We start from the raw sequence: 46,089 nt of genomic DNA, 5'->3' as shown, positions 1-46,089 counted from the left end.
GCGCCGTCCCTGGCGACGTGCTGCAGTGCGGCGTCACCGGCAGCCACGACTACGGCTTCAGCTCGCCCGACAGCGACCTCGACCTCAAGGGCCTGTTCGTCGCGCCGACGCGCGCGCTGCTCGGCCTCAAGCGGCCCAACGAGGCCGTCGAGCGGCTCACCGTGTTCGAGGGCCTCGAGTGCGACCTCAGCCTGCACGAGGTCGGCCGCGCGCTGTCGCTGCTGCTCGCCGGCAACGGCAACATGATCGAGCGGCTCCTCACGCCGTTCCAGCTGTACGAGTCGCCGGAGATCGAGGACCTGCAGGCGCTCGCGCGCGGGGCCGTGTCGCGCCGGTTCGTGCGCCACTACCAGGGCTTCTTCCGCGGGTGTTGCCGCGAGCACGAGCGCCAGCCGGCGCCGCGGGCCAAGACCCTCCTCTACGCCTACCGCGTCGCGCTGACCGGCGTGCACCTGCTCCGCACCGGCGAGCTCGAGGCCGATCTGCGCCGCCTCGCCCCGCAGTACGGCTACGACGACGCGCTCTCGTTGATCCGGATCAAGGTCGAGGGCGCCGAAAAAGGGGCCGTGTCCCAGGAAATCGACGCCCTGCACCGCGCGGCCTGGCCCAGGCTCGAGGCCGACCTCCAGGCGGCCCTGGAGCACAGCCCGCTGCCGGAGGATCCCCCGAACGAGGCCGCTTGCGAGGCGTGGCTGGTCGAATTGCGGCGCCGACGCCTTTGACCCGTGTCCCCCGCCGCGCCGCCACACGCCCGCCCCTCGGACTCTGCTACAACAGCCTCACGCCGTGGCTCACATCGTCCTCGACAGCTGTGCAGGCCGCGACGGCGGGCGCGAAGCGCTCGAGGCCGCCGCGATCGCCAGCCTGCAGCTCGACCACCAGATCACCGTCGTCGGCGACGAGTCTGCCATCACGGACGCTCTGGCGAAGATCGCCCACGACGCCGAGCGTCTGCGCGTCGCTCACGCCCGCGACCGCTGCGAGCCCGACCAGGACGCCGCCGACGTCCTGCGCCAGGCCCCGCGCAACAGCATCGTCGTCGGCCTCGAGATCGCCGCCCGCGATCCCTCCGCCGTGTTCGTCTCGGCCGGCGCGCCGGGCACGATCGTCGCCGGCGCCCAGCAGATCCTGAACCGGATCCCCGGCGTCCCGCACGCCGCCCTCGCCGCCGTCTACCCGACCTTGCGGCCGCACGGCCCGGTCTCCGACCTGTTCGCGCTGCTGCTCGACGTCGGCGCCACCGTCGAGTGCAGCGGCGACGACCTCGTCACCTTCGCGGCGATGGGCGCCGCCTACGCCAGCAAGATCTCGCGCATCGATCGCCCGCGCGTCGCGCTCCTCTGCAACGGCCACGGCATCGCCAACGCCCCGGTCCGCGCGCGCGAGGCCCACCGGCGCCTGCTCGCCGCCAAGCCGGCCTTCGAGTACGTCGGCTGCATCCGCGCCGACAGCGTCACCTCGGGCGACGCCGACGTGATCGTCACCGACGGCTTCTCCGGCGACGTCCTGCTGCGCACCCTCGAGGGCGTGGCGGCCACCGGCGAGAGCCTCCTGCGCCGCGCCGCCGAGAAGTTCCAGTGGCGGGTCGGCGTGCAGATGCTGTCCGACGGCATCTCGGCGATCCGCGAGTTCACCGACTGGGAGAACTACGGCGGCGCGCCCCTGCTCGGCTTCGGTCGCGCCGTCGTCGTCACCCAGGCCGACTCCGGCCGGCGCGCCTTCCTCAACGCGATCCGGCTCGGCGCCAAGATCGATCGCCTGCAAGTCATCGCGGCCGTCAGTGAGGGCGTCGCCGCGTTCCACGGTTTGAGCGGGCCCCCGCGGGCCCCCGCGCCCGATCCGGAGGCGACATGACGTCCGATCCCGCGGATCCGTCCGACCCCACCAGTCCCGAAGGACAGGCGCTGCAGCAGCGCCGGTTCATGCACCTGCGCTGGGACCTCGACAAGACCTACCTGCGCACCGAGTTCGACACCGTCAAGGATCTGATCAAGACCTTCCGCCAGAAGGCCGAGGACAAGATCGCGGTCGCCGGCGCCAGCGCGCTGCTGCGCGCCCTGCTCGACCCGCGCGAGCGCAGCCACCGGCGCGTCACCTTCATCAGCGGCTCGCCCCGGCAGATGCGCAAGGTCCTCACCGCCAAGCTCGCGCTCGACGGCGTCGAGCCCGACATGTTCATCCTCAAGCCCAACCTCGAGAACCTGCTGCGCGGCCGCTTCCGGGCCATCCGCGGCCAGGTCGGCTACAAGCTCAAGGCGCTGCTGCTCAGCCACATGGCCGCCGAGCACGTCGACGAGTACCTGTTCGGCGACGACGCCGAGCAGGACGCCTTCATCTACAGCGTCTACGCCGACATCCTCGCCGGCCGCGTCGACGCCGTCGCCCTCGCCGCGATCCTTTCCACCTGCAAGGTCTACCGCGGCGACGTCGACGAGATCATGGCCTACCACCGCCAGCTGTTCGGCTCGGGCGAGGTGGTGCGGCGGATCTTCATCCACCTCGAGCGCCGCTCCCCGCTCGATCGCTTCGCCGGCTACGGCGCGCGCGTCGTCGCCATCTACAACTACTTCCAGGGCGCGGCCGTGCTGTTCGAGGCCGGCGCGCTCGAGCCGCGCGGCCTCATCGCCGTCACCGAGGCGATGGAGTCCGAGGGCTACACCCCCGAGCGGCTCGCCAACTCGCTGCAAGACCTGATGCGCCGCGGCGTGCTGCACTTCGGCACGATCCAGAAGCTGTCGCGCGAGCTCGCGGCCGCCGAGTCGACCATGGGGCGGCCGGTCCCGCGCTTCCTCCACGCCTTCGAGGACGCCGTCGGCGCGCTCGAGAACCTGAACCGGCCCGGCCCGCGCTGGGAGGCCGAGATCAACTACCTCGGCATCTACCACGAGGCCCGATTCCGCCGCCAGCAGCACCGCTTCCTCGGCATCCGCCTGCTCGACTGAGCCCGCGCTGCGCGATCGGACATGTCCGTCGGGACATGCTTCCGACCAGACCCAATGGACCCAGGTGGCGGGCCTGGCCGTCGAAGTCCTCGGCCACCAGCCCCGCCGGCACCGCGTCGACGGCCGCCGACCCCGACGCCAGGTGCAGCTCCGCCGCCGCCGCGTCGACGAATTGGTCGAGCCCGGCCATCCCGGCGGCTCCTCCGTCGTCGCCTCGGTCGTCACGTGTCCCGAAGTACTGGTCGCCGGCGGCTCCGTCCCCGTCGTCCCGGTCGGCTTCGCGGTCGACGTCGGCGTCGACGTGCCCGTCGTCTCCGCCAGCGTCGTCGATGTCGTCACCGCGCCCGCGCTCGTCTCCCCCGTCTCGCTCGCGCTGCCCGTGCTCGCCCCGGCGCCCGCGTCGCCGCAGCCGAGGAGCAGCGCGCTCACCCACGATCCCGCGGCTGTGCGTCTCGTCATTCGCCCTCACTGTACGCGACTCGACCTTCGCGCCGGCCTGCGCCGCGCCGTGAGGAGCGGCGGGCCACCGCGGCCGCGAAGACCTCGGCATCCGCCGCTGAACATTGTTCATGCCGGCATTCCAGGTATCATCGCGGGCGATGACGCACCCCGCCGATCTCGCCGGCGACACCGCCGTCGTGCGTACGTCCAGCTCCGAGAGCGCCGCGCGCTACGTCCTCGACCTGCCGCCGCACTGGGACTACTTCATGCCCTCGGGCGGCGCGCTCATGACCGCCGCCCTGCGCGCGATCACGGCCGAGCTCGACGACCCGTCGCTCAAGCCGTTGTCGGCCACCACCATCTTCTGCGCCCCCGTGCCCGCGGGTCCGCTGGTGATCGACGTCGTCGTCCTGCGCCGCGGCCAGCTGGCGACCCAGGTGCGCGCCGCCCTCTCGGCCGCCGGCGGTCCGTTCCCCGGCCTCGAGGTCCTCGCCACCTACGGCCGTGAGCGCCCGGGCCCCGCGCTCGGCCTCGTCGCCGCGCCCGCGCTCCCGCGGCCCGAGGACCTGCCGCCGATCGACCCGCGCAGCGAGGGCGGCAGCGCCCCGCCGTTCTTCCACAACTACGACTGCCGGCGCGCGCTCGGCCAGCCGTGGTGGCGCGAGGATCGCTGGGCCCCCGGGCTCGATCGCGCCGCCTACTGGTACCGCTACCTGACCCCGCAGACATTGCCCGACGGACAGCTCGATCCGCTGGCCCTGCCGCCGCTCATCGATACCATGCCGCCGGCGATGTTCCAGATCGGCGGCCCGAGCCTCGCCGGCACCATCGCCCCGAGCCTCGACCTCACCGTCCACTGGCTCGAGGACACCCCGCGCGCGTGGCTGCTGACGCACGCTCACTGCCGGCGCGCCCGCGCCGGCTACGCCACCGCCGACATCGAGATCTGGGACGACGAGGGCCGCCTGATCGCCTGGGGCAACCAACGCATGTTCCTGCGCCGTCGCCCCCCGCTCCCGCCGGTCCTGTGACCTGTTCCATGGGACACATATCTTTCACGACATGTCCCGTGGAACATCTTGCGCCTCACATCGCCCGCGCCCGCAGGGTCGGCACCGGGTAGAACTGGCGCGCCCACTTGCGGAACAGCCCGATCGGCCCGTCGCCCTCGCACAGCAGCGGGCGGGTCAGGAACTTCTTGTGCTCCCACACCGCGATGTCCTGCTCGACCTGGCGGCAGGCGTCCTCGATGAACTGCTGGGCGACGAACGCCGTCGCCGCCTCGTCGGGCAGGCGCTTGATCGAGAACGTGAAGCGCAGGTCGACGAACTCGCCGTCGATGGGGGTCAGCGTGGCGATGATGAGCGACTCCATCACCCCGCGGTAGCGCGCGACGAACATGCCGAAGCCGAACGTGTCGATGTCGAGGTCGCCCTCGATCACCCCGGCGGGCGTCTCGAAGGCCGTCCGCGAGCACACCTGGAACGACGGGCCGTTCATCGTCACCCGCGACTCCGGCAGGCGCACCGCCCCGTGGACGAAGCAGAAGTGAGCCACGTCGAACGCGTTCTCGATGATCTCGTGCACGTTGGTGCGGACCCGCCAGCGGCGGCGCGTGGTCCCGGTCCACGCCGACGACGCGTGCTCGGCCAGCACCGGGACGTCCCACGTCGGCGCGAACGACTCGTCGGGCGCGTGGTGGACGAAGATCATCCCGTTGCGCTCGCACACCGGCCAGCGGCGCAGCATCGCCGCCGGCGGGATCTTCTTCGCGTACGGGATCCCGACGCACGAGCCCGACCCGTCGAAGCGCCAGCCGTGGAACGGGCAGGTGATGTTGTTGTCGACGACGCAGCCGCCGTGCCCGAGGTGAGCGCCGAGGTGGGGGCAATGGGCATCGAGCACGCGCGCGACCCCGTCCTGCCCGCGGAACAGCACCAGCTCGCGCTCGAAGTAGTGCAGCGGCATCACGCCGGCCGGCTTCAATTCGTCGGAGTACGCGACCATGAACCAACCGATCGGGTTGGCGGTGAACGGAAAGCGACTGCTCATCTCGGGGCCCCCTTTGCGGGGCAAACGTGGGCAGCAGGCGCACCCCGAAATTGTGACCTGCTCCGCGTCGGCCGCGTGCCCGCGCCCACGTCGCGCACGAACGCCGTTCGTCAGCGACCCGCGATCCGGCCCGCGGATCCGCGGCCGGCGATGCGCACGCCGCGACTCACTCGCAGCCGATGTCGCCCGGCTCGTGGCGGCGCAGGAATTCGATCAGGCGCCGGTTCACCTCGTCGGGCTGCTCCTGGTGGAGGAAGTGCCCCGCCTCGGCGATCCGCTGGACCGACAGGCCGTGGGCGAAGTCCTCGGCGCGCATCAGATCGAACAGCCGCGTGTCGAGGCAGCCGTCGCGCTCCCCCGTCAGCGCCAGCGTCGGCACCGAGATCGGCGCCCGCATCAGCGCCCGCGAGGCCGCGGCCGCGCGGCTCAGCGGGTCGAACATGTCGCGGTAGTACCCGAGCGCCGCCGCGGCCACCCCGGGCTGGCGGAACGTCCGCTTCAACAGCCGCATCTCCTCGGCCGGCGGCGTGAACCCGGGCGACCAGTCGCGCCACAACTTGTCGATGAGCGCGAAGTCGTGGCGGCGCAGCGCCACGTCGGACACCAGCCGCAGCTGGAAGAACAGCATGTACCACGAGTTGCGGAGCTGCCGCGGGAGCAGCCGCAGCGCCCCCAACGACGCCAGCCGCCGCGGGTGCGGCACCGCCATCGCCGTCAGCGACGACAGCCGCTCCGGCGCCCGCGCCGCGACCTGGTAGCCGATCACCGCCCCCCAGTCGTGCCCGACCAGGTGCACGCGCAGGCAGCCGAGGTATTCGATGAAGCCGAGCACGTCCTCGACCATCCGGATCGTGTGGTAGTCGTCGTCGATCGGCTGCGACGACGGCTCGTAGCCGCGGAGCAGCGGCGCCACGACGCGGAACCCCGCCTCCTCGAGCGCCGGGATCTGCAGCCGCCAGGTCCGGTGGTGGTCGGGGAAGCCGTGCAGGCACAGCACCAGCGGTCGCCGGCGGTCCCGCGCCGACGAGCGGGATCCCTCCAGCGCGGTGAACTGTAGTCCACCCACGGACAAAGTGGTCGTCGGGAAGCTCGCCTCCATGCCGCCCAAGAGGTACCACGCAACCGCCGAGGCGCGAGGGCCGCCGCGCGGACCCGCCCGAAACCGTCCGTGGCGCGCGCTCGTGCCGATTTGTCCGCAGTCGCCCCCAGGAAGGGTAAAACCCTAGCCATGCAGCAGGTGCTCATCGTCGACGACAACCCCTCGGTCTGCACAGCCCTCGAGATCCTGTTCGACGTCCACGGGATGAGCACTCAGGTCGCCCACACCCCGCAGGCCGCGCTCGAGATCATCGCCCGCGGCGACGTCGGGGCTGTCGTTCAGGACATGAATTTTCAGACAGACTCGACCTCGGGCCAGGAGGGGGCCGCGCTGTTCCGCGAGATCAAGCGGCTCGACGCCGACCTCCCGGTGCTCCTCATGACCGCGTGGACCTCGCTCGAGACCGCGGTGCAGCTGGTCAAGGAGGGCGCCGCCGACTACCTCGGCAAGCCGTGGGACGACGCCAAGGTCGTCACCACCGTCAAGAACATGCTGCGCATGCGCGAGCTCGGGCTCGAGAACCATCGCCTGCGCGCCCAGTCGGCGCGCGCGCGCAACGAGCTGCAGCGCCACTACGACCTGTGCGGCCTGGTCTACGCCAGCGAGGCGATGCACCGCGTCGTCTCGCTCGCCACCTCGGTGGCCCGCGCCGACGCCCCGGTGCTCATCACCGGCCCGAACGGCTCGGGCAAGGAGAAGCTGGCCGAGATCGTCCACGCCAACAGCCCGCGCAAGCAGCAGCCGTTCGTCAAGGTCAACGCCGGCGGCCTGCCCGACGAGCTGCTCGAGGCCGAGCTGTTCGGCGCCGAGATCGGCGCCTTCACCGGCGCGACCAAGCGCCGGATCGGCCGCTTCGAGGCCGCCGACGGCGGCACCCTGTTCCTCGACGAGATCGGCAACCTGTCGCAGAAGGGCCAGATGAAGCTGCTGCGCGTGCTGCAGACCGGCGAGTTCGAGCGCCTCGGCAGCACCAGCACCAAGAAGGTCGACGTCCGCATCGTCTCGGCCACCAACGCCAACCTGCGGCAGATGATCGCCCAGGGCATCTTCCGCGAGGACCTGCTGTTCCGCCTCAACGTCATCGAGATCCGGATCCCGCCGCTGCGCGAGCGCAGCGAGGACGTCCTGCCGCTCGCCGAGACCTTCCTGCAGGGCCAGGTCGCCCCCGGGCGCGAGCCGCTGCGGCTCGGCGACGAGGCCATGCGCGCCCTCCTCGGCCACGACTGGCCCGGCAACGTCCGCGAGCTGCAGAACCGGATCCAGCGCGCGACCTTGTTGTGTCAGAGCGGCGAGGTCACCCCCGCCGACCTCGGCCTCGACGACAAGGCGCCCGCCGGCGACGGCACCGTCACCCCCCGCAACCATCCCACCTCCGAGACCAAGCCGGCGGCGGTCGGCAACAACGAAGAGATCGAGGCCGAGCGGCGCTCGATCATCGCCGCCATCGAGACCCACGGCGGCGTCATCGCCCGCGCCGCCGCCGAGCTGGGGCTGTCGCGGCAGGCCCTCTACCGGCGCATGGACCGGCTGGGCATCAGCCTCGAGCGCCAGCTCAAGCAGAGCTGAATCATTGCGCCGATCCGGGCGCCCTGATACCACCGCTGGCGGGAACTCCGCATGAACATCCTGCTCCTGTCCCCCGGCTATCCCGGCGAGATGCCCAGCTTCACGCGCGGCCTCGCCGACGTGGGCGCTCACGTCTTCGGCGTCGGCGATCAGCACCCCGGCGCCTTGCCGGCCGCGGTGCGCCAGCGCCTCGCCGGCTACTTGCAGGTCCGCTCGCTGTGGGACGAGGCCGCGGTCGTCGAGGCCGTGCGCCAGTGGCCCGAGGCGCGCCGGATCGACAAGGTCGAGTGCCTGTGGGAGCCCGGCATGCTCCTGGCCGCGCGCCTGCGCGAGGGCCTCGGCGTCGACGGCCTCGGCGTCGCCCAGACCCTGCCCTTCCGCGACAAGGAGCGCATGAAGCAGGTCCTCGACGCCGCCGGCCTGCGCACCCCGAAGCACGTCCGCTGCACCACCAGCGCCCAGTGCTGGGACGCCGCCGAGCAGATCGGCTTCCCGATCATCATCAAGCCGATCGCCGGCGCCGGCTCGGCCGACACCTACCGCGTCGAGTCGGAGGACGAGCTGCGGGCCGTGCTGCCGCGCCTCGGACATGTCCCCGAGGTCAGCGTCGAGGAGTTCGTCGACGGCTCCGAGTTCACCTTCGACACCGTGTGCGTCGAGGGCGAGGTCGCCTACTTCAACGTCGCCTGGTACCGCCCGCGTCCGCTCGTCGCGCGCAGCAACGAGTGGGTCAGCCCACAGGTGATCGCCCTGCGTCACGTCGACCAGCCCGCGCTCGCGGGCGGGGTCAAGCTCGGCCACGACGTCATCCGCGCGCTCGGCTTCCGTTCCGGCTTCACCCACATGGAGTGGTACCTCAAGGCCGACGGCGAGGTGGTGTTCGGAGAGATCGGCGCGCGCCCGCCAGGCGCCCACCAGGTCGATCAGATGAACTACGCCTGCGACTTCGACGTGTTCCGCGAATGGGGTCGGGCCGTCGCCTGGGGGCGCTTCGACGTCGACATCCAGCGCAAATACAACGTCAGTACGATCTACAAGCGCGCCCACGGCCAGGGCCAGATCCAGCGCATCGTCGGCCTCGACCGGATCCGCCGCCTCCACGGCGAGCACATCGTCTGGGACAACCTGCTCCCGATCGGCGCCTCGCGGAGGAACTGGCGCAACACCCTCGTGAGCGACGGCTTCCTGATGTTGCGCCACCCCGAGCTGCGCACGCTCGTGGACATCAGCGACGACATCGGTGAAAACCTGCAGATGTTCGCCGGCTGATCGGCGTCACACGAGCTGGCCCTGAGGACAGCTGCGGGCGCAGAGGGTCCACGGAGCCCCCGCTGCGCCCTCTGCGCGAATCGCCGAGAATCGCGGCCGATCGCCGCAGGAATGCGATTTGCTGTCGCAGCGCCGCCTGCATTGCCCCCGTGGTCCGCGCTCCGCATATGCCTGGAGAGGCGGCCACGCATGCTCGCCGTCACAGCGCCTCGGCCGATGCCACACTTCACCACCCGATTTGCCACCAAAGTGCGGCCTGGACGTTGGTCCGCTATAACTTGAGATGTTGAGGTCAGTCGGGTTGCCAACCAAGCCGCGGCGGCAGGCGCAAGGGTGCGCCACTTTACGGAGGCGAGTGATCCGACGCCGCATGGCAGACGCTGACCGCAAGAGCCCCATGACCAAACGGTTCGGAAATAGCCCGGTCAGCGCCCGTCTCACGGTCGCGACGACGTCGGCGACGAACCGCACGGAGCCGCGGGGGCCCGCCTTGGTGGCTGTCCCCAGCCAGCAGGACGACCCGGCGGCGGAGGCGCCCGCTGTCGATGCCGACCCTCTCGCGTCATCGTCGGAACCGCGGCGGCGCCCCATGCAGCTCCCCACACTCGAGTGCCCGTATCTCCCGTCGGTCCACCCCGCGGCCGACGAGATTCACGAGATGACAGTCAAGTGGGCGCAGGCGATGGGCCTCGCCCGCAACCCGGCGCACATCGAGGCGCTGCGCGACAGCCAGGTCGGTCACCTGCTCGCGCGCATCTTCCCGGCCACCGCCGACATGATCGCCCTGCAGGTCGCGGTCGACTGGACCACCCTGTTCTGCTGCCTCGACGACCGCCTCGAGCAGATCCACGGCGCCGCGCTCGTCGCCGCCTACCTCCGCAGCCTGCTCGGCGTGTTCCGCGACGGCGCGCACCCGCAGCTCATCGACCCGTTCTCGCAGGGGTTCAGCGACCTGCGCGAGCGCATGCTCGATCTGCGGGTGCCCAACTGGATCCCGCGTTTCTCCGCCTGCGTCGAGCGCCTGTTCGACGCCTTCGTCGACGAGGCCAGGTACCGCGCCGCCGGGGTCGTGCCCGCGTTCGCCAGCCACAGCAAGATCCGCCAGATCACCGTCGGTCTGCACACCGGCTTCCTCCTCAGCGAGCTCACCGAGCACATCTTCCTCCCACCCGACGTGCTCGAGCACGAGTCCGTACGGGCGCTCGAGCGCAGCGCCAGCACCATCGTCGGCCTCGCCAACGACATCTACACCGTCGAGAAGGAGATGGCGAAGGGCGAGGTCAACAACACCGTGCTGGTGCTCATGCACGAGGACGGCCTCAGCTTCGCCGACGCCCTCGATCGCACCGTCCAGCTGCACAACATCGAGATGCGCGAGTTCTCGCGCCTCGTCACCGACCTGCCGAGCTTCGACGAGGACACCGACCACCAGCTCCGCCGCTACGTCGAGGTCCTGATCGCCTTCATCTCCGGCCACGACGACTGGGCGCGCACCACCGGCCGTTACAACCCCCGTCCGGGTGACGGCAGCGCCGTGCGTTGACGCGTTCACGGCCCCGCCCGGCGTCGTGAGCCGCGCCCGCCCCGGCCGCGGCTGCGCCGTCCTTGCGGCGCAATCCCGGCGCCGGTCGCAGCGGCCTTCTCAAGCGGGGCAAACCGTCCCACACTGCGCGGGCCCATGACCGCACCCAGCCTGTCCCGCCGCGGGCTCGACGCCCCCGCGTCCCCGATCCGCCGCCTCACGCCGTACGCCGATCAGGCGCGGGCGCGCGGGGTGACCGTGCACCACCTCAACATCGGTCAGCCCGACCTCGCCACCGTGCAGCCGATGCGCGCCGCCTACCACGCCTACGACGAGCGCGTCGTGGCCTACAGCCCGTCCGAGGGCTACCTGGCCTATCGGACAGCTCTGGCCGAGCACTACAACGGCCTCGACGCCGCGCGCGGCGGCGGCCCGATCACCCCGTCGCAGATCCTCGTGACCGTCGGCGGCAGCGAGGCCCTGCTGTTCGCCATCGCCGCCGTGTGCGACGCCGGCGATCAGATCCTCGTCGCCGAGCCCTACTACACCAACTACCGCGGCTTCTCGCACATCCTCGGCGTCGAGGTCGTCCCCGTCTCGACCCACGCGCGCGACAGCTTCGCCGTCCCGGCCGAGCGCGTGCGAGCGGCCATCACCCCGAAGACGCGCGCCTTCATCATCCCCTCGCCCGGCAACCCGACCGGCATGGTGCTCAGCGCCGCCGACCTCGCCGCGCTCGGCGAGGTCTGCGTCGCCGCCGGCATCTTCTTCGTCGTCGACGAGGTCTACCGCGAGTTCGTCTACCCCGACGAACCGGTCGCCCCCGGCGCTCCGCTGCCGCGCGCCCCGTCGGTGCTCGCCGTGCCCGGCCTCGCCGATCACGCCGTCATGATCGACTCCGTCTCGAAGCGCTACTCCGCCTGCGGCGCGCGGGTCGGCTGCCTCGTCACGCGCAACGCCGCCCTCTACTCCGCCTGCCTGCGGTTCGCCCAGGCGCGGCTGTCTCCGCCGACGGTCGATCAGTACGCCGCGCTGGCCGCCCTGAACACCCCGCAGGACGAGATGCGGGCCATGGTCGACGAGTACCGCGCGCGCCGCGACCTCATCGTCGCCGGCCTCAACGCGATCCCGGGCGTCTCTTGCCCCACGCCGACCGGCGCGTTCTACCTCATCACCGATCTGCCCGTCGCCGACGCCGAGGACTTTTGCATCTTCATGCTCCGCGACTTCGACCTCGGCGGTGAGACCGTCATGATGGCCCCCGCCGAGGGCTTCTACGCCACCCCCGGGCTCGGCAAGAACCAGGTGCGGATCGCCTACGTCCTCGGCCGCGACAAGCTCGCGCGTTGCCTCGAGATCCTGCGCGCCGGCCTCGCCGCCTACAACCGCGCCGCGCGCTGAGCCCCGGTCGGGCGCGAGGCCGGTTACACTCCCGGCATGAGCCTCGTGGCCCCCACGCCGCTCGGCTTCGAGCGCAGCCCTGTCGCCGGCGCCAGCGTCGACGACCTCGACCTCGCCGCGCTCGAAGCCTACGTCCGCCGCCGCGTCCCCGGCCTCGGCCCCGAGCCCGGGGTCTACGAGCGCGCCGCCGCGCGCCTCGGTCTGATCGGCACCACCGGCGGCCAGCCCACCCCCACCGTCGTCGGCCTCATGGCCTTTGGGACAGCTCCGCAGCTCGCCCGGCCCGAGTGGGGTGTCTCGATCGTGCGGGTCCGCGGCGCTGCGCTGGCCGATCCCGTGGCCGCGCGGCTCGACGCCGAGGGCAACCTCGCCGACCTCGTCCGCCTCGGCCTCGAGTTCGTGCGCGGCAACACCCGCGCCGCGCCCAACCTCCTCGTCCCGGCCGACCTCGCCCCCGAGTACCCCGAGGAGGCCGTGCGCGAGGCGCTGGTCAACGCCCTCGTCCACCGCGACTACCGCCTGAGCGGCCGCGTCTCCCTGCGGATCTTCAACGACCGCCTCGAGATCTGGAGCCCCGGCGGCCTCGCGCTCCCGATCTCGCTCGACGAGCTCGCCCAGCACGGCGGCGCCTCGTTCCCACGCAACCCCCTGCTCGCCGCCACCGCGCGCCACCTCGGCCTGCTCGAGCAGATCGGCCGCGGGATCCCGGCCATCCGCCGCAGCATCGCCGGCGCCACCGCCCTCCCGGTCCAGTTCCACACCTCGCAGACCGAAGTCCGCGTGGTCCTCCCGTCGTACATCAACGCCTCGATGGGCAACGTCTCCGGCAACTGAGCGCTGCGACATGTCCCGCGGAGCATGCTCCCGCAGACATGTCGTATCGCACATGTCCGCGACACGGCTTCGCAGCATGCCTCGAAGAACATGTCCCTTCGTTCATGCCCGCCTCGCTATCGGCCCGCTCCCTCCGCACCGCCCGCGCCGCGAGCTCGGACCGCGCTGGACCGGCACCTCGGCGGGAGAACCCCGTCCGCCTCGCCGCCCGCCCCCGTCTGCACTGCCTGTCGGCAACCTCTCGAGCCGCCTCGGCCGTTCGCGCGACGGATCCGGGCCGACGCGAGTCGGCCCGGTTCTCGCCGGCAACTCGGCCTGCTTCCACCTCCCCGGCAATTTCCGAACCTCCGCCGCGCCGCGCCGAAGTGAGGCCGGGACGCCCGTCCACGCGCTCGCGCGAGCCTCGCGCCCCCGACGGCGCCGCAGCGTGCGCTACACTGCCCGTTCGCATGCAGCCCGACGAAGCCCTCTACGCCGCCTGGCGGGGCGGCGACAGCAAGGCCGGCGTCCAGCTCTTCGAGCGGCACTACCCGGCGATCGCCCGCTTCTTCCGCAACAAGGTCGACGACGACGCCGGCGACCTCGTGCAGAAGACCTTCCTCGCCTGTCTCGAGAGCAAGGAGCGGATCCGCGGCGACTCGAGCTTCCGCACCTTCCTCTTCGCCGTGGCGCACAACGTCCTCTACAAGCACCTGCGGGGCAAGGTGCGCGAGGGGGCGCGGCTCGACTTCGGGCTGACCAGCGTGCATGACTTGCGGCCCACCCCGGCCACCTTGCTGGCGCGCCGGCGGGAGGAGCGGCTGCTGCTGCTGGGGCTGCGGCGGATCCCGCTCGATCACCAGGTTTTGCTCGAGCTGTACTTCTGGGAGAAGCTCGGCGCGCGCGAGATCGCCGACATCCTGGGGGTTCCCGAGGGCACCATCCGCACCCGGCTGCGGCGGGCCAAACAGCTGCTCGAGGCGGCGATGACCGCGCTGGAGGACGGCGCCGCCGAGCTGCGCGACAGCCTCGGCGACCTCGATGCCTGGGCTGCGGCCGTCCGCGGCCAGATCGGCTAAGAACAACTCGAGCGCGTATCGATGTCGTTCCTCGCCGCAGTACGTCGCCACTTCACCACTCCGGCCCTGCGGAGGCGGTGGTTCGTCCTCCTCTTCACGCTCGGCCTCACCACCCAGCCGCTGTTCGGCGCGCTCGGCTACGAGGGAGCGCTGGTCCTCACCCCGCTGCTCAGCGTCCTCGCGCTCGCCGTCGGCGTCGACGCCGTGCGCGACACCCGGCTGGCGCACGCCTCCGATCCCGTCGCCATGTCGATCCAGAGCTCCGGCGAGCGGCTGAGGTTGCTGGCGCTGCGCGGCCTCGGCGACCTCTGCAGCCTCCTCACCCTCGCGCTCGGCGCCTTCATCCTCGCCAACTTCTGGCAGGTCAACTGCGATCTCCCGAGGGGTCTGCTGTGGTTCCTCGTCCTGCCCACCGCCTCGGGCTTGCTCGGCCTCGTCGCCGGCCTGTGGGGCGGCGTCCTCGGCACGACGCGCGCCAGCCAGCTGCTCCTCGCCGCCGTCCCGCTGCTGTACTCGCTCGTCCTCGGCCTGTGGCGGATCTACGTCGACCCCGTCGTCTACGCCATCGATCCCTTCTTCGGCTACTTCGCCGGCCCGCTCTACGACGAGGCGATCCCGATCACCGCGCGGCTGTGGTGGTTCCGCGCCTACAACTTCCTGATCGCCGGCGCCGCCGTGGCGCTGCTCAGCCTGACCTTGGGGCCAGGTCTCAAGGTACAGCTGCGGGCCGACAGCCTGCGCCGCTCGCCGTTCACCGTCGCCGCCCTCGTCGCCTGCCTCATGCCCGGCGTCGTGCTCGGGGTGTTCGCCGCCGAGAACGGCTTCCACGCCACCGAGGTCAGCCTCTCGGGCGCCCTCCCGCGCACCCGCGTCACCGAGCACTTCGTCATCCACTACGCCGCCAACTCGGCCGCCGCGCGCGACATCGACCTCCTCGCCGCCGAGCACGAGTTCGCCTGGCAGCGGCTCGCCGCGCAGATCGGGCGCGAGCCGCGGGTCCCCGTGCACAGCTTCGTGTTCCCCACCCCCGAGCTCAAGCGGGCCTGGATCGGCGCCGGCCACACCGAGGTCGCGCCGCCGTGGCGCGGCCACATCTACCTCAACGAGCAGCAGTTCCCGCACCGCGTCCTCCACCACGAGCTCGCCCACGTCTTCTCCTACACCGTCGGCGAGCCGCTGTTCGGCACCTCCTCCGCCGTCTCGTGGCGCGGCCTGCGGGTCAACCTCGCCCTGGTCGAGGGCTTCGCCACCGCCTTCGCCCCGCGCAGCGAGTCCGGCCTCGACCTCCACGACCAGGCCGCCATCCTCGATCGCCTCGAGCTGCGACCTGTCCTCGGGGACATCATGGGCCTCGGCTTCTGGGGCAAGTCGTCGCGCCGGGCCTACACCGCGGCCGGCTCGTTCTGCCGCTGGCTCATCGACACCCGCGGCGTCGAGCCCTTCCTCGCCCTCTACGGCACCGCCGGCGACTTCGAGCTGGCCTATGGGACATCCCTCGAGGCCCTCGAGGTCGAGTGGCTGGCCTTCCTGCGGTCCCGCCCGCTGCGCCCGCGCGACATCGAGGCCCTGCGCCAGCGCTTCAAGCAGCGGCCGATCTTCCAGCGCCCGTGCGCCCACCGGGCCGCCGATTTGATCGTCGAGGCCAACCTCGCCCACCACCGCGGCCTCGAGGTCGAGCGCATCGACGCCCTGCGCGAGCTCTGCACCATCGAGCCCGAGCAGCCCGAGCACCGCCTCCTGCTGGCCCAGGCCGAGGCGCAGGCCAACATGCAGGAGCTCGCGGCCGCCACGCTCGCCGAGCTCTCGCGCCAGACCGACCTCACCGACACGATCGCCGCGCTGGTCGACGAGCGCCTCGGCGACCTCGCGCTGGCCCGCTTCGACCTCCCGGTCGCGCTCACCTATTACGACCGCGCGCTCGTCCGCGGGCTCGGCGACAACCAGATCCGCCAGCTCCAGATCAAGCGCATGGGCGCCGCGGATCCGGCCCTCGCCCCGCGCGTGCTCGCCTACTTCGATCCCTTCGAGCCCAACCCCGAGCACCCGAGCGAGGCCGTGCTGCGCCTCTACGCCGCCGAGCAGATCGCCGCCCTCCCGGGCTACGCCCCGCTCGGCGGTTACCTCGTCGCCCGCCAGCTCCTCAACGTCCAGCAGGGCGCCGCCGCCATCGAGCCGCTGCAGCGCGCGCTCCACCCGGAGGATGACGACCACGCGCTCTCCACCGCCGAGCTGCGCCGTGGCGCCCGCCTCATGCTGCTCGAGGCCCAGGCCCGCGCGCGCAACTACGACGCCGCCGCGCGGGTCCTCGCCGAGCTTCAGGACGACCCCGACGCCGACAGCGGCCTGCGCCTCGACGCCACCCTCTGGACCGAGCGCCTCGCCTTCTTGCAGTCGTACCTCCCCTGACCTGTCCGACTCGCGACCCCGGACCGCGCTCGGACGTCGCCCCGTTTTCCCTCAAAACTAACCTTCGCTTTGTTTCTTTCATCGGGAAATCGGGGCAAGATATCGGTGAGATGTCAGTTTCTCGCCGCACGCGCACCGCGACGATCGCGCGGACCCTGATCTGGTCCTCCCTGCTGCTCGCCGCCGTGTCCTGCGCCCCGGACTCGCCACCGTCCGGACGCAGCGACGCGACGGCGGCCCCCACCCGCGCCGACGACGAACCGCTCTCGGACGTCGCCGCGACGCACCAGCCGAACTCCGGCCCCGAGCCCGCGACGGACGTCCCGGTCCGCGCGCGCCCCGGCGTCCGCGGGTTTGGGCGAGCCCGCCCGGCGCGCCGCCCCTCGGGCCTCGTCTTTAAGGACGTGTCCATTCAAACATGTCCTTCGACACATGTCATGATTTCGGCGCGCGCCTGCCAGCCCCCGCGCGCCGTCGGGACAGGTCCTTCACAACATGTTCTAAACGACATGTTGTTTCCAAGCAGCGACCGCTCCCCTCGCCCCGTCTGAGCCGATCCATCGCGCCCGAACGACCTGCGTCCGAGTCGGCAGCCGCCCCCGCCCTCATCAAGCCCCGATCTCCCACCGGGCGCTCCGCCTCACCAGCGCCGCCCGCCACCTCGCCGTCATGTCTCGACGCGCCCCGCTCCTCCTGCTCGCCCTCGCCGCCTGCTCCCTCCGTCCGTACGACGCACCGTCGCCGCCGGCCGCGCGATGAACACATCACCATTCATACAGGTCCTTTACACCATGTCTTCTATAACATGTCCCATGGTACGCCCCCTCGGCGTGCTCGTCGCCCTCGCCCTCGCCTGCAGCACGCGGCCGCTCGAGACCGGCAGCGACACCGACGGTCCGACGACCCCCGGCAGCAGCAGCGGCGATCCGCCCGCCGCCACCACGACCGAGTCGACCACCACGACCGAGCCGACTGCGACCGGCGTGCCGACGTCGACCGTCACCGGCGACCCCTCGTTCCCGACCACGAGCGGGCCCTTCCCCACCACCACGGAGCCCGGCCTGCCCGACGTCGGCACCGGGCAGCCCTGCAGCCTGTGGGACGAGGACTGTCCCGAAGGCCAGAAGTGCATGCCCGCCGCCAGCGCGGGGAGCCCCACCTGGGACACCCTGATCTGCGTGCCGATCGCCCCCAACCCTGCCGGACTGGGTGAGCCGTGCGAGCACCTGGGCACCGGCCTCGACGGCCTCGACACCTGCGGCCTCCACATGATGTGCTGGAACGTCGACCCCGACACCGGCGCGGGCACCTGCAGCGGCTTCTGCAACGGCCCCCACGACGACCCGAGCTGCACCGATCCCGCGGCCATCTGCATCGTCCCCGCCGAAATCCCGCTCTCGCTGTGCCACCCGACCTGCGACCCCCTGCAGGCGGACTGCGCCCCCGGCGACGTGTGCGTCCCCGTGCACGGCGGCTTCGTCTGCACCGTCGACGCCAGCGGCGAGGACGGCGCCGTCTTCGACCCGTGCGACTTCGTCAACGACTGCGACCCCGGGTTCGCCTGCGTGCCCCCCAACCTCGCCCCGTCCTGCGACCCGATGCAGGCGAACTGCTGCCTGCCCTACTGCGACGTCACCGCGCCCGATCCCTGCCCCGGCCTCGACCTCGACTGCCTGCCCTGGTTCGACCAGGGTGAGGCCCCGCCCGGCCTCGAGAATCACGGCGTGTGCGGCTCTCCATGAGAGACCTTTCGACCATGTTTGAAAACACATGTCCGTATCGCCAGCACGTGCGACATTCACCTCACGTGCTGGCCCCAGACGACCAGCTGATGGGTCACTGCGTGCCGAATTGCAACGGCAGCCTCGACGCTCCGACCTGCGAGGATCCCGACGCCTTCTGCGCCCTCAGCGACGAAAGCGTCCTGCTCCTGTGCCTGCCGACCTGTGACCCACTGGAGAGAGACAGCCCCGAGGGCGACGTGTGCGTCCCCCACCACCAGCACCTGTTCGCGTGCGCGCCGGATCTCAGCGGCGACGACGGCCAGCTGTTCGACCCCTGCGAGTACGTCAACGTCTGCGACCCTGGCCTCGCGTGCATCCCCCGGGGGTGGCCGCCAGCGAGTGCGCCGCGGGCGTCTACGGCTGCTGCGTGCCGTTCTGCGACACCACGCAGCCGAACACCTGCCCCGGAGTCGGCCAGGAGTGCGTCCAGGCGCTGGCCGACCCGCCGCCGAAGTACGAGAACGCGGGCGTGTGCGTGCTCCCGAGCTGAACCTCGGCATCGCCACGACCGCGAGACCTCGCAATCGCACGTTTCGCCTCGCGCCAGGTCGGGCTGTGTTGGCGAACGTCGATCTCATGCCCGGCGTGCGACCGCGCGCTGCCGCGACGAGCCGCGCTACAATCGCGCGCGTGCGGATCTCGCTCGCCCTCGTCCCGTTGCTCTGTGCCTGCGTCGGCGCGCCGGCCGGCCCCGCGAGCATCACCGCCGAAGTCACCTCCTCCGCGGGCGACGGCGACTCGCGCTGGACCACCGACCTACAACAACGACCGACCACCGGCACCACTGGCACCACCGGCACCACCGAGCCCGAGCTGCCGAGCGAGGGCTTTCACTGCGACCCGCGGCTGCAAGATTGCCCCGCCGATCACAAGTGCACCCCCTTCGCGTCGATGGGCGCGGACGACTGGAACGGCGCGCGCTGTGTGCCGCTCGTCACCGACCCGGCCGGTCTCGGCGAACCGTGCGAGACGCGAGACCACAGCCACAGCGGCCTCGACGACTGCGGCCCGGGGTTGATGTGCTGGTACTTCGAGAGCCTCACCGACCTGCGCGGGCGTTGCCTCGGTCTGTGCCGCGACGACGACACCTGCGAAGATCCGGGCGCGCGCTGCTACGTGCAGCCCTCGGCCAGCTACCTCTGTTATCCGCTCTGCGATCCGCTGGCGCAGGACTGCCCGCCGCCGGCCACCCTGTGCGTGCGCTCGAGCAGCGTCGACGGTTTCATCTGCCGCTACGCGCCCGCGGGCGAGCCGGCGGGTGCGGGGATGCCCTGCGAGGGCGAGACCGACTGCGCGCCCGGCCACGTGTGTGATCCGGCCGACCTCGTGAGCGGCTGCGCCGGCGAGCGCTGCTGCGCCCCGCTCTGTTCTTTGAGCCAGCCCAACTGCCCGCCCGGCCTCGACGCGTGCGAGGCGTACGACCCCGGTCCGCCGCCCGAGTACACCGATCTCGGGATCTGTCGCGCGCCCTGAGATCGGCGCCGCGCCGCCCGCCGCGCGTCCGCGTGCCTTCGAGCCTGTCCTTTCGGACATCCGCTCCGCGCGGCCCCCGCGCCGCGATCGTGTTAAACTCGGGCCGCCATGATCGCCGGCCTGTCGCCCACGGCTCTGCTCCTGAACGCCATCCTCGCGGCGCTCGCGGGCTTTCTCCTGGGCAACCTGTGGTACAGGCACCGGCGCGCGCTCGACCGCGACCGGGCCCGCTGGTCGGGCCTCGCCGAGCGCCGCGGCTGGCACCTCGTCGAGCGCGGCGGTGGTTTCGCCGTCATCGGCAACGCCGACCAGGTCGCCTTCCACCTCAGCCAGGGCGCCCTGGCGCACGGCGACCTCGGCGTGTTCCTCGAGGCCCGCATCGATCGCAGCCCGTGGGTCGTGATCGAGGTGTTCGCCCTCAGCTCGCCGATCGCCTACACCGCCCGCCGCCCGGGCGACCGCGTGCGCACCGGCGACGACGCCTTCGACGCCCGCTTCGCCACCTACGCCTCGCCGCCGCGCCGGGCCGCCGCGCTGTGCGACGCGCCGCTGCGGGCCGCGCTCGAGGGCCTGCCGCGCCCCTATCTGATGGTCCAAAACGGCATCGTCGTGCTGATCTGGCCGTGGGACAAGCTCCCCACCGACGTCCAGCTCGACGCCGCGCTCGACGTCCTGCGGGCTCTGGCCGCCCACGCGGCCCCGGCCACGAGCTGAGCCCGGGGACATGTCCGCGAGGGCATGTCCTGATCCGCATGTCCTCTCGGACATGGTTGCTCGACCATGTCCCTGGGACTCCCCGCGGGGCGCTCAGAACGGCTGCTCGGCGCTCAGCATCAGCCGCTGCGACAGCACGTACAGCTCGCTGTCGCGGGTGACGAGGCGGGGCGAGCGGGCGATGACCTCGTCGAGCGGCGTGACGATCGCCTGCGGGCCGCGGCAGCCGACCATGACGTCGCCGGTCACGGGGTCCTGGTTCTCGAGGCCGCCGAGCTGGGCCACGTCGGCGGCGCCGGAGCCGAGCAGGCCGGCGAGCGTGTTGTCGAGCGCGGTCGGGCTGCCGCCGCGGGCGATGTGGCCGACCGAGTTGATGCGGACCTCCATCGGGTGGCCGAGGTGCGACTCGATGGCCGGGTCGGACTCGAGCTTGCGCTTGAGGCCCTCGCACCAGTCCTCGCCGGCGCGGCGGCGCACGCCCTCGGCGACGACGATGATGAAGTAGCGGTAGTCGCGGCGGACGCCGGCGTCGAGCGAGCGGACGATGCGGTCGTGGTCCCAGGTCTCCTCGACCTCGGGGATGGCGACCACCGCGGCGCCGCCGGCGATGGCCGACTGCAGCGCCAGCCAGCCCGACGTGTTGCCCATGACCTCGAGGATGATCGCCCGCCGGTGCGACTCGATCGTGTCGCGCAGCTTGCGGATGGCGTCGACGACGTTGTTGAGCGCGGTGTCGTAGCCGATCGAGTACTCGGTGCCGTGGAGGTCGTTGTCGATGGTGCCGGGGATGCCGATGACGCGGAACGGCCGGCGCGGGAAGTGCTGGCGGAACGCCTCGCCGATGATGCGCGCGCCGCAGAACGAGCCGTCGCCGCCGATCACGATGAGGTTGTCGACCCGCATCTGGTAGAGGTTGATCGCCGCCACCTTGAGGAAGTCGTCGCGGGCCGCCACGCGCTCGGCGTAGCTCGGGTGGCTCTCGCCCGGCAGCAGCAGCTCCGGCACGCGGCCGGTGCCGATGAACGTGCCGCCGCGGTGAATGATGTCGCGGACCGCCCGGCGATCGACGTTGCGATCGGACGACGAGTCGAGCCGGCGCGCCAGGCCGCGGAAGCCGTCGCGGAAGAACACGATCTCGCAGTCCGGGTCGCGCATCTTGAGGCAGCGAAAGGCCGCGCGAACGGCCGCGTTCATCCCGGGGGCGTCGCCCCCGCTCGTCAGAATTCCGATGCTCATGACTGCTCGTGGCTGTCCGCGACGCGGAGGCCGGAGTATACCGAAGCGGTGAGCGTCGCCCAGCGTGCCCTCGCCGTGGCTCTCGCCCTCGCGGCGTGCCGTCCCGCCTACACCGTCCAGACGCCCGCGTCTGCGCCCGTCTGCTCCGACCCGGCCGGACCCGCCGAGGCCGCTGCGCCCGCCCCGCCCGCGGGCACGAGCGAAGACGTCGCGGCCTACCTGGCCGCGCATTACACCAAGCGCGAGGTGCGAATTCCGATGCGCGACGGGGTCCACCTCCACACGGCGATCTACACCCCCAAGGACACCTCGAAGACCTACCCGATCCTGCTCAAGCGCACGCCCTACAGCTGCAACCCCTACGGCGAGGACAAGTTCCCGAGCCGGATCGGCCCGAGCCCGATCTTCCTGCGCGCCGGCTACATCTTCGTCGATCAGGACGTCCGCGGCGCGTTCATGTCCGAGGGCGAGTTCGTCAACATGACTCCGCACCTGGCCCAAAAGTCAGGTCCGAACGACGTCGACCAGAGCACCGACACCTACGACACGATCGACTGGCTGGTCGCCAACACCCCCGGCAACAACGGCAAGGTCGGCCTCTACGGCATCTCCTACCCCGGCTTCTACGCGGCCGCGGGCATGATCGACGCCCACCCGGCGCTGGCCGCCGTCAGCCCGCAGGCGCCGATCGCCGACTGGTGGTACGACGACTTCCACCACCACGGCGCGTTCTTCCTGCCGCACACGTTCAACTTCTTCGCCGCGTTCGGCAAGCCGCGCCCGCAGCCGACCCGCGAGTGGAACCGCCGCTTCGACCACGGCACCGGCGACGGCTACCAGTTCTTCCTCGACATCGGCCCGCTCAAGCACCTGCAGGAGCGCCACCTCCACGGCGAGATCGCGTTCTGGAACGAGATGCTCGAGCACCCGAACCGCGACGAGTTCTGGCAGAAGCGCGACCTGCTGCCGCACCTGCGCAAGGTCGCCCCGGCGGTCATGGTCGTCGGCGGCCTGTTCGACGCCGAGGACCTGTACGGCCCGCTCAGCATCTACCGCACCGTCGAGCGCGAGAACCCGGGCGTGTTCAACATCCTCGTCATGGGCCCGTGGGGCCACGGCGGCTGGTCGCGCACCGAGGGCGACCGCCTCGGCGACATCGCCTTCGGCGCCAAGACCTCGCTCGAGTACCAGCAGCGGCTCGAGCTGCCGTTCTTCGAGCACTTCCTCAAGGGCGTCGGCGCCCCGCCGAGCGGCGAGGCCCACCTGTTCGACACGGGAGCGCACGCGTGGCAGGCCTTCCCGGCCTGGCCGCCACCGGCTGGCACGAAGGACATGTACCTTGGGGAAGGTCAGGTACTGTCGTCGGATGTCCCCAAGGCCAGGTCCGGCTTCGACGCGTTCGAGAGCGATCCGGCGCGCCCGGTCCCCTTCACCCAGGAGATCGCGGCCGGGATGCCGAAGGAGTACATGACCGAGGACCAGCGGTTCGCCGCCCGCCGGCCCGACGTGCTGGTCTACGAGACGCCGCCGCTGGCGGAGGACCTCACGGTCGCCGGCCCGGTCGAGGCCGAGCTGTGGGTCTCGACCACCGGCACCGACGCCGACTGGATCGTCAAGCTCATCGACGTGCTCCCGCCGGCCACCGGCGCGGGCAAGGGCGAGCGCGACGAGGTCAAGTACGACAAGCTCGGCGGCTACCAGATGCTGGTCCGCAGCGAGGTGGTCCGCGGCCGCTTCCGCGACAGCGCCGACAAGCCGGCCCCGTTCGTGCCCGGCAAGGTCACCCGCGTGCGCGTGCCGCTGCTCGACGTGCTGCACACGTTCAAGAAGGGCCACCGCCTGATGATCCAGGTCCAGAGCACGTGGTTCCCGCTGGTCGACCGCAACCCCCAGACCTTCGTGCCCAACATCTTCAAGGCCGAAGCCAGGGATTTTACAAAGGCCACGCACAAGGTGCACCGCGCGGCGGCCCACGCGAGCCGCGTCCGCCTGCCGGTGCTCGGGGCGGCCGCAGCGAATTAGCGGGCGCACGGCCTTTCGCATGTCCTGTGCGACATGCCCTCCAGGACATGCCCTCCAGGACATTTCCTTCAAAACATGTCGTTTCGCGCAGGCTCGGTCACGCCCGCTTCTTGAGCACGAAGCTGGTCTGGCACCACTCGGGCTGCGGCGAGGCCAGCGGGGCCGCGACCCGCGGCTTGCTGTTGCGCGCGACCGTCTTGGTCTTCAGGTCCATGAAGCAGGTCGTGACCGTGATGCCGCCGGCGTCGGCGGGGGCGAGGCGGAGGAACGCGATCGTGTTGTTGATCTCGGTGCCGAAGTGGAACGCACGCAGGTCGGGCGGGCCGACCGGGCCGCCCGGGTACGCCAGCGGGAACGTCAGCACGCCCTTGTCCTGCACGTCGAACGCGCCGGCGGCGATCGACTCGATGGTCGGGATCATGCACGCGGGCGAGCTGACGAGCTCCCACACCTTGCGGTCCTTGGCGGCGTCGATCTCGAGCAGGCGGCTGTGGTGCACGTCGCCCGAGAGCACCAGCACGTCGTACGGCGCGTTCGTCAGGGCCCGCCAGATCCGCGAGTACTCGCCGGCGAAGTCGGGCGGCTGGTAGTCCATCCAGTTGCCGCGATCGAGCCACAGCGGCTGGCCGAACACCGCGATCCCCGGCGCCTGCAGGTTGGCCGCCCAGCGCTCGAACGCCACCAGCTCGGCCTCGCTGGTCATGCGCGGGTCGGCGGTCTTCATGATCGTGCGACCGGCCCGCAGGTCGAGGGCGAAGCACGACACCGGCGGGATGTCGAAGCGGTACGACAGCCCGGAGCGGGCCGCCGGCGGCGGGTTCAGCACCGCCTGGAACAGCTTGAGCGCGCCGACGCCGGCCTCGGCGTAGGCGTAGCGATCCCTGGCGTTGGTGCGCGCGAGGTGCACCTGCCACTCGGGGAAGTTGTTCCACAGCTCGTGGTCGTCCCACAGGCAGAACGTCGGCAGGTACGACAGCACCTCGGCGTAGCCGCTGCGCCAGTAGTACTGCAGGTAGCGCCCGATCGTCTCCTCGGCCCCGCTGCGCGCCTGGCCCGGCGCCGCGCCGACGTCGACGTAGATGTTGTCGCCGACCAGCAGCTTGGCCGCCAGCGGCCCGTAGCTCGGGGCCGACTGCAGCAGCTGCAAGTAGTCCTTGTGGCGGCCGAACGCCTCGTAGTAGCAGCTCGCCAGCGCGAGCGTGATGCCCCCCTTCGGCAACCGGGCCGGGAACGTCTTGACGTGCACCGGTCGCCCGGCGCCGGCCCGCAGCTGGTAATCGGCGCCGGCCCGCAGGCCCTCGGCCTCGCAGACCCACAGCGACAGCCCGGCCTTGCGCACGTGTTGATCGATGCGCGAGTCGCCGGCCGCGTGGGCGCGGATCTTCAGCGCCGGTGCGGGTCCGCCCTGCAGCGCCTCGATCGTCACGGGCGGCGCGGTCTCGCCGTCGGTGATCACGAGCGCGCGCAGACGATCGGTGCTGACGGCGCCTGGGATGATGCGGACCGGCACGGAGGGCTCGTCAATTCACGGTAACGCAGCCGTCGCCCCCGCTCAACCGCGGACTTGCCTGCGGCGGCGACGTCGTGGCAGGCACAGGGCCGTGCCGGCGATCGTCCGCGATGGTCAACGCGTGGCGTTCGACGACCTCGGCCGCAGCGGGGCCCGCGTCGTCGTCCTCGCGCACAACTTGCTCGCCCACCGCGGCAGCTTCGCGGCCGTCGCCACCAGGCTCGCAGGCCGCGCCCGCGTGGTGAACGTCGACCTGCGCGGCCACGGCGACAGCCGCGGCACGCCGCGCGCGTTCTCGACCGCCGATCTGGCCGCCGACCTCGCTGCCGTGCTCGACGGCATCGCCGCCCGCGACGCCGTCGTCGTCGGCACCTCGCTCGGCGCCGCCGCGGCCGTCGAGCTGGCGCGCACCCGCCCCGAGCAGGTCGGCGCGCTGGTGCTGATCGCCGCCAACCCGTACGAAGCGAGCGCGCGCGACCGCCTGACCTTCGGCGCGCTCGCCACGATCCTGCGCACGCTCGGCCCCGGGCCGGTGCTCGCCGGCGTCCTCGCCGGCCTGCACGCGCCCGACGCCGCCGCCGAGGTGCGCGGCGCGACGACGGCCCACCTGCGCGCGATGGACCGCCGCGACATGGCCCGCGCCGTCCGGGCCTGGGTCGCGCGCCCGGCCCTGCTCGACGGCCTCGCCGGCCTCCGCGTGCCCGCGCGCGTGGTCGTCGGCGGCGCCGACTCGCCGGCGCTCGCGGCCGCCGGGCGCGTCCTGGCCGACCGCCTCGGTGTCGAGCTGCGCACGGTCGCCGGCGCGGGTCACACGGTCCAGGCCGAGCGCCCGGCCGAGGTAGCGGCGATCGTCGAGGACCTGCTCGTCGAGCCAGGTCCTTGAGGACATGTCCTCTCTGACATTTTTATAAGGACATGCTCCGAAGAGCATGTCCTTGCGACCATCAGAGACGCGCAGGCCTGTGTCTCCCGCCGCCGGATCAGGCCGCGTCCTTCGATCCGTCGACGGCCCCGCGCCGCGTCAGGCCGCCCGGGCCAGGCGCTGGATCAGCGCGCGCCGCTCGGCGCTGACCGAGGGCCGGCGGAGGAACTTGACCATGTCGTCGAGGCCGGCCAGCGTCAGCTGGAACATCGGGAACACCCGCGCGATCTCGGCGATCGTGCCCGAGCGCCACAGGCCCGGCTGCTCGGGGTTGAGCCACACCGAGCGGGGGAAGCGGTCGGCGAGCCGGGCCAGCCACGTCAGGCCCGAGGGGCCGCGGTTCGACTCCCACCAGTCGCCGCTCGTCATCGTCAGCTCGCCCGGGTGCATGTACGCGTCGCCGACCAGGATGACCGTCCACTTGTGGTCGAGCTCGCGCAGCAGGTTGCTCGTCTGCACCGGCTTGCGGAACTGGGCGTCCTCGTAGACGCGGCCGTACACGCAGTTGTGGAAGTAGTACGAGCGCAGCTCCTTGAAGCGGGCGCCCTGATGGGCCGCGCTGAACAGGCGCGACACCAGGTGCGCGTGCGGGTCCATGCTGCCGCCGACGTCGAGCAGCAGCAGCGCGCGCACCTGACTGTGGCGCTCGGGCGTCATCACGACCTCTATGTCGCCGCAGTTGCGGGCGGTGGCGTCGATGGTCTCGTCGAGGTCGAGCTCGAGCTTGCCGTCCTCGCGCGACAGGCGACGCAGGCGGCGCAGCGCCGCGGCGATCTGGCGCGTGTCGAGCACGACGTCCTTGCGGAACTCCTGGAACCGCCGCGCGTCGGCGACCGCCAACGCCGAGCGCCCGCCGCCCTGCCCGCCCACGCGGATCCCGGCCGGGTTCTGCCCGCCCTGACCGAACGGCGAGGTGCCGCCGGTGCCGACCCACGTGTTGCCGCCGTCGTGGCGCTCCTTCTGCCGCTTGAGGCGGTCGAGCAGCTCCTGGCGCAGCGTCTCGAGGTCGAGGGCCTTGAGCGCGGCGCGGGTCGCCTCGTCGAGCTCGGCCAGCGCCTTCGGGTCCTGCAGCCACGCCTCGACCCCGGCCAGCAGCCCGCGGACGTCGGCCTCGACGCCGCGGAAGACCTGGCCGAACACGCGGTCGAACTCGTCGTAGTGGACCTCGGACGAGACCAGCAGGCAGCGCGCGACCTGGTAGAAGCCGTCGAGCGAGTTCTGATGCAGGCCGCGCGACAAGGCGTCGACGAGCGCCAGCCAGTTGTGGGTGCTGACCGGCACGCCGCGCGAGCGCAGCGCGTAGAAGAACTCGAGGAACAGCGCCCCGCCGGGTGATTCGTATGGCGTTGCGAACATGTCCTTACGAACCTGTCCTCGCCTTCAGGCGGCGGCCGACGTTGTCGATGTCCTGCTCCTTCTTGAGCAGGGTGCCGAGGAAGGGGATCTTGGCCCCCAGCAGCTTCGCGGGGTCGATCCCCGACAGGCGCAGCGCCGACAGCCAGTCGATGAGCTCGCTCGTGCTCGGCGGCTTGCGCAGACCCTCGACCGCGCGCAGGGTGTAGAACGCCTCGAGCGCGCCGGCGAGCAGCTTGTCCTCGACGTCGGGGTGGTGCACGCGGACGATCCGCGCCATGAGCGCCTTGTCGGGGAACTCGATCCAGTGGAACACGCAGCGCCGCAAGAAGGCGTCCGGCATCTCCTTCTCGTTGTTGCTGGTGATGATCACGATCGGCCGCTGGCGCGCCGCGACGGTCGCGCCGGTCTCGGGGATCGTGAACTCCATCGCGTCGAGCTCATGGAGCAGGTCGTTCGGAAACTCGAGGTCGGCCTTGTCGATCTCGTCGATGAGGACCACGACCCTCCGATCGCTGGCGAACGCGCGGCCGAGGGGCCCCATGCTGATGTAGCGCGAGATGTCGCGCACGTCGCCGTCGCCGAACCGCGAGTCGTGCAGGCGGCGGACGGCGTCGTACTGGTACAGTCCATCGACCGCTTTCGTCGTGGATTTGACATGCCAGCGCTCCAGTGGACACTCGAAAAAATTGGCGATGTCTCGCGCCAGGAGCGTCTTCCCTGTGCCGGGCTCGCCCTTGACGAGCAGCGGCCGGCCGAGCGCGACGGCCACGTCGACCGCACGCGACAGCTCGGGGGAGACGATGTACTCGGAAGTCCCTGAGAAGCTCTGCACTGCCGAAGAGCTTGGCACAACCAGCCCCCCGATCATGTCCGCCCCCCGCGTACGAACCTCACGCCCCTGGCTCGCCGCCCTCGCCGGGCTCGCGCTGCCGATCGGTCCCACGGCCGCCCTGGTCATGTTCGGACCGAGCTGCGACGAGGAGGCGGACGACGAGGCGATCGCCGCGGTCGCCCGTCCGGACGTCCGCGAGGCCGCGCACGTCGCCGCAGACGACGAGGCCGGCGAGGCCGAACCCGGCGACGCCGACCCGCCGCCGGCCGCCACACCCGACGAACCCCGGCCGGCCGCGGCGGCGCCCGAGGTCGTGGTGACCCCGCCGCTCCCGCTCGGCATCCGCGCCGCCGCGCGGACGATCATCACCTACGCCGCGCCGCGCTACGGCAGCGAGATGCGCGGGCGCATCGACAGCGGCCGCACGTTCGCCATCTACGAGCTGGTCCAAGGGCCAGATTGCCCCGGCGAGGGCTGGGCCCGGGTCGACCACGACGACTACGCCTGCCTCAAGAACGCGGTCGCGGACGACCGGCCGCCGGCGCTGCAGCCGCTGATCCCCGAGGGCCTGGTGGTCCCGTTCATCTACGCCAAGCCCAAGGCCGATCGCCGCGGCAACCTGCTCGCCGAAGTCCCGCGCTACAAGAGCAAGTTCGCGCTCACCTCGGGCGCCGAGCCGCTCGAGATCCTGGCCGCCAATCATCAGTACGCGTTCGTCGAGGAGCTCCAGATCCCCGGGCACGGCAAGGTGATGCTCGACGCCGACGAGCAGGTCGTCCCGCTCGACGGCCTGAAGTTCGAGAAGCCGAGCGAGTTCTTCGGCCGCGAGCTGGCGGTCGCGCCGGTCCGCGAGGGCCTGGCGCCGGCCTGGGCGACCTCACGCGAGGCGCTGCTGCGCCGCCAGCCGAGCCTCAAGGCCAAGCTCGAGGGCCAGCTCGAGTACCACCAGGCGCTCGACGTGAAGCCCGAGCAGCTGCGCGGCGGCGGCGCCCGCTGGTTCGAGATCCCCGATCACTTCGGCGCCGGCGAGCCGGCCTACGTCGAGTCCGACAAGCTGCGGCTGTGGACGCCCGGGCTCCCGCTCGACGACATCCCCGAGGGCGAGCTGTGGGTCGACGTCGACGTCGGCAGCCAGACGCTGGCGATCATGCGCGGGCAGCAGCCGGTGTTCGTCACCCTGGTCTCGAGCGGCACCGGCCACAAGCCCAACACCGCCACGCCGCGCGGGATCTACCGGATCCGCAACAAGCTCGCCTACGGGCCGATGCGCAACCGGCCCGAGGACGCCGAGGACTCGCCCTACCACGTCGAGGCGGTCCCGTGGGTGCAGTACTTCTATCGCCGCTTCGCCCTGCACGCCTCCTACTGGCACGACGGCTTCGGCCACCGCAAGAGCCACGGCTGCGTCAACCTCTCGCCCCGCGACGCCCGCTACGTGTTCGAGCGCACCGGCCCCGAGCTGCCGCCCGGCTGGATGACGACCTACGCCCACGGCGACCGCCCCGGCAGCGTGGTGCGCGTGCGCAAGGGCCTGGAGCCCTCGCCCGACCGCCGCGCCGAGTCGGAGCCCGCCGGCGACGACGACGAGCTGATCGCCCGCGCCGATTCGCCGGGTGCCTGAACGGACAGGCCCCAGGGGACAGGGCGCGAAGGACAGGTTTCTCGGAGCATGTCGCAAGGGACAGGCGGTATTTGCGGCGGGAGCCGTGCCTCCGCGGTGTCGCTGCACCGGCACAATTGAACATGCCCCCAGAACCCTGTCCTTGACGACAGGGCGCTGCGGGCATGTCCCGGGCGACAGCGGCCCGGCCGGCCTCACTTCGGCGGGGGCGGCAGATCGCCGAGGCCCTCGCGCGGCGGCTTGCTCGGCTTGAGGGTCTTCTTCGGCTCTTCCTTGGGCTCGGGCTCGGGCTTGGGCGTGGTCTTCTTCGGCGTCGTCGTCTTCTTCGGCGTCGTCTTGGCCGGCTCGGGCGTCGGCGTGGTCGCGGGCGGCGTCGTCGCGGGCGGCGTCGTCGCGGGCGTCGTCCCGGCGGCGGGCGGCGTCTCGGTGGCGGGCGGCGTCCCGGCGGCGGGCGGCGTCCCGGCGGCGGTTGGCGTCCCGGCGGCGGGCGGCGTCCCGGCGGCAGGATCGACCGCCCCGGCGACCGGCGGGGTCCCGGCGGTCGCGGCGGGCGGCGGCGTCTCGGCCGGCGCGGCGTTGACGGTCTCCTCGGTCGCGTTCCCGCGGAGGAACGCCGCATAGGCAGCGCCGCCGCCGAGGACGATCACGCCGACCAGCACGATCAGCCACGAGGGCATGCCTGGGCTGAGGTTGCTCGCCATGCGCTCGGGCCGCTCGCGCGACAGGTCGGGCATGCTGTCGAGGCTGCCGACGAAGGTGCGGCCACCGGCCTCGGGCTTGGCGTGGGCGCCGGTGAACTCGAACACGGTGCGCGAGCCGCCGGTCTGCAGCTCGTCCATGCGCCCGCCCCCCGGCGGGGCCGGCACCGGGCCCGACTGCGGGGGGTGGTGGTGCGGCTGCTGCGGCATCGGCTGCTGCGGCACCTGTCCCTGGGGATAGGCGCCCATCGGCGCCTGTCCCTGGGGATAGGCGCCCGGCGGGTACTGCCCCGGCGGGTACTGCCCCGGCGGGTACTGCCCTGGCGGCTGGGCGGCCATCGGCACCTGTCCCTGGGGATAGGCGCCCGGCGGCTGGCCCGCCGGCGGGTACGGCTGCTGCCCCGGCATCGGCGCCGCGCCCGGGTGGGGCTGGGAGGACCCGGGGAGCTGCACTGCCACGCCGAGCTGCGCGGGCACGTACTGCGGCTGGGCGGGGTTCTGCGAGCTGCCCAGCGGTACAGTGGAGGACGGCGGGTGCTGATTCACAGGCGGAGGACTCCTTGGGCCCGAGCGAGTGTGCCACGCGGGCGCTCTCTGAGCGAGGAATCCGCGTCCGGGGCGGACGCGCCAAGGCGCGCGCGACTTTTGCTAGGCTCGCCCGCGATGCGTGAGTCAGGCGGACGTTTCATCGCCATCGAGGGGATCGACGGCAGCGGCACCACGCTGCAGACGCGCGCGCTGGCGCATTGGCTCCGGCAGCGCGGGCACGACGTGCTCGAGACCCGCGAGCCCAGCGGCCTCCCGATCGGGCGGCTGATCCGCGAGCGCCTGCACGTCGACGCCACGCCGATCGATCCGGCGGCCCTGGCCCTGTTGTTCGCGGCCGACCGGCTCGAGCACATCGCGCACGAGATCGATCCGGCCCGCCGGCGCGGCAGCGTGGTCGTGTCGGATCGCTACCTCCTGTCGTCGCTGGCCTACCAGTCCCTCGACTGCGACCTCGACTGGGTGCGGACGATCAACCACGCGGCCCCGGCGCCCGATTTCTACGTGTTCCTGCGCGTGCCGGCCGAGGTGGCCTTCGATCGCGTGCAGCGCCGGGCCGCCGAGGGCGCCGCGGTGCACGAGCGGTTCGACGCGCTCGACCTGCAGCGCCGCGTCGCCCGCCTCTACGACGTCGCCCGCGAGCGCGAGGACCTCGGGGAGATCGTCGTCCTCGACGGCACCCTGCCTCCGGACCAGGTCACCGCGCAGATCGGCGAGGTCTGCGCCCAGCGCGGCCTGTAGCCCGCCCCCCGGAGACACCCGGCGCCCCGGCCGGCCGGACCCGTTGCGCGGCGCCACGCCCGCGGACTACCATGCCGCCGATGATCGACTACGCCGTGCTGTGCAGAGCCATCGAGGACTGGAAGGCGGGCAACGCCCCCAACATCCCCGCGCCGAGCCGACCCGATCCCGTCGCCGCCGAGAGCGTGGTCGACAGCTACGACGCCGTCGATGAGGCGGCCGAGGACGTCGTCGAGAGCGACGTCGACGACGCCGGCGACGTCGACGCCGGCGACGAGGGCGAGGGCGAGGGCGAGGTCGAGGTCGCCGAGCAGCAGCAGGACCGCACCATCGTCTACCAGCTGCCCGACATCGAAGAGGGCGAGGAAGAGGAGCAGGCCTAGTGCGCCTGGCACGGTGAACATGTTCGAAGGGGCAGGTCCCTTCGAGCATGTTCGAAGGGACCTGTGACGAGGGGCCTGTCCGCGAGGACAGGCCCTTTCGCGCGCCCGGCGAGCCCCCTGCCCTCGCCCAGGTCCACGGAGCCGGGGACGCGATCTCTCGCGCGAGCAGAGCGGAACGGCCGCACCGACGCCGTGGCGATGGCTCTGCGCCCCCCCACGACGCCTGAAAACGAAGAGCGCCGGGCAGCGGCTGCCCGGCGCTCCTCCTGCGCGCGCAGCGACGGATCAGCTGCTCGTCAGCGCGAGCACGGCGACCGCGGCGATCACCAGCACGACGATGACGATGATGAGCACCTTCGAGCCGCCGCCGGCGCCCTCGACCGCCTCGGCGGTGGCGAACACCGACTCGGGCGGAGTGGTCGGCGGGGCCGGCTCCGGCTTCTTGACCGGCTCGGGCTGCGCCTGCTTGGCCGGGGGCGTGAGGCCGCCGAAGTCGAAGCTCGAGTTGCCGGCGAAGCTGGGCAGATCGGGCGGCGGCTGCGAGGCGGCCGGCTCGGCGGGGGCCGGCGGCTCGGGCTCGGCGCCGCGGAAGCGCGAGCCGAACGACGTCATCTCCTCTGTCCCGGAGGACAGATCGGCAGCCGGCTCGCCGGCGCGGACGCGGGCCTGCGGGGCCTCGGCGCTCGGCGCGAAGGCGACGACGGTGCCCGCGTCGGTGGTGACCTCGCCGCCGTAGAACTCGGGGTCGGTGGCCTCCGGCTCGGGCTTCGTCTCGTCCTTGCCCTGCAGCTCGGCCTCCATGAACATGGTCCAGCCGCGCGAGCTCGGCGTGCCGCCGGCCGGCGGCTCCGGTGTCTTCTCGGGCGCAGGCGCGGGCGCGGGCGCAGGAGCCGCTGCCGCCGGCGGAGGCACGCCGGGCAACGAATCGTTGAGCTCCTCGAGCATCGTCCAGCCGCGCGTCGTCGGGCTCGCCGGCGCGGGGGCCTGGGCGGCCGCGGGCGTGGTGACGGCCAGCGCCGCCGCGTCGGCCTCCGACGGCTCGTCCATGATCATCGTCCAGCCGCGCGTGCTCGGCTTGACCTCGCCGGTGGCGGCCGCCGGAGCGGCCGCAGCGGCCGGTTGCGCCGGCGCAGGCGCGGGTGCGGCGACCACGGGCGTGGGCGCCGGAGCGGCGACCGGGGCGCCGGCCACCGGGAGCGCGCCGCCCATCGGCACGCCGGGAGCGCCAGCGCCGCCGGACTCGCCGTCGGTGGCCTCCATGAACATGGTCCAGCCGCGCGTGCGCGGCTTGGTGCCGGTCGCAGCGCCGCCGGACGCGCTGGGCGCGGCCGCCGGGGGCGCGGACAGGTTCGGCGCGGCCACCGAGGGCGGCGCCACCGAGGGCGGCGCGAACGTCGGCGCCGCGCCGGGCGCGCCGAGGGTCGGAGGCTTGCCGATCGTCGGCGGCCCCAGCAGCGGGGGCGCGCCGATCTTGGGCCCGACGGCCGGCGGGGTGGCGATCGCCGGCTTGGGGGCGACGGCCGGCGCGGTCGGCGCGGCCGGTACAGCGACGGGTTCGGGGGTGGGAGCAGCCGCCGGCCCGCCGGGGGCCGCGCGATCCGGGTTGGGCGCGTCGGGGTCTTGCATAAGGTCGTCCGTGTCGCGGTGCTCGCGTTCGTCGCGCAGGAAGTCGCGGACGATGTCGCCAAGATCGCCGAGGAACTTGGACAGCGCCGGCCGCGCCTTGGGATCCTTCGCCAGGCCCGCGAACAGCGGCGCCGGCATCGAGCTCTCCGCCGGGAGGCTGGCGGCGTGCTGCAGCAACGCGGTGCCGGTGTCCTCGGTCGTGAACAGCGACTCGCCCTTGAGCAGGCGATACGTCAGCGCCGCGAGGTTGTACACCAGCGTGCGCTCGTCGATGTTCTTGCCCTCGACCTGCTCCGGCGCGATGCAGTCGAGGGCGCCGAAGCTGACGCCCCCCTGCGGGTCGCCGACCGCGAAGTTGAACAGGCGCACGTCCTGGCCGCTGCGCAGGATCGAGTCGGCGCCGAGGTTGCGATGCACCACGCCGACCTTCTGCGCGGCCGTCAGCGCGGTCGCGACGTCATGGACGATCTGGACGACCTCGGCCGGATCGAAGGTCCCGCGGGCCGACAGCGGCTCCCCGACCAGGCGCTCGTGCACCTCGTAGATACCGCCCTGCGGCATCTTTCCGGTGTCGAACACCCGCACGATCTGGGGCGACTGGACCTTCTCGAGCTGACGCAGCTCTCGTAGGCTGCGCTCGAGCGCCACCGGGGAGACGAAGCACCCGGGCGCATACACGGTGACCTCCACCCGACCGCCGCTGAGGTCCGTCGCCTCGTAGCTCACGCTGCCGCCGCGCTCCCGCACCACCGCACCGAGGGTGTATGTCCCGTCGATCACTGTTCCCGGTGAGAGAGTTGGCGCGCCGGTCGTCGCTGTCGTCATGGGTTCTCCAGCAGGGGGGGAAGTCGCGCTCCGAGACTATGCGCTGCTAGGTAGTTGATCAAGCGCACAGCGGGCCCGGCGCCCGGCGCTTCTGCGACCGATGCCGGGTCGCAGAGGCGACCTTCGCATGGTTTCCCTCGCGACGAAAACCGCGAGGCCGTGCGACCCCGCCCCATGACCCCATGAGACCGACGCGGTCGCGGATCCGCCCGCGCGATCGAGGAGATCGAGGAGCAGCGCCGCGGGCCGCGACGTCCAGGGAACTCGAGCGGCGGCGCCACCGCGGCGATCTCGCACGCGCGCGGGGACGGGCCGGAAGGTCGAAGCGTGCTCAGGGCTTGGCCGGCGCGGCGCTCTTGGGGGCCGGCTTGCCGGGCTCGCCGAGGGCCGCGAAGAGCTCGACGGCGGACAGGGTGCTGTGCTTGCCGAGCTTCATCTTGCGAGCGTGGCCAGCGTTCTTGTTTCGACGAGCGCGCTTGCGCTTGGTGACTACGGTGAAGGAAGCCATCGCGGAGGTCCTGTTTGCGGGAGGCGGAGGGATAACCGGGCTTATCGGGCTTGTCAACCGCGCACACCGGGGCCCGCGCCGGCGACCGGCCCCTGCCCGCCCGGTCCGCCGTCACTCGGCGCGTGAGAACACCCGCTCGACCGCCAGCACGCCGGTGATGTCGCGCAGCGTCGCCATCAACGACGACAGCTGCTTGAGGCTGCGGACGGTGGTCTGGAAGGTGTTGATGGCGCGCCGGCCGCTGTCGTACGCGCGGCAATTGGCCTGCTTGATGTTGATGCCGTGGTGCGAGAAGGCCCGGCTCATCTCGGCCAAAAGGCCCACGGTGTCGGTGGTTCGGACCTCGAGCGTGACCGGCCCGTCGATCTCCAGGCCCGACTCCCAGGCGAGGTGGAGGCGGCGCTCGGCGATCCGGCCGAGCGCCTCGGGACAGCCCTCGACGTGGGCCGCGATGCCCTTGCCGGGCACGAAGTAGCCGATCAGCGGATCGCCCGGCAGCGGCGAGCAGCACGCCGCCAGCTGGATCATCGGCGCCCCCGAGCTGCCGGCCTCGATGCGCTCGCGCGTGACCAGCAGCGGCGAACCCGGCGCGCCTTGCCCCGGGGCCAGGCGACCGAAGCCCGGCAGCTTCGGCCCCGGCTTCTTGCCCGACATGCGCCGCAGCACCCGCTTGAACAGGTTGTCGTCCTCGTCGAGGACCGGCGCCAGCGCGTCGGCCACCACCGCGGGCGCCACCTGCCCGGCCCCGAGCGCCTCGTACAGGCCGTCCTCGCTGCGCAGATCCTTGGGCAGATCGATCTCGGCGATCCGGCTCGCCATCGCCCCCTGGGCCTCGAATTCGGCGAGCTTGCGCCCGCGCCCCGCCAGCTCCGAGTCGAGCAGGCTGCGGCCCAGCGCGCGCAGGCGGCCGCGCTCCTGCTGCCGCAAGTACTGCTTGATCCGCGCCTGCGCGCGCGAGGTCTGGCACATCTTGAGCCACTCCTTGCGCACCGCCGGGTTCGGCGTGGTGATGATCTCGATCGTGTCGCCCTGCCGCAGCTGGTAGCGGAGCGGCACCATGTGGCCGTTGATCCGCGCGGCCGAGCAGTGGTTGCCGAGGTCGGTGTGGATGGCGAACGCGAAGTCGATCGGCGTGGCCCCGCGCGGGAACGTGTGGATGTCGCCCTGCGGGGTGAACACGAACACCTCGTCGGCGAACAGGTCGGCCTTGACCGCGGCGATGAACTCGTGCGGGTCGGACACCTCGCCCTGCCAGTCCATCAGGCTCTTGAGCCAGGTCAGGTTCTGCCAGCCCTTCGCGCCGGCGCGGTCGCGGCGCCACTCGGAGACGATGCCCTTCTCGGCGACGTCGTCCATGCCCTCGCTGCGGATCTGCAGCGTCAGCCGCACCCCGTGGGCCATCACCGCCGTGTGCAGCGCCTGGTAATGGTTCTGCCGCGGCAGCGCGATGTAGTCGCGGAACCGGCCCGGCACCGGCGTGAAGCGGCCGTGGACCACCCCGAGCGCCGCGTAGCAGCCGGCGCGATCGCGGGTGATGATGTGGAACGTCACCAGGTCGGAGACCTGATCGACGCCCTCGTCTTGCTCTTCGGACAGCCGGTAGACCTGGTACGGCCGGCGCACGCTGGCCCGCACGCTGGCCCGCCCGAACAGGTGCTCGGGCCACTCGACGCGCTCGTCCTCCGGCTGGTCGCTCGGGGCCGGCGCGTTGCCCCCGGCCGGCGGCAGGAACGCCGCCTGCAGCTCGGCCAGGCCGCGGGCCAGGAACTCCGGCGCGCCGGCGAACAGCCCGTCGATCTTGCTCTGCACCCCGTCGTAGATCGCGGGCTCGAGGTAACGAAAGGACAGGTCCTGCAGCTCCGTGCGGATCCACTGAATCCCGAGCCGGTTGGCCAGCGGCGCGTAGATCTCCATCGTCTCGCGGGCGATCCGCTGGCGCTTGTCGCCGGGCATGTGCTCGAGCGTGCGCATGTTGTCGAGCCGGTCGGCGAGCTTGACCAGCAGCACGCGGATGTCCTGGCTCATCGCCAGGAGCATCTTGCGGAAGCTCTCCGCCTGCTGCTCCTGGCGCGACAGGTACGGCACCTTGCCGAGCTTGGTGACGCCGTCGACGATGCCCGCGATCTCGCCGCCGAACTGCTCCGTCAGGTCGAACACCGAGAGGTCGCTGTCCTCGACCGCGTCGTGCAGCAGCGCCGCGATCACGCTGCTGGTGTCGAGGCCGAGGCGGGCGATCGTCTCCGCGACGCGCAGCGGGTGGGTCAGGTACGGCTCGCCGCTCTTGCGCACCTGGCCGGCGTGGCAGCGCTCCGCCAGCGCGAACGCCTTCTCGACCTGGCTCGTGTCGCCGACGCCGTGGTCGCGCAGCTCGGCCAGCAGGGTGGCGGCGCTCGGCTCGGCCGGCCGTTCACAGGCGACGTCGGTCACGCGCCCTCCTTGCCGCGGGCGATGCTCAGCACCTGTTGCCCCGACAGCACCGCCTCGGCGGCGCCGCGCTGGCGCGCGCAGCGTTGCGTCTCGGCGATGTAGATCGCCCGCAGCGCCGCGTACGCGCGGTCGAGGTCGTCGTTGACGATCACGTAGTCGTACTCGCCGTAGTGACTGAGCTCGTCGCGGGCGACCCGGAGGCGGCGCTCGATGACCTCGGGCGCGTCGGTGTTGCGCGCCTCGAGCCGGCGCTGCAGCTCGCCGAGCGACGGCGGCAGGATGAACACCAGCACCACGTCGTGCGGGAAGGCGCGCCGCAGCTGGCGGCCGCCCTGGAAGTCGATGTCGAACAGCAGGTCGGTGCCGCTCGCCAGCGCGTCGCGGACCAGCGCCGCCGAGGTGCCGTAGTTGTTGCCGTGGACCAGCGCGTACTCGGCGAACTCGTCGCGCGCGACCATCGCCGTGAAGTCGTCGCGGTCGACGAAGAAGTACTCGCGCCCGTGGACCTCGCCGGGGCGCGGCGGCCGCGTGGTGTACGACACGCTGAACCGGATCTGCGGGAACTCCTCCCTCAGGCGCCGGCAGAGGGTCGTCTTCCCGGCTCCAGAAGGACTTGAAACAACAAGCAGCAAGCCTTTGTAATCACTCGACATTCTGTACCTGCTCACGGATGCGTTCCACATCTCCCTTGGCGGCGATGACGAGCGCGGAGCCGGCGTGGCTCGTGATCTTGCTACCGATCGTGGTCAGCTCGCGGAACAGCTCTTGCGCCAGAAAATCCAGGACCTTGCCCTGCCCGACCTGGGCCGGGGCGTCGAGCGTGGCGCGGAGCTGGCCGAGGTGGCTGTCGATCCGCGCGAGCTCCTCTTCAATGTCCCCGCGCTGGACCAGCGCGGCAACCTCCTGGGCGACCCGCTCCGGCGCCGGCGGACTCACGCCGGCCTTCTCACACAGCGCGCTCACCCGCTCGCGCAGGCGCGTCAACAGGCGCTCGGACTCGCCGGCGCGCGCCGACTGCAGCGCCGCCGCGTGGCCTTGCAGCGCGCCCGCGAGCTCGCGCAGCGCCGCCTCGAGGGCCGCGCCCTCCTGCTCGCGCATGGAACACAGGGCGTCGAGCGCGAGGTCGACGAGCCCGTCGAGCTCGGCCGGCGCGCTGGTCGGGGCCTCGCCCGCGCCGACGCTGCGGGCCGCGAGCAGACGCAGCACGTCGAGCGCGGTGAACGGCGCCAGCGCCCCGCTGCCGAGGTGCTGCGCGTGGACCTCGATCTGCCGCGCCTGAGTCAGGACCTCGGCGACCCGCTCGAGCTCCGCGGGTCCGAGCGCCGCGGCCCCGAGCGCCGCTTGCAGGTGCACGTAGACATCGACGCGGCCGCGTCGCAGCCGCGCCTCGATCTTGCGTCGCAGCGCGTGTTCGGCCGCCGCGCCGAACGGCTGGCGGATCTTCACCTCGAGGAAGCGCTGGTTGACGGAGCGGAGCTCGACCCCGAGCCGCATCGGTTGTCCGGCGATCTCGGTGACACAGCTCGTCGCGCCGAACCCTGTCATGCTGCGAAGCGGCACCTCTGCTCACTATCGCCTCCGCGGCCCCCGCCGCAAGTTGTGGGAGCGCCGGGGCGGCGCCCACCGACGCGTCGGTGTGCCGCGGATCGCCGACAGGCCCGCGCAGGGGGCTACCGCGGGGGGCGCCCGAGCGCCTATGCTCCTGCCGGCGCATGGTCCGAGCTCGCGAGATCCCCCCGTGGGCCCTGCTGTCCCTCCTCGTCGGGGGCCTCGCGCTCCCGGCTCGCGCCGCCGGTCCGAATGCGTCGCCGGATCCGGGCGGCCCTGCGGAGGGCCCCGTCGTGACGTCCGCGGCCCCCGCCGCCCCGGCGCCTGCTCCGTCGCGTCCGCCGTATCCGCGGCTCAGCGAGCGCGATCCGGTGCGGCGATGGGCGCTCGGCATCGAGGGCGTCGGCATGCAGATCCCGCCGTTGCGCCCGCGGGTCGTCGATCTCGACCCGCGCTACCTCGGCAACTCGGTCGCGGCCGGCGGCGTCGGCGCGCTCGGGCGCGTCCGCGTTCGTCCGCCGATCGCCCTCGAGATCGCCGTGCGCTCCGGCTCCGTGCGCTACCGCAGCGAGAACGACCTCATCTCGCAGGATCTCGTGCTCGCCGAGTTCGGCGCCCTGCTCTTCCTCGCCCGCGGCGACATCGGCCACTTCGCCCTCGACGCCGGCGTCGGCGGCCTCGCGCACGCCATCCGCTACGAGCTGGAGGGCGGGCGGACGGGCGCCCAGATCGTCGGCGCGTTCACCGTCCGGGTCGGCGCCGACCTCGAGCTGCTGCTCGGCCGGATCGCCCTGACCTTCTCGCTGCGCGGCTACGGCGTCATCACCGACCTCGCGCGCACCCGCGCCACCGGCCCGCTGTTCGCCGGCGAGAGCGCCGCGCTGCGCCAGGCCCCGCTGCCGCGCCACCAGACCCACCTGCTCGGGTCAGCTGGTCTTTTGTACAGGTTCTAAACGACATTCACCGGCGGACATGCCCCATCGAGCATGTCGCAAAGGCCATCAACGCGCGGTCTGCTCGGCCTCGCGCTCGAAGCGGGCGAACATCTTCTCGATCCCGCGGTAGCGCGGGCCGGCCTCGTCGTCGTGCTGGGCGGCGCCGGCGTTCGGGGCGGTCGGGAACAGGAGGTGAAGGAACAGGATCCAGGTCGCCATTTGCTTGCGCTCCTCGTGTTGACCCGCTAGTAGCAGCGTGTCGCACCCGCCTCAACAATTCGGCAATTCGGCGTGAAACGGATGCAGGAGCGCGAATTGGCCGGCAATTCGCGGTCCCGACGCGCCCCTCGAGATCCGCGTCCGCGGATCTCGAGTCACGCCGCGAGCGTGGCGCTCACGGCTCGCGGATCCACGAGTCGTCCTGGCGACCGGGCATGAAGCCGAGGCGGTCGAGGCGCGGCAGGTCGTCGACGAACACCACCCCCGTCAGCGTGCGCGCCAGCAGCGTCACCGCCAGCGGCGCGTGCAGCACGATCGCCGGCCGCAGCTCCGCGAGCCGCGTGGCGATCGCCTGCTTCGCGCGGTCGCGGTCCGCACGCGTGAGCGCCGAGCGGTAGGTGTCGATCGCCGCGTCGAGCGTCTGGTCGGCCACCCCGGTCAGGTTGTGCGCGCCGCGGCTGTGGAACCACGGGTACAGGTCGACGTCGCTGCCCGACGCCAGGCGGGCCAGGGCCACGCTGAACTTGCCGGTGCGCAGCAGGTTCGCCTGTACATAAGGCCAGCTCGCCGTCACGCTCGGCGCCTGCACCCCGAGCAGCTTCCACGCCCCCCGCAGCGCGCGGGCGACCCCCGTCGCCAGGCCCGGGCTCGCGTCCCACGTCAGCGGCAGGCGCAGCAACGCCCCCTGGCGCCGCCGCACGCCGCGCTCGTGGACCCACCCGAGCTCGTTCAGGAGCGCGTCCGCGGCCGCGCGGCCGCTCGCATCGGCCGTCACCGAGGGCGGCGCCGCCAGCGGTCCGAGCCCCGCCTCGGCGTCGCGGCCCTCGGCGAGCGCCACCAGGTCGATCGGCGCCGGCGCGTGCAGGTCGACCGGCGCCGTCACCGGCAGCCCCGACAGGCCGTAGACCTGCAGCGCCAGCTCGCCGCGCGGCGCCGCCAGCTCGAGCGCCGCCCGCATGCGCGGCCCCGACTGCGGGCCTTCCCGCAGGTTAAAGAGGAGCAGATCGAAGCGCGCCGGGCTGACCAGGTACGCCGAGAAGCGGGCCGCCATCGCCGGCTTCGAGAGCTCCTTCGGCACGTGGATCGGCGCGACCTCGGCGAGCACGTGGACCTCCGCGCGGCGCAGGGCCGTCAGCGCCGCCGCCCCGTCGTCGATCGCGCGCAGCACCACGCGCCCGGCCAGCCCCGGCGCCTTGCTCGTGCGCTCGAGCATCAGGTGGACGTCGTCGCCGGCGACGAAGCGGAACGGCCCCGAGCCGATCGGATGGTCGGGCCGGGCCACCCGCCCGCGCGGCACGATCTTGATCGCCGCGATCTTCTCGAGCGCGAGTGGGTCGTCGTGCTCGAACACCAGCCGCAGCCACCGACTCGAGCTGTCCTTCGGGCCATTCGGCGGTCCGTCCGCCGGCATCACCGCGCGCAGCCCGTCGAGCCCGTGGCGCTGGCGGAGCCCTTGCCCGCGCGTGCCCAACCACTGGCCGACGCTGAGGAGCGCGTCCTCGCGCGTCACCGGCGAGCCGTCGTGGAACTGCGCGCCCTCACGCAGGCGGCACACCACGCCACGGCTCGCGGGGTCGCGATCGACCTCGCAGCGGTCGGCGAGCGCCATCTCGACCCAGGGGGCCCGGTCCCCCTGGCGTCGGACCAGGCCCTCGAACAGCAAGTCGTCGACCACGCGCTGGCCCCACGGATCGAGCTCCGAGAACGGGTCCAGGCTCGCCGGCAGGCGGCGCACCGCGACCACCACCGTATCCTCCGCGGACGGCGAGATCACCGGGGTTTGCGGGCGGACTTCGCTCGGACCCTCGGCGGGCACGACCTCTGCCGGCGCGCTGCCGCAGGCGCACGCGAGCGCGAGGGACGCTCCGGCCAGCGATCGCCGGATCGCCGGCCCGACCGGCCCTCGTGGTCTCCGGCGGGGGACCGGGAGAAGGGCCGCCAGTCGCGCCCGGGCGTCGCTCCGCGTCTGCACCCCCATCGTCTACCAAACGGCCCGAGCACTTGAAACTACGCGCGTGCGCGTGATACAGCCAGATCGTCGGTCTTCCCCCGCGGGAAGGCTCGGAGGACGACGCTCCCGATGATGCGCTCTGCTTCTACGCTCCTGATCACGACCGCACTCTGCATGGCTCCATGGGGCTGCGGAGGCGAGCCGGCCCCCAAGGTCAAGAAGTCCCAGGAGGACGAGGGACCATCGGCGGCGGACAACGTCAAGTTCGAACTCCCCCCGCCGCCCGACTTCGATGAAGGCAAAGTTGCGGAGAAGTGGGAGGACGGCGCCTGGTCGATCTACGGCCTTCGGAAGGACCTCGAGGAGAACGTCAAGGTCGGCGACGCCGGCCAGGAGATCGAGCTCAAGGGCTTCGTCCAGGACATCTACGAGCCGCCGGTGTGTCCCGCGGGCGAGAAGTGCCCGGTCGGCAAGCAGCCGCACATCTGGATCACGGACAAGGCCGACGAGAAGGGCAAGAAGCGGGCGATGATGGTCGTCGGCTACCGCTTCACGATCCCCGACTACGACGCCAAGCGGTGGGAGAAGGTCCCCGACGTCGTGTTCGAGAAGGGCAAGCAGTACACCTTCAAGGGCAAGTTCAAGCGCTTCTCGGATCAAGGCTTCGCCGACGCCCGCGGTCTGCTCGACTTCACCTATTACAAGGCGATCGACCCGACCACCGGCACCGAGGGCTGGATCGCGCCGAAGGCGGCCGCCTGGCACCCGATCGAGCTGCTGCGGGTCGAGGAGGAGCAGCGCAAGCTGGTCGAGAAGGTCAACAAGGGCGCGAAGAAGGGCAAGTGAGGCTCGCCATGCACAAGATCTTCCTGTCCTCGATCTTCACCTTCGGCCTCGCCTTCGCTCTCGGCGCCTGCACCGCGCCCGAGGTCGAGTCGTGCGAGAACTTCAAGGAGACCCGCGACGCCTGCGAGGGGATGAACGGCAACGAAGAGGAGCCGGCCAACTACGACCTCTGCAACAACGTCGACCCCGAGTGCAAGGAGTTCTACGACTGCGCCGCGCAGCAGGAGTGCAAGGAGATCGGCGGCGTGTTCCGCCTCGACTACTCCAAGGTCTGCACGATGCCCGAGGACAAGGAGTGCACCGACGCCGACCTCCGCCCCTGAGCGGACCCGGACGCCCTGCACCCCTCGCACAGGCCGCGAAGGCGCCCACCCGGCGCCTCCGCGGCCTTCGCCGTTTCAGTCCTCGAGGACATGCCTGATCGGACATGTCTCCGTCGCAAGGCGCTGCCCGCCTGCGACCTGTGAGCAGCGATCCACCTGCTCGCGGCCGCCGAGCTCTCACGCTCGCGCCGCGGTGACATCGCGGGCAGCTCGATCGCTCCCGCGCCGGCCCTCGTGGCCCGGTCGCCGTGTCGCACGCCCTCGTCGCCGTGACATCGCGGCAGCTCGATCGCTCCCGCGCCGCCTCGGCCCTCGTGGCCCGGTCGTCGTCTCCGACGCCCTCGTCGCGGAGCACATCCCGGCCGTTCGGCGAGCGCCGCGGCGCTCGCCCATCACGGCGACTCATCCGGCGCCGCGGGCGGCCCGCCTGCGTAGAACCAGTCTTGCCCGCGCAGGCGGACCCATCCTGGCGCCCCGTCGCTCGTCGGCCCGACCTCGACCGTGATCGCCGCCGCGCCCGGGCGCTGGATCTTCGCCACCACCGGCTCGCCGCGGGGCTCGCCGCGCGTCAGCTTCGCCGAGCGGAACGCCTCCCAGCCAGGTACCCCGGCCAGCAGCTCCGGATCGCCGGATCCCGACCACACGCTGTCCTCGACCGCGTCGCGCACCAGCGTCGCCGTACGTGTCCCCAAGGACAGCTCCACCCGCCGCGCCTGCCCGAGCCAGAACCGCAGCGGATCGTTGTAGAGCAGGTCGTCGGCCAGCGCGCCGCAGGTCGACGGCGGCAGCACGGCCGCGCGCGGCTGGCCCGGCACGTGGCCGACGCAGTCCGCGTGCAGCTCGAGCGCCGCCGCCTCGCTGCCGGTCCGCTCGGCGCGGATCGTCCGCAGCGGCGCCGTCACCGGGCGATCCGTCCACGCCTCCGCGCGCGCCGACTGCAGCGCCGCGAGCATCGCTTCGAGTCGGACCTCGTCGAGGGCCGCCGCTCCGTCCGGGTGGACCGGCGCGTCCAGGCGCCACACCCCGAGGTCGAGGCGCACGCTCTGGCGCACCCCGTCGCTCCCGCGGCCCGGCAGGATCTCGAGCTCGCGCACTTCACCTGACCCGAAGGACAGCAGCTTGCGCTCGCCGAACGTCTCGCGGGAAAACGCCAGCGCCAGCGGCTCGCGGCGCGTCACTACCAGCGGCGGCGCCTCGTCGCGCCGGCACGCCAGCGGCGCCCCCTCGGCCGGCCCGCAGCGCAGGCGCAGGTGCTGGCTGCTGTCCGTCTCCACCGTCAGGTCGACCTCCGGCCGGAACCCCGTGAGCGGCTGCGGCGGCACCTCGACCGGCGCCTGCTGCAGCGTCGTCCACCAGCGGAACACCTCCGGCTCCGCCACCTCGTGCAGCGCCCCGTCCTCCTCGACCACCCAGCCGCCGCCGAGCCGCCGCAGCCGCCGCCGCGCCGGCGCCTCCTGTTGCACCGCCAGCACGCGCCCGTACGCGTAGGGCGCCAGCTGCGGCTCCACCAGCCCGCCGTCGGGGTCGTCGATCGGCCACGGCGCGTCGATGTCCGCGTCCACGCACCCGCGCGCCCCCGCCCCGCGGTCGGCCACCCGGCGCTCCGGCTCGCCCGGGCACGGCCCTCCGAGCCGGACCTCCCAGCGCCTGCCCGATCGGTCCTGTACATCGAGCCATGGCGCAACGGACAGCTGGGCCGCCTCCGCCGGCGCCGGCTCGAACTCCGCCGCCACCACCCGATCCAGCCGCAGCGCCACCGCCGGCTCGGACAGCAGGTGCGGCGACGCCCCGCTCACCACCCGCCACAGCCCGTCGGCCCCGCGCGCCAGCTCGAGCGGACCGAGCCGCACCGCCGCCGCCTCGCTCGCCTCGATCGGCAGCAGCCGCCGCGACACCCACGCCGAGGTCGGCTGATTCAGCGCCGCTGCCAGCTCCGGCTCGACCACCCACGCCCCTGCGCCGGCGATGACGCCGAGGACTCCGACCCCGTCGCTCGCGTCGCCGTGCAGCGTCACCGCCGCGCGTCGGCCCTCGACCTCGACCGCGATCTCCCCGCGCACCGGCCCCAGCGGGCTGTCCTCGGCCACCGCGCGCAGCGTCGTCGCCATCCGCAGCGAGCTCCACAGCCCTGTCAGCGCCTCCGCGTCCGCCGGCCCGAGCGGCTGCTCGCCCGCGAACACCGCGTGGAACCCGTTGTCCGCCGGCGCGAGCGTCACCGCCGCCCGCCCGGCCGGCGCCAGGGTGATCGTCGCCCGCCCCTGCTCCGCCTCGGACAGCCCGGGGAACACGCGCCGGGCCGCCGACTGTGCGCTGTAGATCATCGGCGCCGCCGGCCCGCCCGCCCACGGATCGAAGCGCACCAGCGCCGCGCTGGCGATCGCCGCCGCGGCCAGCCCCAGCGTCAGCGCCCGCGGCCGCCACGAGGCTGCGCGAGAGAGCATGTCCTTCACGGC

Annotated in this window: 38 protein-coding genes; 23 read left to right on the top strand and 15 right to left on the bottom strand. The window is 72.3% G+C overall.

The annotated features are described in order from the left end of the window. The 4 genes from K7C98_RS36710 to K7C98_RS36695 all read left to right on the top strand — a co-directional run. Positions 1–722 (top strand): nucleotidyltransferase domain-containing protein (locus K7C98_RS36710; RefSeq protein ID WP_224196543.1); only part of this gene is annotated, 722 nt, incomplete at its 5' end. Positions 723–786: 64 nt separating this feature from the next. Then, positions 787–1,854 (top strand): phosphate acyltransferase PlsX, encoded by a 1,068-nt coding sequence (locus tag K7C98_RS36705; protein ID WP_224196542.1) that lies wholly within the window; start codon positions 787–789, stop codon positions 1,852–1,854. Continuing rightward, complete coding sequence (locus K7C98_RS36700; protein WP_224196541.1) at positions 1,851–2,942, top strand: phosphatase domain-containing protein; 1,092 nt, start codon at positions 1,851–1,853, stop codon at positions 2,940–2,942. The genes K7C98_RS36705 and K7C98_RS36700 overlap by 4 nt, the downstream gene beginning before the upstream one ends. Positions 2,943–3,541: 599 nt before the next feature. Next, positions 3,542–4,414 (top strand): acyl-CoA thioesterase, encoded by an 873-nt coding sequence (locus K7C98_RS36695; protein WP_224196540.1) that lies wholly within the window; start codon positions 3,542–3,544, stop codon positions 4,412–4,414. A gap of 55 nt (positions 4,415–4,469) precedes the next feature. Here K7C98_RS36695 and K7C98_RS36690 read toward each other — a convergent pair whose 3' ends face one another. Further along, a complete protein-coding gene (locus K7C98_RS36690; protein WP_224196539.1) occupies positions 4,470–5,435 on the bottom strand; it encodes an aromatic ring-hydroxylating oxygenase subunit alpha in 966 nt (321 codons plus the stop codon). Positions 5,436–5,601: 166 nt separating this feature from the next. Further along, positions 5,602–6,534 carry an alpha/beta fold hydrolase gene (locus K7C98_RS36685; protein ID WP_224196538.1) on the bottom strand — a complete coding sequence of 311 codons (933 nt, stop codon included), beginning with the start codon at positions 6,532–6,534 and terminating at the stop codon, positions 5,602–5,604. Between the two features lie 129 nt (positions 6,535–6,663). On the opposite strand from K7C98_RS36685, the gene K7C98_RS36680 reads away from it, so the two are divergent. From K7C98_RS36680 to K7C98_RS36630, 11 genes are all read left to right on the top strand, one after another. Then, positions 6,664–8,100 (top strand): sigma-54-dependent transcriptional regulator, encoded by a 1,437-nt coding sequence (locus K7C98_RS36680; protein WP_224196537.1) that lies wholly within the window; start codon positions 6,664–6,666, stop codon positions 8,098–8,100. A gap of 51 nt (positions 8,101–8,151) precedes the next feature. Next, the gene (locus tag K7C98_RS36675; protein ID WP_224196536.1) at positions 8,152–9,369 is read left to right on the top strand and encodes an ATP-grasp domain-containing protein; all 1,218 of its coding nucleotides are present in this window, start codon (positions 8,152–8,154) and stop codon (positions 9,367–9,369) included. Positions 9,370–9,958: 589 nt separating this feature from the next. After that, positions 9,959–10,912: a terpene synthase family protein gene (locus tag K7C98_RS36670; RefSeq protein ID WP_224196535.1), complete on the top strand. Its 954-nt coding sequence runs from the start codon at positions 9,959–9,961 to the stop codon at positions 10,910–10,912. A 135-nt stretch (positions 10,913–11,047) separates the two neighbouring features. Beyond that, positions 11,048–12,292 (top strand): pyridoxal phosphate-dependent aminotransferase, encoded by a 1,245-nt coding sequence (locus K7C98_RS36665; RefSeq protein ID WP_224196534.1) that lies wholly within the window; start codon positions 11,048–11,050, stop codon positions 12,290–12,292. Between the two features lie 36 nt (positions 12,293–12,328). Further along, complete coding sequence (locus K7C98_RS36660) at positions 12,329–13,126, top strand: ATP-binding protein (RefSeq protein ID WP_224196533.1); 798 nt, start codon at positions 12,329–12,331, stop codon at positions 13,124–13,126. Positions 13,127–13,575: 449 nt separating this feature from the next. Further along, a complete protein-coding gene (locus K7C98_RS36655) occupies positions 13,576–14,184 on the top strand; it encodes an RNA polymerase sigma factor (protein WP_224196532.1) in 609 nt (202 codons plus the stop codon). Between the two features lie 21 nt (positions 14,185–14,205). Continuing rightward, on the top strand, positions 14,206–16,590 hold the full coding sequence (locus tag K7C98_RS36650) for a hypothetical protein (protein ID WP_224196531.1): 2,385 nt from the start codon (positions 14,206–14,208) through the stop codon (positions 16,588–16,590). Positions 16,591–17,402: 812 nt separating this feature from the next. Continuing rightward, positions 17,403–18,332: a hypothetical protein gene (locus K7C98_RS36645; protein WP_224196530.1), complete on the top strand. Its 930-nt coding sequence runs from the start codon at positions 17,403–17,405 to the stop codon at positions 18,330–18,332. Positions 18,333–18,684: 352 nt separating this feature from the next. Next, positions 18,685–18,864 (top strand): hypothetical protein, encoded by a 180-nt coding sequence (locus tag K7C98_RS36640; RefSeq protein ID WP_224196529.1) that lies wholly within the window; start codon positions 18,685–18,687, stop codon positions 18,862–18,864. Positions 18,865–19,004: 140 nt separating this feature from the next. Next, entirely contained in the window at positions 19,005–19,847 is an 843-nt protein-coding gene (locus K7C98_RS36635) for a hypothetical protein (RefSeq protein ID WP_224196528.1), read from the top strand. Positions 19,848–19,955: 108 nt separating this feature from the next. Next, positions 19,956–20,561, top strand: coding sequence for a hypothetical protein (locus tag K7C98_RS36630; protein WP_224196527.1), 606 nt, complete (start codon positions 19,956–19,958; stop codon positions 20,559–20,561). Positions 20,562–20,654: 93 nt separating this feature from the next. On the opposite strand, the gene K7C98_RS36625 is transcribed toward K7C98_RS36630, so the two are convergent. Beyond that, the gene (locus K7C98_RS36625) at positions 20,655–21,797 is read right to left on the bottom strand and encodes an ATP-dependent 6-phosphofructokinase (protein ID WP_224196526.1); all 1,143 of its coding nucleotides are present in this window, start codon (positions 21,795–21,797) and stop codon (positions 20,655–20,657) included. Between the two features lie 48 nt (positions 21,798–21,845). Between K7C98_RS36625 and K7C98_RS36620 the strand changes: the two genes are divergently transcribed. Continuing rightward, complete coding sequence (locus K7C98_RS36620) at positions 21,846–23,819, top strand: CocE/NonD family hydrolase (protein WP_224196525.1); 1,974 nt, start codon at positions 21,846–21,848, stop codon at positions 23,817–23,819. Between the two features lie 97 nt (positions 23,820–23,916). On the opposite strand, the gene K7C98_RS36615 is transcribed toward K7C98_RS36620, so the two are convergent. Beyond that, complete coding sequence (locus K7C98_RS36615) at positions 23,917–25,329, bottom strand: hypothetical protein (RefSeq protein WP_224196524.1); 1,413 nt, start codon at positions 25,327–25,329, stop codon at positions 23,917–23,919. A 121-nt stretch (positions 25,330–25,450) separates the two neighbouring features. On the opposite strand from K7C98_RS36615, the gene K7C98_RS36610 reads away from it, so the two are divergent. After that, positions 25,451–26,212, top strand: coding sequence for an alpha/beta fold hydrolase (locus K7C98_RS36610; protein ID WP_224196523.1), 762 nt, complete (start codon positions 25,451–25,453; stop codon positions 26,210–26,212). Positions 26,213–26,350: 138 nt separating this feature from the next. On the opposite strand, the gene K7C98_RS36605 is transcribed toward K7C98_RS36610, so the two are convergent. Together K7C98_RS36605 and K7C98_RS36600 are read right to left on the bottom strand one after the other, a co-directional pair. Next, the gene (locus K7C98_RS36605) at positions 26,351–27,607 is read right to left on the bottom strand and encodes a vWA domain-containing protein (protein ID WP_224196522.1); all 1,257 of its coding nucleotides are present in this window, start codon (positions 27,605–27,607) and stop codon (positions 26,351–26,353) included. Positions 27,608–27,611: 4 nt separating this feature from the next. Next, a complete protein-coding gene (locus K7C98_RS36600; protein ID WP_263430167.1) occupies positions 27,612–28,475 on the bottom strand; it encodes an AAA family ATPase in 864 nt (287 codons plus the stop codon). Here K7C98_RS36600 and K7C98_RS36595 point away from each other — a divergent pair. After that, positions 28,474–30,060 (top strand): L,D-transpeptidase, encoded by a 1,587-nt coding sequence (locus K7C98_RS36595; RefSeq protein ID WP_224196520.1) that lies wholly within the window; start codon positions 28,474–28,476, stop codon positions 30,058–30,060. The genes K7C98_RS36600 and K7C98_RS36595 overlap by 2 nt on opposite strands. 194 nt (positions 30,061–30,254) lie before the next feature. Here K7C98_RS36595 and K7C98_RS36590 read toward each other — a convergent pair whose 3' ends face one another. Next, positions 30,255–31,304 (bottom strand): hypothetical protein, encoded by a 1,050-nt coding sequence (locus K7C98_RS36590; RefSeq protein ID WP_224196519.1) that lies wholly within the window; start codon positions 31,302–31,304, stop codon positions 30,255–30,257. A gap of 117 nt (positions 31,305–31,421) precedes the next feature. Between K7C98_RS36590 and tmk the strand changes: the two genes are divergently transcribed. Further along, positions 31,422–32,045 (top strand): dTMP kinase, encoded by a 624-nt coding sequence (tmk, locus tag K7C98_RS36585; protein WP_224196518.1) that lies wholly within the window; start codon positions 31,422–31,424, stop codon positions 32,043–32,045. Positions 32,046–32,125: 80 nt separating this feature from the next. Beyond that, positions 32,126–32,428, top strand: coding sequence for a hypothetical protein (locus K7C98_RS36580; protein ID WP_224196517.1), 303 nt, complete (start codon positions 32,126–32,128; stop codon positions 32,426–32,428). A gap of 285 nt (positions 32,429–32,713) precedes the next feature. Here K7C98_RS36580 and K7C98_RS36575 read toward each other — a convergent pair whose 3' ends face one another. From K7C98_RS36575 to K7C98_RS36555, 5 genes are all read right to left on the bottom strand, one after another. Then, the gene (locus tag K7C98_RS36575; protein WP_224196516.1) at positions 32,714–34,834 is read right to left on the bottom strand and encodes a serine/threonine protein kinase; all 2,121 of its coding nucleotides are present in this window, start codon (positions 34,832–34,834) and stop codon (positions 32,714–32,716) included. Positions 34,835–35,210: 376 nt separating this feature from the next. After that, positions 35,211–35,387 carry a hypothetical protein gene (locus K7C98_RS36570; RefSeq protein WP_224196515.1) on the bottom strand — a complete coding sequence of 59 codons (177 nt, stop codon included), beginning with the start codon at positions 35,385–35,387 and terminating at the stop codon, positions 35,211–35,213. A gap of 111 nt (positions 35,388–35,498) precedes the next feature. Beyond that, the gene (locus tag K7C98_RS36565) at positions 35,499–37,814 is read right to left on the bottom strand and encodes a RelA/SpoT family protein (RefSeq protein ID WP_224196514.1); all 2,316 of its coding nucleotides are present in this window, start codon (positions 37,812–37,814) and stop codon (positions 35,499–35,501) included. After that, on the bottom strand, positions 37,811–38,467 hold the full coding sequence (gene gmk / locus K7C98_RS36560; protein ID WP_224196513.1) for a guanylate kinase: 657 nt from the start codon (positions 38,465–38,467) through the stop codon (positions 37,811–37,813). The genes K7C98_RS36565 and gmk overlap by 4 nt, the downstream gene beginning before the upstream one ends. Then, the gene (locus tag K7C98_RS36555) at positions 38,457–39,359 is read right to left on the bottom strand and encodes a YicC family protein (RefSeq protein WP_224196512.1); all 903 of its coding nucleotides are present in this window, start codon (positions 39,357–39,359) and stop codon (positions 38,457–38,459) included. Before K7C98_RS36555 ends, gmk begins: the two co-directional genes overlap by 11 nt. 167 nt (positions 39,360–39,526) lie before the next feature. Between K7C98_RS36555 and K7C98_RS36550 the strand changes: the two genes are divergently transcribed. Then, the gene (locus tag K7C98_RS36550; protein ID WP_224196511.1) at positions 39,527–40,315 is read left to right on the top strand and encodes a hypothetical protein; all 789 of its coding nucleotides are present in this window, start codon (positions 39,527–39,529) and stop codon (positions 40,313–40,315) included. Between the two features lie 48 nt (positions 40,316–40,363). Here K7C98_RS36550 and K7C98_RS36545 read toward each other — a convergent pair whose 3' ends face one another. Together K7C98_RS36545 and K7C98_RS36540 are read right to left on the bottom strand one after the other, a co-directional pair. Then, positions 40,364–40,516, bottom strand: coding sequence for a hypothetical protein (locus tag K7C98_RS36545; RefSeq protein WP_224196510.1), 153 nt, complete (start codon positions 40,514–40,516; stop codon positions 40,364–40,366). A gap of 175 nt (positions 40,517–40,691) precedes the next feature. Further along, the gene (locus K7C98_RS36540) at positions 40,692–42,290 is read right to left on the bottom strand and encodes an ABC transporter substrate-binding protein (protein ID WP_224196509.1); all 1,599 of its coding nucleotides are present in this window, start codon (positions 42,288–42,290) and stop codon (positions 40,692–40,694) included. A gap of 351 nt (positions 42,291–42,641) precedes the next feature. Here K7C98_RS36540 and K7C98_RS36535 point away from each other — a divergent pair, with 351 nt between their 5' ends. After that, positions 42,642–43,313, top strand: a complete 672-nt coding sequence (locus K7C98_RS36535; protein WP_224196508.1) for a hypothetical protein — start codon at positions 42,642–42,644, stop codon at positions 43,311–43,313. Positions 43,314–43,321: 8 nt separating this feature from the next. Then, entirely contained in the window at positions 43,322–43,636 is a 315-nt protein-coding gene (locus K7C98_RS36530) for a hypothetical protein (RefSeq protein WP_224196507.1), read from the top strand. Between the two features lie 392 nt (positions 43,637–44,028). Here K7C98_RS36530 and K7C98_RS36525 read toward each other — a convergent pair. Further along, on the bottom strand, positions 44,029–46,089 hold a 2,061-nt coding region (locus tag K7C98_RS36525; protein WP_224196506.1), incomplete at its 5' end, for a hypothetical protein.

Origin of the sequence: Nannocystis pusilla, from assembly GCF_020073745.1 — a bacterium.
Lineage (GTDB): Bacteria > Myxococcota_A > Polyangia > Nannocystales > Nannocystaceae > Nannocystis > Nannocystis radixulma.
This window is presented reverse-complemented; position numbering and strand designations above follow the sequence as displayed.

Bases quoted from the DNA above. Each gene is read 5' to 3' on its own strand.
- K7C98_RS36675 (WP_224196536.1), top strand. From the start codon at position 8,152: ATGAACATCCTGCTCCTGTCCCCCGGCTATCCCGGCGAGATGCCCAGC.
- K7C98_RS36630 (WP_224196527.1), top strand. From the start codon at position 19,956: ATGATCGCCGGCCTGTCGCCCACGGCTCTGCTCCTGAACGCCATCCTC.
- K7C98_RS36530 (WP_224196507.1), top strand. From the start codon at position 43,322: ATGCACAAGATCTTCCTGTCCTCGATCTTCACCTTCGGCCTCGCCTTC.
- K7C98_RS36625 (WP_224196526.1), bottom strand. From the start codon at position 21,797: ATGAGCATCGGAATTCTGACGAGCGGGGGCGACGCCCCCGGGATGAAC.
- K7C98_RS36535 (WP_224196508.1), top strand. From the start codon at position 42,642: ATGGCTCCATGGGGCTGCGGAGGCGAGCCGGCCCCCAAGGTCAAGAAG.
- K7C98_RS36595 (WP_224196520.1), top strand. From the start codon at position 28,474: ATGTCCGCCCCCCGCGTACGAACCTCACGCCCCTGGCTCGCCGCCCTC.
- K7C98_RS36690 (WP_224196539.1), bottom strand. From the start codon at position 5,435: ATGAGCAGTCGCTTTCCGTTCACCGCCAACCCGATCGGTTGGTTCATG.
- K7C98_RS36600 (WP_263430167.1), bottom strand. From the start codon at position 28,475: ATGATCGGGGGGCTGGTTGTGCCAAGCTCTTCGGCAGTGCAGAGCTTC.
- K7C98_RS36545 (WP_224196510.1), bottom strand. From the start codon at position 40,516: ATGGCGACCTGGATCCTGTTCCTTCACCTCCTGTTCCCGACCGCCCCG.
- K7C98_RS36645 (WP_224196530.1), top strand. From the start codon at position 17,403: ATGGTACGCCCCCTCGGCGTGCTCGTCGCCCTCGCCCTCGCCTGCAGC.
- K7C98_RS36655 (WP_224196532.1), top strand. From the start codon at position 13,576: ATGCAGCCCGACGAAGCCCTCTACGCCGCCTGGCGGGGCGGCGACAGC.
- K7C98_RS36700 (WP_224196541.1), top strand. From the start codon at position 1,851: ATGACGTCCGATCCCGCGGATCCGTCCGACCCCACCAGTCCCGAAGGA.
- K7C98_RS36685 (WP_224196538.1), bottom strand. From the start codon at position 6,534: ATGGAGGCGAGCTTCCCGACGACCACTTTGTCCGTGGGTGGACTACAG.
- tmk (WP_224196518.1), top strand. From the start codon at position 31,422: ATGCGTGAGTCAGGCGGACGTTTCATCGCCATCGAGGGGATCGACGGC.
- K7C98_RS36680 (WP_224196537.1), top strand. From the start codon at position 6,664: ATGCAGCAGGTGCTCATCGTCGACGACAACCCCTCGGTCTGCACAGCC.
- K7C98_RS36580 (WP_224196517.1), top strand. From the start codon at position 32,126: ATGATCGACTACGCCGTGCTGTGCAGAGCCATCGAGGACTGGAAGGCG.
- K7C98_RS36555 (WP_224196512.1), bottom strand. From the start codon at position 39,359: ATGACAGGGTTCGGCGCGACGAGCTGTGTCACCGAGATCGCCGGACAA.
- K7C98_RS36665 (WP_224196534.1), top strand. From the start codon at position 11,048: ATGACCGCACCCAGCCTGTCCCGCCGCGGGCTCGACGCCCCCGCGTCC.
- K7C98_RS36695 (WP_224196540.1), top strand. From the start codon at position 3,542: ATGACGCACCCCGCCGATCTCGCCGGCGACACCGCCGTCGTGCGTACG.
- K7C98_RS36605 (WP_224196522.1), bottom strand. From the start codon at position 27,607: ATGTTCGCAACGCCATACGAATCACCCGGCGGGGCGCTGTTCCTCGAG.
- K7C98_RS36550 (WP_224196511.1), top strand. From the start codon at position 39,527: ATGGTCCGAGCTCGCGAGATCCCCCCGTGGGCCCTGCTGTCCCTCCTC.
- K7C98_RS36650 (WP_224196531.1), top strand. From the start codon at position 14,206: ATGTCGTTCCTCGCCGCAGTACGTCGCCACTTCACCACTCCGGCCCTG.
- K7C98_RS36660 (WP_224196533.1), top strand. From the start codon at position 12,329: ATGAGCCTCGTGGCCCCCACGCCGCTCGGCTTCGAGCGCAGCCCTGTC.
- K7C98_RS36570 (WP_224196515.1), bottom strand. From the start codon at position 35,387: ATGGCTTCCTTCACCGTAGTCACCAAGCGCAAGCGCGCTCGTCGAAAC.
- K7C98_RS36670 (WP_224196535.1), top strand. From the start codon at position 9,959: ATGCAGCTCCCCACACTCGAGTGCCCGTATCTCCCGTCGGTCCACCCC.
- gmk (WP_224196513.1), bottom strand. From the start codon at position 38,467: ATGTCGAGTGATTACAAAGGCTTGCTGCTTGTTGTTTCAAGTCCTTCT.